The sequence below is a fragment of the Bacteroidota bacterium genome, from assembly GCA_018266835.1.
Classification (GTDB): Bacteria; Bacteroidota; Ignavibacteria; order Tepidaquicellales; family Tepidaquicellaceae; genus JAFDZO01.
In genome coordinates this window covers 288357-346027 of record JAFDZP010000004.1, presented here as the reverse complement: position 1 = coordinate 346027, position 57671 = coordinate 288357, and the positions used below count along the sequence as shown (strand labels likewise).

Genomic DNA, 57671 nt, shown 5'->3' with positions numbered 1-57671 from the left:
ATGCTTAACCTTCCTGAATAAGACCATAATTTTTTGGAGAAATTAGGAATAATTCCGCCCGGGAATAATTGGTCTGCAATCCAGCTTGGGTTAGCGACTTGTAAATACTGTCTTTCAACCGAACTGTAAAAATTAATTATTTTTGATAATCCTTTGCTTGGAATAAGCGGACCACCAAAGGAAATATTATATAAATTATATCCTTGTGAAGTAGTTTTAAGCCACTTTCCTGCAAGAGCGTCAGTTTGCGCTTCTAAAGAGCCTGTGTATATATCAGAACCGCTTTTTGTTGTTACGTTAATAACACCAGAAAGAGCATTACCGTATTCAGCTCCGAAACCTCCGGTTAATACTGAAATTTCTTGTAGTAAAGAATTAGGGACTGAAGCGGTGGAGGAACCATCAACCGGATTAGTTGTGGCAACACCGTCAACAATAATAAGATTTTCTGAAGTACGACCGCCGCGAATATTTATCTGGCCGCCTCTTTCATCCTGAACAACACCTGCTGTTTTTGATACCAGATTTGTAATACCTCTGATACCTGAGTTTTCAATCTGTTCAGTTGTAATAAGTTTACCGCTTTGTTCAACAGGGATACCTTGTCTCTCTGCATTTATACCGATAACTTCAGTAGTAAATTCAGTTTGAGACATTTGGATAACACCCATTTTATTTTTAAGGTCAACAGATACTTTTACATCGCTGACTACTTTATCTGCATATCCTGTATAAGATATTTTAACAGTATAAGTACCTACGTCAACGTTTAAAATAATAAAGTCTCCATTAGCGTCAGTTTCTGCGCCAAGTCCTGTTTTTTCGACTACTCTAACAATAGCGCCGACCAATGGTTGATTCTTTTCATCCACAACTGTTCCACTTATAGAGCCTGTGGTTTGAGAGTAAGCTGTGACGGATAAGAACAAAGTAAAAAAAACAGAAAGGGTAACAAATTTCAAAATTGTATTTACCCTCATTTTTCCCTCCGTAGTAAAGTTTAATAAAAAAAATTAATTTAAGTTAAAAAACCCTCATAATAAACATATTTGCTACTATGAGGGTTGAAATCATATTTTATAAATTTGTTTAAATCTTAAAATCAAGGTTGAGGAATTTTAAGATTATTTTATTAACATCATTTTCTTTGTTTCTTTGTAATTACCTGCGGTAATTGTATAGAAATATAATCCACTTGCTAAGTTAGAAGCATTGAATGATACTTCTGATACACCTGAAGAAACTAATTGGTTATTTACAACTGTTGCAACTTCTTGTCCGTTTAAGCTATAAACCTTTAACATTACATTAGATGCTTGTGGTAAGCTGAATCTGATTGTTGTTGAAGGGTTGAACGGATTAGGATAATTTTGTGATAAGCTGAAATTATCTGCAACACTTGAAATTGTATTTACGCCAACAGGAGCTGTATAAGCAACTCTCCAGAATACAGGATGTGCATCTGTTGCTGTGTTAGCTAAGTTTACGTTTGAACCAGGAACTACGTCTCTTTGCACCATCATGTTAACATAACCGTTTGTACCGGATACATCGTTTTTAGGAGAAATACTTGCGTATCTCCAGTCCATTCTTGGTGAAGTTCCGTTTACCATTTTTGGTCTTTTCCATGAAGAACCACCATTACCTGATGATGTTAAATAGATATCACCAAATGATGTTGTATCTGTGCTTCCTGTAGATGCACTTGCTACCATCATAGATATGAATAATGTATTTCCATCGCTTGATACACCGATAGAAGGTCTTGCAATTGAACCAAGAACGTCGTTTGTTCCCTGATAAGGAGCATAAGGTACGTTGCTTGAGTCAGCAACTACAACGCTGCTTGCTGCACCTGATGACCAGAATCTGATTTTGCTAGGTGCACCAGGGAAGAAGTTACCTGCTGTTGTTTGTTTAATTGTTTCAAACGTAACACAGAAAGTTGAACCCTTGTAGCATGATGAAATACCTCTTAAACCGCCTAAAGAGTCAGAAGCGAAGTTTGCATCAAATATTTTTGTAGGAGCTCCAAATGTAGCACCGTTATCTGTTGATTCCATAGCGTAAATGTCACCATAGTTTGCAGGATCGTTTGTACCATCATTAATATAAGCAATACCGATTCTGTTACCTGTGCCGTTTGAAACTGTGTAACACTCAGCAGGACTTGCATTCATTGGCTTTGGTGCACCAAATGAACCTGAAGTTAAAGATAAACCTGTTTGGTAGAATGCTGAATCAGCTCCGTTAGTTGATGTACAAAATACATATTTAATAGTATTACTAACGTTATCTGTGGCAGCAATTCTCGGCCAGATGTATTTGTTTGCATCAGCTAGGTTAGGATCCAATGAGTTGAATGACCCTAAACCAGGGAAAGCATCTGCGAACATAATTGTACGAACTGAGGTATTAGCACCGATTGCTGTATGACATGCAATTAATGCAGCTCCTGTGCTTAAACCTGTGATTGTACCGAAACCTGATCTGCCTGATGCTGGAACGTTACTGATAGCACTCCATGTAGCACCTCTGTCTGAACTGAAGAAATACTGGATGGTTCTATCTGACCAGCCTGTTTCCTGAGCTGAGAAAGTGTAGCAAACGTGAATATTATCAGGTGTAGCAGGGTCCTGCCAAATTTGCAATGGAGCTCCGTTACCTTCTAAGTCGTAATAATTTCTTAAAGTACCGATTAATGTTGTTGTTACACTGTTGTACCAGTCTTCAACCGGTGCGCTGTATGTATTGGCAACTTTGTAATCCGATACAAGACCGTTGTTAACGCCTTTAAATCCATCGCCGTCTTGAACGATTTTGTATTGAACTCTTGAAAATCTGTCAATTTGTTCCTTGGTGTAGATAGAGTTTCCGAATGAAACATTTCCCACCAAAAATACGAATAAAGAAAGAAGGAATAATCTTCTTAACATTTTATCTCCTTTTTGATTTTTATTTACTAACAATTGTTACGAATATACAATGAGGGGCTTATTATGTCAATGTAAATTTTGTTGTTAAAGAATCTTTAATTTTTTGTAAAATTTTAAGAATTCTTATGCGATTATATTTACTGCCTATGACATTTTAACCAAATATTATTGATTATTTCCGTTAAAGTCAATTTATATATAACGCACTAAATTTACGTCTCTTAAAATAAATTTACTGCGTGTTTTGTTATTTGTAAAAATTTACAATCTTAGAGAAAATTTCTTTAGCCATCTTGACGGCACTTTCTTCTGTCTTTCCGGCTATATGATTCGTGAGGGTGGTATTGCTGTAACTGAAAAACTCAGTATTTGGCGAGGGTTCATTGCTGAATACATCTAAACAAACATAACGCAGCTCATTTCTTTTTAGTTTCCTTAATAAAGCTTTTTCATCTATCACACTACCGCGGGAAGTATTTATAAATATAGAATCCCTTCTTATCTTATCAAATTTTTGTTGATCTATGAAGTGATAATTTTTTTCACTCAGTGGAATATGCACTGTAATGATATCGCAATTCTCTAATATAAAATTTAAATTTTTAAATTCTACATGGGGGTATTTTGTAATAACCTTTCTATCTGTATCATTTGCATATACTTTCATTCCGAATGCTTTGCACAATTTACCTACGTAACTTCCTACATGACCGTAACCGATTATTCCTATTTTTTTATTTAGCAGTTCATTTCTCCTGTAGTCATAGGTAAGAAATTTATTTTCGCGTACCAGTTTATCACTCAGCAGAATATTTTTCATCGCAGTTAAAATCAATCCCATCGTATGCTCAGCAGCAGATATTGCATTCCCCTTCTCGATATTCATCACAGTAATTTTCTTTTTCTTCGCAGCAGTTACATCAATATTATCAAATCCTTTTGAACATGTGGCAATAATTTTGAAATTACATTTTGATATAAATTTTTTATCAATGGTTCTTACACTTCTTATTACTAGCGCATCGAAGTCAGAGTATTTTTTTAATATACTTTCATTGGTAATTCCAAAGTCAGTAACTACTTCAAATTTATTTTTATTAAATAAATTTATTGAGTCAAGATTTATTTTATCTACTATTACTACTTTTATTTTTTCCTTCAATTTCTGCATGATGAAAAATAGAAAAATTAATATTTTATTAAGAGCGAAAAATAAACCACAGATATATTCATTTAAGCGCAAAGGACGCAAAGCATTCGCAAAGTGCGCAAATATATTAAAAATAATCTTACAATTTCTTTGCGATCTTCGCGTGAAACTTTGCGCTTCTTTGCGTTTAAACTTTGCGTGCGCAAAACAAAAAAGGCGGCATCAATAAATGATACCGCCTTTCATTTTTAAAAATTAAATTTAAATCTCTGCTTCTGTTTAGTCTCTTGGTTTTTCCAGAGCTTCGCTTATCAGCATTGTGATTTCATTCTTTCCTTCTCCGCTAATGATAGAGAAAGGAATGTAATCTCTGCAGAGGTCTTCGTTCTTTACTATCTTAGATGCTCTGTAAATCTGCTTCTGCATTTTGTTTGCAGAAATTTTATCGGACTTTGTCAGAATGATTGCGAAAGGAATTTCGTAATATTCCAACCAGCTTACCATAAGCTCATCAAGATAAGTTGGCTCGTGCCTTGAGTCAATCAGTACAAAAACCATTTTCACATTCTGTCTCTCGCTGATATAATCTTCAACAAGCTTTCTCCATCCTGCTCTTATCTGTTCCGGAACTTTAGCGTAACCGTAACCGGGTAAATCCACTAAATAAAATTTTTCATTTATCAAAAAATAATTCAATTGGCGTGTCTTGCCGGGGACTGAACCTATTTTTGCAAGTTTCTTTTTATTGCAAATCTTATTTACTAAGGACGATTTACCTACGTTAGATCTTCCGACAAAAACAAATTCAGAGAGTACGGATTTCGGGAGAGTCCGTAAGTCGTAAATACTGTTTATAAATTCAGCGGAAGTAATTTTCATATTTTTGTTTTCTTTCTATAAAAAAAAATCCCTAACTTTTAAAAAAATCTTTTGAGAATTCAATATTAAAAGTTAAGGAAAATTTTTATGGTTTTCAGATTTAGTTTTAGAAATCAGATTTTCATCCGGGGACTAAAAACATCCGAACAACGTAATTATTATTACAAAGAGCTTTAGACTTTTTGTTTGCTTTGAACTTTATTTGCTACTTTCTTTTCCTTAGGAGCTTTCTTTTCTGTCTTAGGAGCTTTAGGTGCTGCTGACTTCTTTGCCTTTGGTTTCTTCTCTTCTTTTGTTTCTGCAGGAGCTTCATCTTTTGCTGATGTCTTTCCGCCTTTTTTCTCTTCCTTAGCTGCTAAGTGTTCTTTCTGAATAGATACTACATCAAAATCTACAAACTCGATGATTGCAGTTTCACCGCCGTCACCCGGTCTTGTTCCTGTTTTAAGAACTCTTGTATATCCGCCGTTTCTTTCAGCAACTTTAGCTGCTATTTCACCGAACAGAATTGTAATTGATTCCTGATCTTTAAGGAATGCTTTTGCAACCCTTCTTAAGTGAACGCCTTTTTCCTGATTAGCATCAACAAATGCCAATGCTCTTTTTGCTTTTGTTACAAGCGGCTCAATAACGGTTCTGAGTTCTTTTGCTTTAGCAAGAGTTGTATGAATTCTTTTATGCTTTATAAGTGAGCAGGATAAATTAGCTAGCGTGGCTCTTCTGTGGCTTGCTGTTCTTCCTAATTTTCTTCCTTTTACGCCGTGTTTCATATTATCAATTAAAATTTTCTGTTGTTAAAAATTATTTTTTTTCTTCTTTGATGTATTTATCTACATCCATTCCGAATTTAATTCCATATCCGAATCCTTCAACTAATTCACCAAGCTCTGCTAAAGATTTTCTTCCGAAGTTTCTGTAGTGCAGCATTTCGGATTCATCTTTTCTTACTAAGTCATGAATGTATCTGATATTAGCTGAACGTAAGCAGTTCTGTGAACGTACAGATAAATCTAACTCATCTACAGGTGTTAATAATATTTTTTTGATAACTTCGAATTCTTCATCCTTCTCTTCTTTCTTCACAATCTCTTTTACTTCTATCTTCGGGTTCAGGTTTGAAACCATTGTAAGTAAGTCCTGCAATATTCTTGCAGCTGAAGTTAAAGCTTCTTCAGGATTGATTGAACCGTCTGTATTAATATCAAGAACTAATTTTTCGAAATCTGTTATCTTTCCTACTCTTGTATTTTCTACAAGGAAGGTAACATTGTTCACAGGTGAAAATAATGAATCAGTTGCAATAAAGCCTAACGGCAATGATGCATTTTTATTTTCATCTGATGGAACGTATCCGATTCCCTGACCGATTCTCAATTCTATATCAAGGTTTGCATCTTTGTTTAAAGTTGCAATGTGCTTCTCAGGATTAAGAATTTTGAAATCTGCAGTATGATTTTGAATATCTTTTGCTGTGAACGTATAAGGTCCTTTCAGCTTGAATTCAATCTTGTTTGATTTACCTGTTAAATCTTTAAAACGAATTTCTTTAAGGTTTAAGATAATCTCAGAAAGATCTTCAATTACTCCTTTGATAGTCGTAAATTCGTGCTGCGCGTCATTAATTCTGATAGCAATAATGGCTGTTCCGTGCAAGGAGGATAGAAGCACTCTTCTCAATGAATTTCCGAGAGTAACTCCATAGCCTCTTTCTAGCGGCTGGATAAAGAATCTGCCGTAAGTATCGCTGAAAGATGCTTCGTCTTTGTTGATATGCTCCGGCATTTGAATATAACTATTGCTCATGTATGTTATAGGTATTTAATTTTTATTTTGAATACAACTCGACAATCAACTGCTCGTTGCCTATGAACTGTACTTCGCTTCTTTCAGGAACCTTTAAGAAAGTACCTGACATATTTGCTTTATCTAAAGATAACCATTCCGGCATGAGCGTATCTTTCATTCTCTTCATTGCATCATGAATCATTTCCATCTTTCTGCTCTTCTCTCTAACCTGAATAACGTCACCTGCTTTCAGCAAATACGAAGGGATGTTCACCATCTTTCCGTTAATTGTGAAATGCTTATGTGAGATAAGCTGTCTTGCTGATTTTCTTGAAGGAGCAACACCGAGTCTGTAAAGAGTATTGTCAAATCTTCTTTCAAGAAGTTTAACAAGGTTATCGCCCTTAACACCCTTTTGTCTCGCAGCTTCAGCAAAGTAAGTTCTGAATTGTTTTTCAAGAACTCCATAAGTCTTACGGACTTTCTGTTTTTCTCTTAACTGAACAGCGTAATCAGAAAGTTTGAACTTTTTGGTTGCGCCATGCTGTCCCGGAGGATAGTTTCTTATTTCGATTGGACATTTGTCACTAAAGCACTTTGTTCCTTTTAAGAACAGTTTTTGTCTTTCTCTACGACAAAGCTTACAACTTGCGTCAGTATATCTTGCCATTTATAAAATGATTTTTTGTATATATTATTATTAAAAAATTATAGTCTTTCTTGTATATCTCTTAAACTCTTCTTCTTATACACGTCTTCTCTTCGGAGGTCTGCAACCGTTGTGCGGAAGCGGAGTAATGTCTTTGATATAAGTCACTTCAAGACCTGCAGTGTTAAGCGAACGTACTGCTGCATCTCTTCCTGAGCCTACGCCTTTTATCAATACTTCAACTTTTCTCAAGCCTGCATCATAAGCTGTTTTAGCAGCTGAATCGGCTGTAACCTGAGCGGCGAATGGTGTGTTCTTCTTAGAACCTTTGAATCCCATTTTGCCTGATGAAGCCCATGAAATTGTGTGGCCTGCCATATCGGTAAGCGTTACAATAACATTATTGAATGTTGCCTGAATGTGCGCAACACCATGTGCATCAACGTGAACTTTCTTCTTTGCTTTTTTAAAATTCTTAGCCAAAATTATTTTTTGTTTATAAAGTTTATAAAGTAATTAGGTAAAGATTATTTCTTAGCTGCGGCTTTCTTTTTACCTGCGACAGTTTTTCTCTTACCTTTTCTTGTTCTTGCATTTGTTTTGGTTCTTTGACCTCTTACAGGAAGACCTCTTCTGTGTCTTTTTCCTCTGAAGGTTCCGATATCCATCAATCTCTTTATGTTCTGCTGTACTTCTGAACGAAGAGCGCCTTCAAGCTTTACAGTTGAAATGATTGCTCTGATCTGATTTACTTCATCATCGGTAAGTGAAGAAACTTTTTTGTTTTCATCAATACCTGCTTCTTTCAGAATTTGCTTTGAATAAGAATTACCTATTCCATAGATGGATTGTAATCCGATAAGGATTCTTTTGTTCTTAGGTAAATCTACACCGGCTAATCTTGCCAAATCTATTACTCCTTTGGTTTAAAAATTTTATTGTTTACCCTTGTCTTTGTTTGTGCTTAGGGTTTGTGCAAATAACACGTACAACGCCTTTTCGCTTTATGATTTTGCACTTGTCACACATTTTTTTTACTGAACTTCGTACTTTCATAATGGTTATTATTTATATCTGTAAGTTATTCTGCCTTTGGTTAAATCGTACGGAGAGAGCTCGACAGTAACTTTGTCTCCCTGTAGAATTCTTATGTAATTCATTCTCATCTTACCGGAAATATGTGCAAGTATTTCGTGACCGTTCTCAAGCTTTACCTTGAATGCGGTGTTCGGAAGAATTTCCGTTATTACTCCATCAACTTTTATCGCGTCTTGTTTTGACATTTTTTTATATAAGGATTTTAATTAATCCCATTGTGTTAAAATTTCTGCTTTACCTTTTCTTACTGCAATCGTATGCTCAAAGTGAGCTGAAGGCTGACCGTCTCGTGTTGCAATTGTCCAGGCATCCTTCTTTACAAAAACTTCAAAGCTGCCGTAATTTACCATGGGTTCAATTGCCAGAACCATTCCTTCTACTAATCTTACCTTGTTATCAGGGTTATAATAATTAGGGACTGAAGGGTCTTCATGTAAATTTCTTCCTATTCCGTGGCCAACCAATTCTCTTACTACTCCATAACCGTTTCCTTCAACGTAGTTCTGAATTGCAACGGAAATGTCGTTCACAAAATTTCCTTCTACAGCTTGTTCGATACCTTTAAAGAGCGACTCTTTTGTTACCTTAAGAAGTTTTTTTATCTTCGGGCTAACCTCGCCGACTTCATATGTATAAGCCGAATCTCCGTGGTAACCGTTTTTCTTACTGCCTAAATCTACTGAAATTATATCACCGTTCTTCAAAACTCTGTCACCTGGTATTCCGTGTACTACTTCATCGTTCACCGAGATGCATGCGCTTCCCGGAAATCTTTTCCCTTTAACCATATATCCCTTAAATGCCGGATACGCTGCCTGGGAAATTATAAACTCTTCTATTTTTATATCAAGCTCTCTTGTTGTAACACCTTCAACTATGAACGGCTTTATTAATCTGAAGGTATTTGAAATAACATCGCAAGCTTCACGGATAAGATCTATTTCTTTCTCCGTCTTTATCAAAGACATATTCTCTTAGTATCTTCTGGCTTTTAATTTGCCGGTTTTCATAAATCCGTCATAATGTCTCATTAATAAATGAGATTCAATCTGCTGTAATGTATCAAGCGCAACACCAACGATAATCAACAAGCTTGTTCCACCGTAAAATGAAGCTAAGCCCTGGTCTAATCCTACTTTGTATAATAATGTCGGGATGATAGCAATGATTGCTAAGAAAATTGAACCCGGCAGTGTAATTTTTGTTAAAATGTTATCAATGTAATCCGAGGTTGGTTTACCCGGTCTTACACCAGGGATAAATCCGCCCTGCTTCTTCATATTATCAGATACGTCTTTCGGATTGAAAGCAATAGCTGTATAGAAATATGTGAAGAAAATAATTAATAAAGCATAAATTCCTGAATATGTCCAAGCTGTGTGATCAAAGTATTTTCCTAAGTTCTGCATTGCTTCATTGTTCGGGAAGAACGATAAGAATGTATTAGGAACGAACATGATTGACTGCGCGAAGATAATCGGCATAACACCTGCCTGATTCACTTTCATTGGAATATACTGTGTAACTCCGCCGAAAACTTTTCGCCCGACAACTCTCTTTGCGTACTGCACAGGAATCTTTCTTGTAGCAACCGTGACTGCAATTACACCCATGATTATCAACACAAATCCTGCTATATATAACAACTCAACTAATATGTTTTTAGTGCCTGAAGCAACTAAACCGATTTCATTAAACAATGCGTAAGGGAATCTGTCGATAATACCGACGAAGATAATAAGTGAAATACCGTTTCCGATACCGCGCTCAGTTATCTGCTCACCAAGCCACATCATAAATACAGTACCTGCAGTTAAAAGAATAACAGTAGACATAGTGAATATAAACGGAGTTATATCCGGACTTATAATTGACTTATCGCCTACGTGTCTGCTTGCAAGCTGAACCGATACTCCCCATGCCTGAAGCATAGCTACAGGAATAGTTCCGATTCTTGTTAACTGATTTATTTTCTTTCTTCCGTCTTCACCTTCTTTTTGTAACTTCTGGAAGTAAGGGAAAACTGCTCCAAGGAGCTGAATGATAATCGATGCGCTGATGTAAGGCATAATACCTAAAGCAAAGATAGCAGCCTTATTGAAAGCGCCGCCCACAAACATATCATAAAGTGCGAATAATGTATTATCTGATTGGTTCTTTGATGCTTCCGTTAAGGCAGCAACATCGATACCCGGAAGAGTAATGTGAGCGCCGATTCTGACCACTATTAAAATACCAATAGTAAAAAGAATGCGGGTTCTTAACTCTTCGATTTTAAATATATTTCTTATATTCTCGACAAATCCGCTCATACTGTTATTGCTTTGCCTCCGTCTTTACAGTATTCTTTTCTGATTCAATCACAATAGCTTTACCGCCATTCTTTTCAATTTTTTCAATAGCTGATTTACTGAAGGAATTAGCAGTGATTTCAATTTTTGCTTTCAACTCTCCGTTGCCTAAAACCTTTAGCGGCTTATTTCTTCCGCTGATAACTCTGTTTTCTAACAATAAAGCAAGGTCAATTTTATCGTAAGAGAAGTTACCCTTATCGATATGTTTTTGTAATTCACCTAAATTTATTGTTAAGTATTCAGTTCTGTTATGGTTTTTAAAACCTCTTTTAGGAACTCTTCTTAATAAAGGCATCTGTCCGCCTTCGAACCAATCTCTGTGCTTTGCACCGGCTCTTGACATTTGACCTTTATGACCTCTTGTTGAGGTGCCACCGTGACCTGAACCTTGTCCTCGTCCGACTCTTTTTTTGTTTTTTCTTGAACCTTCAGCGTATTTTAAGTTACTTAGAATATCCATTAATCTTGCGAATTTATTATGATGATTGAAATTTTCGAGAAATATTTACTAAACTATATAAAATCAAAAAAATTCCTCCGTGATTCTTCATCACAGAGGAATTTTATAAATCTAATTTTCTAAATATTAGAAGTGTACGTTTAAGATCACACTCATAATACCTGTACCAAAGCCTGTTGTAGAAGGACCTTTTGTAATTACTGAAGTTCCTGCTCCACCATTAGCATATGGTGTTACTGTTGTTTCCGGAGCGCCTGTTGTGTTGAAAGATAATGTATACTTTCCACCTAAAGACATACCAGGTGTGAAGTACCAGTCAAAACCAACGTTAACACCAGCGCCGAATGTCAATGTAGAGAACTTTCTTTGGAAAGCTGCACCTTGACCTGCTGTTCTGTCATCTGTTGTGCTTCTTGATCCAACATTAACGTTTAAGCCAATGTATGGAGCAACGCTGTACATAGATTTCATGTGATAATCAAAATCTACTGAACCACCGAAGTTAGTTGCAGAAGTTTTTGTTGTATCGTTTGTTGTTGAACTGGAAGTTCCAAAACCAACACCGAATGTTAAAGACCAGTCGTTGCTTACGAAATATCTGAAGCCAACGCCACCCATTCTTACTCCATCAGCTGTACCGGCATAAACCTGGCCAAGATCTGATTGGAATGGTGTGTATGTGAACTGCCATGACTTTGAACCTTTCCATACTTCTGGTTTGGTTCCGTCCCATCCTTTGTTAGCTTGACCGAATGTGGTTGAAGCTACAAAGAACAATGCTACAAATAGTAAAGAAATTTTTTTAAAAGTTGACATTTTTTCTCCTTTCGATTTTTACTCCCTGCTTTGACACAAGGAATATTACTTCTTAAATAATAGTCCGTCAACGGTGGACTACACTCGTATTATTTCACCTCTTCTACTCTAACAAGATGGTTTACTTTTGTAAGCATACCTCTTATTTGGGGTGTATCATTTTTAATGACTGTTCTGTTTATTTTTCCAAGACCTAACGCTTCCATCGTTCTCTTCTGATTCTCTATTCTGTCTATCGTGCTTTTTATCTGTGTTATTTTTAATGTCGACATCGCTGTGTAATTTTTACGTTTTAGTTAGCAAAAAGTTCGCTTAATGTAATTCCTCTTAAGTTCGCAACTGCCTTTGCATCCTTCAATGAAATGAGTGCATTCATAGTAGCTTTTACTACGTTGTGAGGATTTGATGAGCCCTGAAGCTTTGTCAAAACATCCTGTATTCCGGCTGATTCCAATACTGCTCTTACACCACCGCCGGCGATAATTCCTGTACCGGGTGCTGCTGGTTTAAGAAGCACTTTTGCTGCGCCGTATTTACCAATGATATCATGAGGAATTGTGCCTCTGCTTACCGGAACCTGTACTACGTTCTTTCTTGCATCTTCAACACTCTTCTTGATAGAATCTGTTACTTCGTTTGCTTTTCCAAGACCGATACCAACTGTGCCTTTACCGTCACCAACTACTGTTACAGCAGAAAAACTGAATCTTCTTCCGCCTTTTACTACTTTCGCAACTCTTCCGATGTTAACTAACTTTTCTTTTAGTTCGGATTCACCTGCTTTGTATTGTTTTCTAGGTTTTGCCATTAAAAATTAAGTATTAAAAATTCTTTGTTCTTGTTATCGTTTGTTCTCAGGGGAGGAGTCGAACCTCCACATGCGCCTCCAAAGGGCGTTGTCCTGCCATTAGACGACCCGAGAGGAAAAAAAGGCTAATTCTAAATAATCCTTTAAAAATACAAAAATTAATTAAAAAATTAAACCCCCTTCGCGGGCTCCATCGGCAAATGCTTTCACTCTTCCGTGATACAAATAGCCGTTTCTGTCAAAAACTACGTTAGAAATATTCTTTGATTTAGCTGCTTCTGCAAGCGCTTTTCCAACTTCTTTACTTTTACCAACTTTTCCTTTAACACCATCCAATTTTGCTGCAACATCTTTCGCTGTTGAAGAAATTGATGTGAGAGTGTTTCCTGTTAAATCATCGATTAACTGTGCTGAAACTCCGTTCAGGCTTCTGTAAACAACAAGTCTTGGTTTCTCGGCAGTGCCGGAAATCTTCTTTCTAATCTGGGCTTTTACCCTTGCTCTTCTTTTTTTTGCTGCTACTAAACTGTTCATATATATTAGTTATTAACTCTAAAATTTTAATTATTTAGATGCAGTTTTTCCTGCTTTTCTTCTTACAACTTCATCGCTGTACTTTATTCCTTTTCCTTTGTAAGGCTCCGGCTCTCTGAATGATCTTATCTTCGCTGCAACTTGTCCTACCATCTGTTTATCAACTCCTGATACAACTACAGATGTAGGTGTAGGAAGTTCTAGTTTAATTCCGGGAGGCGCATTGAATACTATCGGATGTGAATATCCGAGCATCATTACGAGTGTTTCTCCTTTTAACTCAGCTCTGTAACCGATACCGACTAAGTCAAGCTTTCTGTTGAAGCCTTCGGTTACGCCTGTTACCATGTTCTGCATCAAAGCTCTGTATAATCCGTGAAGAGCTCTGTTCTTTCCAACGTTATCTTTTCTTGTGAATGTAACTTCGTTGTTTTCTATTGCAACGGAAATATTGCTATCCATTTCCATTGAAAGATTTCCTTTTGGTCCGGAAACTTCCAATTTATTATCGGTATGGTTAATCTTAACTCCATTTAAGATTGTTACCGGTTTTTTTCCTATTCTGCTCATGTAAAAATTCTTTTTTTAAACTTTAAAGATTACCAGATTTCGCAAACTACTTCGCCGCCGACTTTCAATTCTCTTGCCTTCTTATCAGTCATTAAACCCTTTGATGTAGATATAATTGCTATACCTAAACCGTTTCTTACTCTTGGCAGATTTTCAGCGCTTACATATTTTCTGATGCCGGGTTTTGAGATTCTTCTCAAGCCCTGGATAACGCTTTCACCGTCAGCATATTTCAACTGAATAGTAAGCACGCTTCTGTTTGCTTCAGCTTCGCCTTCATTGTAATCTGTTATCAAGTAAGAATTCTTCAAAATATCTGAAATTGCTTTCTTGAATTTTGAAGCCGGGATTTCCACGGTTCTTTTTCTTGCTTTTATCGCGTTTCTTACTCTTGTTAGATAGTCTGCGATTGGGTCAGACATTGACATATTAATATCTCCTGTATACCTTACGAAAAATTTTTAAAATATAATAAACTACCAGCTTGCTTTTGTTACTCCGGGAATCTTCCCTTGAAGAGCCAGCTCTCTTAGTACTAATCTGGAAACGCCGAACTTTCTGTAGTAAGCTCTGCTTCTTCCTGTAACGTTGCATCTGCTATGAAGTCTTGTAGCGCTGCTGTCTCTCGGCAGTTTTGCTAAGGCTGCATAATCACCTTTTTCCTTAAGCTCTTTTCTCTTGGCTGCGTATTTCGCAACGATTTCCAGTCTTCTGTTTTGTTTTGCAATTAATGCTTTTCTTGCCATAAAAAAATATAATTAAACTTTATTGTTTAGCTGCTGTTTCTCTTTTTACAAACGGCATTCCTAACTGTTTCAATAATTCCAGTGCTTCTTCGTCTGTCTTTGCGCTTGTTACAAATGTAAGGTCCATACCTAATATTTTTGTAACGTTATCAACATTTATTTCAGGGAATATAACCTGTTCTTTAATACCTAATGTGTAGTTTCCTCTTCCGTCAAAGCTTTTATCGCCTAAGCCTTTGAAGTCTCTGATTCTCGGAACAGAAATGTTTATGAATCTGTCTAAGAATTCATACATTCTAGCATTTCTTAAAGTAGCTCTTACACCGATTGGCATGCCTTCTCTAAGCTTGAAGTTAGAAACTGATTTTCTTGCTTTAACTATTGAAGGTTTTTGTCCGATGATTGCTTCCATATCTTTAGCTGCAACATCGATTAACTTTGAATCACTTACTGCATCACCAACACCCATGTTCAAACAGATCTTTTCTAATCTCGGAGCCTGCATCTTATTTTTGTAACCAAACTTTTTAACAAGCTCAGGAATAACTTTTTCCTCGTAAGATTTTTTCATTCTTACAGGGACTTTTTCCTCAACAAAATTTGCATCAGCTTTATTTCCCTGATCACCGCCTTTTCCTTTTTTAGGAGCTGCGTCGTCTTTTTTTCTATCTTGTTTTGTCTTTGCCATTTTTTTAACTAATTAAAATTTCGCCTGATTTAACGCTTTTTCTCATTCTTCTTACTTTACCTGTCTTCTCATCCTTTATCAATTCTGTTCCTACTCTTGTTGTTTCACCCGACTTATCTAACAACATTACATTAGAAATATTTATCGGTGCTTCTCTTCTTACAATTCCGCCTTGAGGATTTTTTTGTGAAGCTTTTGTATGACGATGCATAATGTTTACACCTTCAACAATAACTCTTCCTTTTTCCCTGTTAATAAATAAAATCTTACCGGTCGTTCCGCGTCCATTGCCGGCAACAACCTTAACCATATCGTTTTTCTTTAACTTTGTCTTGAAAGCCATAATTTTTTGTTTTAAAATCTTTATTAGAATTACTTAAATCACTTCAGGGGCTAATGAAATAATTTTCATGAATGCCTTATCTCTGAGCTCTCTTGCAACAGGTCCGAAGATACGTGTACCTTTTGGCTCGTTGTTGGCATTGATAAGTACTGCTGCATTTTCATCGAACTTAATGAATGAACCGTCTTGTCTTCTTGTTTCTTTTGCTGTTCTTACTATTACAGCTCTGGAAACTTCGCCCTTTTTTACAGTACCGCCCGGTATAGCTGATTTAACGGATACAACGACTATATCGCCTACTCCGGCATATCTTCTGTCGGAACCGCCAAGTACTCTGATGCATCTTACACTTTTCGCTCCGGAATTATCGGCAACAACTAAATTTGATTCTTCTTGTATCATTGTATTAAGGTATTAAGTAGTAAATTTTCGTGTTAAATTTTTTCAGTTAAAAACCTATTTCACTTTTTCGACTATTTCAACAAGTCTCCATCTCTTCGATTTGCTCAAAGGTCTGGTTTCCATTATTTTCACTGTATCGCCAATAGAGCATTCGTTCTTTTCATCATGAGCAGCAAACTTTGTTGTCTTCTTAAAGAACTTTTTGTATATCGGATGCTTCACTTTAATCTCAAATGCAACGGTAATTGTCTTATCGGCTTTATTGCTTGTTACTTTACCGATACGTGTCTTTCTTGAACCTCTTTTAGATGCAGTTACCTCTGCTGAGTTTTTGACTTCTTCGCTCATATTCTATTATTTCTTCTTTTTGTTGTTAATGTTTAATTCTTTCTCTCTTAAAAGAGTTTTTACTTTGGCAATTGTCTTTTTTGCATTAGCCACTGCCTTGTAATTTTCAAGCTGTCCTGTTGCATGCTGGAATCTGTAATTCTCAAGCGCATCTACATTATTCTTCAAAGTAATCTGTAAATCCTTCTCCGATAATTCTCTTAACTGAAATGTTTTCATTGTGATTATTATTAAACTTTTAGTCTATTCTTGTTACAAATTTTGTTTTGCTCGGTAATTTATGAGCTGCAAGTCTTAATGCCTCTTCAGCAATTGTTCTTGATACGCCGCCAATCTCAAACATTATCTTTCCGGGCTGAACTACTGCTACCCAGAATTCTGGAGCACCTTTACCCTTACCCATACGTGTTTCTGCGGGTTTCTTTGTTACAGGTTTATCCGGAAATATTCTTATCCATACTTTTCCGTCTCTTTTCATGTGTCTTGTCATTGCAATTCTCGCTGCTTCTATCTGTCTGTCAGTAATCCAGATTGCTTCCATGCTCTTCAAACCGAATTCGCCAAATGCAACCTGATTGCCTCTGCCTGCCATACCGCGTCTGTTCCCTCTGTGCGCTTTTCTAAACTTAACTCTTTTTGGCATTAACATATAAAAAATCTCCTGTGGTTATATTGTAATTATTCTATTGTTGTTGTATAAAGTAAAAATTAGATCTGTTGGTTCTTTGTAAGCTTCTCGCCTTTGCAAATCCATACTTTCACACCGATAGCACCGTAAATTGTATGTGAAGTCACTGAAGCGTAATCAATATCAGCTCTGAGAGTCTGAAGAGGAATTCTACCCTCTTTGTACTGCTCGCTTCTTGCGATTTCAGCGCCGCCTAAACGTCCGCCGCACATAACTTTAATACCTTCAGCGCCCATTCTCATAGTAGAAGTGATTGCGCCTTTCATAGCTCTTCTGAAAGAAACTCTGTTTGCAAGCTGCTGAGCAATATTCTCTGCAACAAGCACTGCGCTAAGCTCAGGCTTCTTAATTTCAACAACGTTAATCTTTACCTCTTTGTTGGTAACTTTCTTAACTTCACTTTCAAGCTGGGTTATTTCCTTACCGCTTTTGCCGATAACGAATCCCGGACGTGATGTGTGGATGTTAAGAGTTATTTTTTTCAGGGTTCTCTCAATCATTATGTTGGCAATACCTGCCTTTTCAAGTCTCTTCTTAAGATAGTTACGGATAACTGAATCTTCCTTTAACTTGGCAGCAAAGGTGCCTTTTTCATCATACCAGTTTGAATCCCAGGTATTGATAACTCCAAGCCTAAATCCAACGGGGTGTGTCTTCTGACCCAAATTTACTCCTAAAAATTAATTTTTTAAAATAACTAAACCTTTTTTTCTGGTTCCTACGCTTCTGCGTGAGGACCTTTTCGTTGCGACGCTTCGTCCCGATAAATCGGGATTTTCAACATCTCAACGAGAACGTGAAAAAATCAACGCCCTCTTTTAACAACTATAAAACTATTTGTAAAACTTTTTTCTCTGTAATTATTTTTAATGTCACTGTGAACGCGGATGAGACGGTCCAATTAACATTAATGGTTATTTTGTAACTTCTTCAACTACTAATGTGAGATGAGCAGATCTTTTCTGGATTCTGTACGCTCTTCCCTGAGGAGCAGGTAAAACTCTTTTCATTCTCGGTCCTTCATTCACAAACGCTTCCTTTACAACAACTTCATTCTTGCTTAATCTTCCTGTATCCATTTTATTTACTAAATTGGAGTAAGCTGAGTTCAATGTAGCGTTAACTACTACTGCAGCGTGCTTTGTGGAAAATTTTAAGATTGAGTTTGCTTCTTCAACATTCTTGCCTCTTACTAAATCAACAACTAATCTCATTTTTCTCGGTGATGAGCCGATATATCTTTTAATTGCTCTTGCTTCCATTATATTATCTGCCTCCCTTTTCGTCTTTTTTCTGGCCTGAGTGAGCTCTGAATGTTCTCGTGTGTGAGAATTCTCCAAGCTTGTGACCTACCATGTTTTCGGTTACATATACAGGAATGAACTTATTTCCGTTATGCACTGCGAAAGTATGACCTACGAAATCCGGCGAGATTGTGCATGACCTTGCCCAGGTTTTTAGTACTTTCTTCTGATTGCCTTGATTCAATTTCTCAACTTTATCAGCGAGATTAAAATCAATAAACGGTCCTTTTTTGAGTGATCTTGACATTATCTAAAAAATTATAAAAATTACTTTCTTTTCTTAACGATGAATTTATTAGAAGGATTCTTCTTCTTTCTTGTTTTGTAGCCTTTTGCTGGTAATCCCCATGGAGATACAGGATGTCCGCCGCCTGAAGTTTTACCTTCACCGCCGCCCATCGGGTGATCTACCGGATTCATTGCAACACCTCTTACGTGTGGTCTTCTGCCTTTCCATCTGCTTCTGCCTGCTTTACCCCAGCTGATATTGAAATGCTCAGGATTGCTGACTGTGCCGATAGTGGCTTTACATTCGTTCTTTATTAATCTTACTTCGCCTGATGGCATCTTTACCTGTGTGTATGCTTCGTCTTTAGCTATGATTTGACCGGAAGTTCCTGCGCTTCTTGCGATTTGCGCGCCTTTTCCGGGCTTTAACTCGATGTTGTGGATAAATGAGCCCAAAGGAATGTTTACAACCGGCATTGTATTGCCCATTCTCGGGTCAGCATCTGCCGAACACTCTAATTTATCACCGACTTTTAAGCCGTCAGGTGAAATTATATAACATTTTGAGCCGTCTTCGTTCTTTATTAATGCTATTCTAGCTGTTCTGTTCGGGTCGTACTCGATAGACATAACTTCTGATGTTCCCTCAACGTTTCTCTTGAAATCGATGATACGGTACATTCTTTTGTGACCGCCGCCTCTGAATCTTGAAGTAACGCGTCCTAAATTGTTTCTTCCGCCCGATTTTTTCAAAGGAGCTAAAAGTGACTTCTCAGGAGTTGATTTCGTGATTTCGTCAAATGATGAAATACTGTAGTATCTCGTCGCCGGTGTTGTCGGTTTTAATTTACGTAGTGCCATTATAGTCGAAAATTATATCGTTTAAACTAATAAATTGATGCTTTTTTGGGCAAGCTACAAATTACGCATAATGCTTTAAAAAGTCAAGGTAAGGAGTTGTGGGGGAGGACGGAATTCCTACGTATTCTAATTTATTTGTTTTTACTTTGTTCTAATTCCGCCATAAATGCAGCCCAATTCATTCTTCGAGTTTCAAAAGTACCCACAAAATCAGCTATTTTTTTAATTGGAACTTTAGAAGTTAGTTTTTCTGCCAACCACATGACAGTGGACGATATTGAACTAAATACGCTTGCCTCTCTATGCTTGTTTAATAATATTTCATTTCTATAATTTTCAAATTCTATTTCTATTTTACTTACAATTTGATCGACTTCTTCAGTATTGTAATCATACTTAGAGTTAGAAACTTTATCTCTAAAGTCTCCCACATATTTGTTTTCCCTTAGTATATCTATTCTATTAAGAATGGGGCCTTCGATTCTGTGAATTTCTGGAATTCTTTTAATTAAAATTTTATGCGAGGTTTTTATCTCTATTTCATTATTATATCTCAACTGGACATTTGAAAAGCACTGGGTTGTGTACGAATTTGTAATTAATTCTATACTGTGGGAAGGATTTAACTGAATTAACTTCTCTTTTACTAACAAATCAATACCTACGTTAGATAATCTCCAACAATCTCCATATGCCTCAATTCCATTGGGGAATTTGATTGTGTGGCTATGATTATCAAAAGGATATTTACTTAAATCTAATCCAGTAATATTTGTTATGACTTCCCTTAGCGAGTTGTTAGAGTTGTAATTTATATTTAATAAATTTTCTGTTAATTGTGATTCAAAGGAAGTATTAAATGTAAAATAAGGTTGAATTTCTTTAATCTTATCACAAAAATCGCTCTCGTAGTTAAGAAATTTCACATAATTTTCTTTTCTCATAGAGTATGGACACAAAGCCTCATGAAAGAACCATATTTCATCATATAGTGTTGAAATACCTATTGGAGATTCTAAAACTGGGTTCCATTTCCACTCAGAATTTTTAAAAAGCTTTTTTTTATGATCGTAGAAATAACCGCTTGGTGAACTTAAGCCAACAAAAGCAATTCTCATCTGTTAAAATTTTATAATTTAATATTAATTTTAAAACTATTTTGTAATTTTTAAATCTATAGGAGTTTCTAAATACGGCACATTTGCAAGTTCACATTTTGATTGTAAATTTAAATCATTTGTAACAACTATAACTATTGAGTGTAAATAGTGCTTAATAATCTCCAATGTAGATGCCAAAAAAACATCGTCATCATTTTTTTGATCCAACCACATTAAAGTTTTATTGAAATCTGGTTCTGTAGCAATTCCAATTAAATCGATTTTATTTTTTACAAAAATAACTCCTTCTATTAATTTACCCCTTCTTCTGTATTCCTTAATCTTGTTTATAATTTTTGTAGCTTTGTCCCTTACTTCCTGTCGATTATGAGACATCTTATGCTTATCTAATTCCTTTAGTAAGGTTGGAACAAGTATTATTGTAAAATTTTTAAAAGCTTCAAATTTCCAATTCTCAATGTCTGGATTAATTAAAAAAGCATTTGTATCTGGAATTAATAGATAGCTTTTTGATTGAGCGCTTTCTAATGGAGTAAGTAATGATATTATGACGTTAAAATATTTTATTACAGATACTGCTGTCTCATCAATAGTTTTAAAATAAGTATTGTTACTCTGTGAAATAATTTCTAAAATTTGTTCATCAACTTCTTTAAATTCTCTAAGATAATTTTCAGGTAAGTCCTCAAATAGAAACAACAATAAATTTTTAAAGTTATTATATTCTTTGTAAATAATATTCTGAATCTTTATCCCTTCAGAATTTAATTTTTTCCATTTGTTCTCTGGTCCAAGATATATAAGAAAAGAGTTTGAATTAAAATGAATGTCTATTTGCGAATACTTAGTGAGTAAGTAACAAATTTCTTTGCTAAGTTCTTCAGATTTATTTAGTAAGCTTTTTATAAAAGATTCGATCATATTCAGTTTTTACTGTTTTTAAGTTCTTAAAAATCGTACTCTAATGTAGTTGCCTTTAAGAACAATTCAGACACGATTATCCCAGTTTACATTTACAGTTAGGGCAAACACTAGTATAGTCTTTCATAGTAGTACCCAAATAAATAAATAAAATTCCGATTAATACGGGAGTGAATATTAGACCTACTACTATCATTATTATTCCCGAGGTAGAAGTTTTACTCCAGCGTAAAGGAAAAACATTTTGCTTACAAAAGGGACATGTAATTTGACCTTGAGATAAGGTTGAATAGAGAGGATAAATATTTATCTGATAAAATTCTTTATCATGCTCAAAATAATATTTTGCAAGCTCATCAAAATATTGCCTGTTCGTATGATAATACTCTGCTAACTTCTGGGGAGTTGGCTTAATATCTGTTTCCATAATTTTATTTATTCCATAATTTGCCCTAAAATTTTATAAAAATAAATGGGAAAGAGGGGAAGAATGATACCGCCCCCTCAGTCCCCCTCCTTCAAAAAGGAGGGGGATGCCACACGCGAGCTACCGTAACCCCACCCTTAAGGGTGGGGTTAACACATGAACCTACTTATTCCCCTCTCCTTACGAAGGAGACTTGTCCAGATTTATCTGGAGGGGTTAGGGGTGAGGTATTTTAATGATACCGCCCCCTTCCCCCCTCCTCAAAAAGAGGAGGGGGCTTGATAAGAATGCTTACAAGAAATTTTTGTTTAACTTTATCCGATAAATGAAATAAAATGAAACGAAATGATACGAATTGAAACGGAATAAAATGAGAAAATTATATTGTGAGAAATTTATTTTTTCCCCAATCATTAACGGCTAATCCCCCCTCCTTCCCGCTAAAGCGGGACTTGATAACTGCTAGTTTTCTAAGGAGGGGGAAGAGCCTGTCCCGCACTTGTTGCGGGAGGGTGGTTAACAAAAAGACCTGACAGTCCGCCGTGTAGGATTTAATCCTGTCAGGTCTGTAACACTATCTCACTATTTGTAAACTAATTCCCTCCATGCTCAAGCCCTTATCAACACCTGCATTTTAACATGAATCTTAACATGCAACTTGCGAACTAATTTTGTATTTTTAAAGTTAAGGCTTTAAAAAAACTCTTCTCATGAAATCACAAACAATCCTGTTTTTATTTTTCATTTTTTTTGCATTCTCATTTCTTACATCTGCTGATAAAGCGAAGGCGCAGGGATGCAGCGATGCAGGCTTCTGCACAATACATTCATTAAAGCCCGATGAGCAGAACGGGGACCTTCTGCAGAATAATTTATCAGCAGGAATATCATACGGCAAGGGAGAGAATGGAATAAACGTTGTTTCCCCTTATTTGGAATATACCCGAAACATAAACAAAAACTTTAGTATTACAGGTAAATTTTTATACAGCGCTGTAAAAGGAGATATAGGCAGCGTAAGCGGGGCTGCAGACGGATTTATCAGCGTAAATAATTCAATTGGCGCAGGCACAGGCTTAACACTTGGATTGAAAATTCCTTTTACCGACGGAAACTCAACGATAAACAGTATTCCGCTTCCTATGGCATATCAGGTAAGCCTGGGTACGCTAGATATTATTGCAGGCATAAATCACTCCCATGAAAATTTTCAATTCATGGCAGCTTTTCAGCAGCCCTTGAGCCAAAATAAAAATCAATTTTTTACAGACCTTTACCCCGCAGGCTCTGATGCAAAAAATTATCAGACAACAAATAATTATAAAAGAAGCGGAGATGTATTGGTGCGCGCATCCTATACATTCAGTGCGGGAAATGGGAGTTTTAAAATCATTCCCGCCATTCTTCCGATCTATCATTTATCGGACGATAAGTTTACTGATAGAACGGGCATAGAGTACAGCATTGAAGGCTCACAGGGTCTTACCCTTAACGGGAATTTATTTTTAGTTTACTCAATAGATAGAAAGAATGCAGTTGAGCTGAGCTTTGGCGCCCCGGTGAAATCCAGAACTTCCCGCCCCGACGGCTTAACAAGAAAGTTTGCCGTAAGTTTAGAATATAAAGCAAGCTTTTAATTTTTTTACTCAGTAAAAGATTATAAAAAAAGGCGGAGATGATTTTTTGAAATTCATCTCCGCCCTTTTTATATATAACCTGCTTAATAAAATAATAAACTTACTGCTTATTATTTTTTGCTTCCTCAAGCAGCTTATCTGCATCAAGCCTTACTTTGTAATCCGGGTTTACATATTCATATTTTATTTTTCCCTGAGTATCCAGAATGAAAACCGATGGCACGGGCAGAATGTGGTTTGAGTTTCCCGAGGCAGCATCTAAATCAATATTATATCCTTTGTATTTTTCAACAGTGGCATCATCAACCTTGAATGCAATTCCGAATGCAGTTGAGGCATCGGAATTATTATCTGAAAGAATTGTGTATTTAAGCTCGTCATTAGTCATCATTTCAGATATTTTCTCGGGCTTATCAGCGCTGATAGCAACAATCTGGTAGCCGAGCGCAGTTAAATCAGATTCGATTTTCTGAAGCCCCATCAACTGCTTATTGCAGTACGGGCACCATCCTCCGCGGAAAAAAACAAGAATAGTCTGCTTCTCCCCAGCTAAAGTGGTGAGATTGACAGGCTCGCCCTTTACATTTTTTAAAGTAACATCAGGAATTTTTTGGCCGACCGCAATCGGCTTTACATCGGCTGCGCTGCCTGAAACCTGGCAGAACAGATTGCTTAGCGAAGCGCCGGAAATAAAACTAAGCATGAATAAAAAAATAAACATTTTTGTAAATCTCATGGTTTTGGGATTAGTTTAAATTTAGTTTGATAAAATTTGATGATACTGCTGTAACCGTTGAAATAAATATTTAGTTGCAGACTTTTTGAAATCTGAACTTGAATGGATTTATCCGGCAAAACCTGCTAAATTTTTTTTACCTATGCCTAAATATAGTGAGCTTTTTCTTGAAGAAAATACATTCTTATTATATTATTGGAAATAGTGAAATGGCAGAATAGTGAATTGCAATATAGTCTATCATAGGTAAAGATTTCGTACTATGCTTCTATGCAAATCCAACATTGTTAGTTTTTCAAAACAATTGGAATATTTCGCTATTTTTTTATTTTCACAACGAAGCCTTTCCCATCCTTCTAAAGGAGGGGGAAGCCAGGTGTAAGTTCCCCTCTCCTTACGAAGGAGACTTATCCAGATTTATCGGGAGGGGTTAGGGGTGAGTTATTTGAAAGAAACCTCCCCCTCCCCCCTCCTTCGCAGGAGGGGGAAAACCTATTGCTTAAATCCGCTGAAGATTAATAAAAAAGCTGCCCCTAAAATTGCGCCTGCAATTAAAACATACTTTACAATATCTTCCCCGACTTTCTGCTTCGTATCATGCTCAGTCTTATAGGTAAATTTACTGCACTCATCTTTCTTCTTATGGAAATAATCTTTTTCAAAATTTGTGTAAGTGGATGAATCTCTTTTTTGCAGTTCAAGATAGAGCTTATCATTGCAGGGCGAGTATATGTTTTGCGAAGTCTCCTGTGAAATATTTTTACTGCTTTCACAGGAAGAAAATCCTATGGCAAAAATGAAAAGCACTGGAATTAAAACTCTGAAATTTTTCAAGATGAAGATTGTAGTTTTGATGAAAAAATTTGATACCGCCCCCTCGGTCCCCCTCCTTCAAAAAGGAGGGGGAAGCCACGCGTAAGTTTTCCTCTCCTTACGAAGGAGATTTGTCCAGATTTATCGGGAGGGGTTAGGGGTGAGGTATTTGAAAGAAACCTCCACCTCCCCTTCGCAGGGGAGGGCAAAACTGTCCACAAAGTTAACTCATAATTCATAACTTATAACTCAAGCTCCTTAGCACCCATGCCCCATCATTCCCCCGACAAATAATAAAAACCCGCCGACTAACGTACCGATAGCTCCCAATATCACAAAGGCAGTTCCGACACCATCTTTCACCTGTGCTTGAGTTAATTCATCCTTACTTTTCTCTTTCAGTTTGTGAAAGTAAGATGCTTCAGTTTTTGTAAATTTAGTGGTATCTTTTTTCTGCAATGAAATATAAAGACTGTCATTAACAGCTGCAGTGACATCTTCTTTAAGCTCGCTCTGCGCAGTTGTGCAGGAAGAAAATATTATGGTTGAGATTAAAAGTACAGGAATTATAAATATTAGTTTAGAGATTTTTGATACTACTTTCGACGAGACTTTTTGGGGTGACATAAATAAGTTTAAATTAAACAGCAAAGAACAGTTGAGAATTTAACTCATGGAGTTGAAACTAGTTCCCTGTGCCTAACAAAAAATATCTGTCGCCAGCCCAAAGTAGGGGTTATTATTGTAATTCATAATTTTACATTCATAATTCATAATTAAAATCCCTATAACTGCTAATAGGGCAAAACTTCTTTGAATAAATTTTTAAACTTATTATATTGGCTTGGAATAGAACGAAACGCTTACATGCGTCTCTACTGAAGTAAAATGCGACAATAATGCGACTATCTTGGGCATCATAGAGAATCATAATATCCGTGTTACATTCCCGCTAAAGACGGGACTGAGCTTCACTCAGAATGCGACAATAATGTGACTATATTTGAAATAATATAAAACAGAATAGCATACTCTATAAATGTGACAATTATGCAGCAATTTTGGAATGACGAGTTTAGAAAAGCTCAAGTATTGTAAAAACAATATTGATTTTCGGAAAATCCGTCAAAAATCCATCAATTCAAAAAGAATTTTGAATCCTGTTTTTAAATATTAGGTGAAATGGGATAAAAAAAACCTGACTCTTATAAAAAGAATCAGGTCTCTAAATTTGAAGTGTAACCGGGAATTACTGAAGCAGTTCGAAAAATCCTATCGAAGGAGTACTTGACCTGATATTCATAAAGTAGTCCTGCGCGACTGCGGGAATCACAACTCCCGTACGTTTGCAGATTGAAGCATCAGAAATTTTAAATCCTTCCGGCGTTTGCGAAGCAGGATTTACAAAAGACGGATTGCCGGCAATGTTTACTGTTGCTATGTAAGAAGGTATATCTCCCGAAACAAAGCAATTGTTTGTGATAGTCCAGTACTGTGAATAGTCCCCGCTCGCTGTAAAATAATTCCGGTTAACAGAGCTGTAAACCGGCTTATAAAAAATGTTGTTACGGAATTCATTGGTGGTAGTGATGTATCTGCCCGAGAAATAATTGACATCTAAAGCAAACAAATCATAACCTATTGTATTGTAACACGTATTGAAAATAATTTTCATGTTGTAGTATGAATTTGCGGGAATAGGATTTGTTGCATCGTATCTCCACTCAAACGCAGTGCTTGTTCTTAGCAGGAGGTTATTATAAACAATCATGTTCTCTGTCATAGGGCTTGCAGTGAAATTATTCTTCTGATTGGTGAAAAGAAATCCCTGCATCGGCCTGTTATATCCCGTTGAACTTATGCGGTTGAATTCATCACCTGTAGAATAAATAAAATTATTGAAAATAAAACCGTCCCGTGAGTTATCAATCATAGCAGCAGCATTGTAGCAGTTATAAATTTTGTTATTGGCTATTCTGAAATTACTTGAGCGGGTAATATTAATTCCCTCACCCCAGTTATCGTGAATATTGTTGCCGGATATGATTCCGCTATCCCATGTATACTCTGCATTATAAAATGGCGCAGCACTGTATTTGAAATACGATTGTATCGCAGCATCCCAATGACCGTTATCACCAAGCGCTCTGTTTTTATTAGTCAGCGATGAGTTATATATTTCACAATTTTCAATTGATGTGTTTGAGCTTCCCATGTAAATTGCGCTGGAGCCTACATCATGAATAGAACAATTTCTGATCTTTATAAAATTACAGTACTTGGTTTCGCTTAAGATATTCAGTCCTCTGCCGTTTGTGTTATTCCTTATTTCAAATCCTGCAATATCAATGTAGGTAGAACTTTTAATAGTTAAGATTGCATCTGTGTTTGTATATACTCCGCCGGTACCATCGAGTATAACACTTTCTCCGGGATATGGTCTTATAAAAATATAACCGAATTCAGTGGGAGTTTTTATAATTTCATCTTTGAACGCCTGATATATACCGCCTTTCATAAAAAGAGTATCTCCGCTTGCGCAATAAGCGCTCGCTTTGAAAAGTGTTTTTACGGGGGAGGTAATTTCTCTTCCATTGTTATCATCACTGCCATGAGCAGGATCTATAAAAATTGCTTTTTGATATGACTGAGGTGTCGAAGAAACTAACTGGTCCGGCTCTTTAGAGCACGAAGAAAATAAAACGAGGGGTACGAAAAATAAAAATGCGTATATAGTTTTCATAAGAGAGAACTTTATTATACTTTCAAATTATGAAATAAAACTAATATATACAATTGTTAATTCTAAATAAACAAATCTAAAATCAGGAAAATTCTGAATTTAAACCAAGAAACCTTTTACATAATTAAACCGTCTAACCATATACCCTCGCTAAATTCTTTTCCTGTAAACCTTTAAGAATCTGCAAATGAATAAAATCTACTTTTTAATCCTGACTTATTTTTTATCTTGTACTTTTTCTGCTTCGGCTCAGACCAATGTAACAGATGTGAAAACAGCTAATCAATATGTAGCCAATAAAGACTGGGATAAAGCAATCGTAGCATTTACAGACCTCATTGCCAAAGATAAATACAATGGTCAATTTTATATGAGTCTTGCTGAATCATATTACAATAAAAAGGAATATAAAAAATCGATAGAGAATTATATAAAGGGAATTGATGTGGGATATGCTTCTAACTCTGCAGCATATAATATAGCATGCTGCTATTCTTTAATGGGTGACGCTGATAATGCAATCAGCTGGATAAAGACTGCTGCAAAATATAAATATAGCAACTTAGAAGATGCAATAAGGAAAGACTCTGACTTCGATAATATTCGGAACAATGAAAAGTTTAAAGATTTTATTTATCCGGGGAATCTCCCCGAGAGTAAAAGGACAGAAAGATGGAAAGCGGACATAACTTATCTGAAGGAAAGAATGGAAGAAACACACTATAGAATTTTTGATGTGGTGACAAAATCTCAGTGGGATAATAAATACTCTGAGCTCTTAACTAAAATTGACGATATGGATGATGAACATGTTATGACTGAAATTGCAAAGATTGTTGCAAGCGTAGGTGACGGTCACACAATAATGTTTCCTGCCGATAAATCTATATCAAAATTTCAAAGCTATCCGGTTAAATTTTATAAATTCAAAGACGGATTATATATAAAAGGAATTTCATCTGAATACTCTCAGTACACAGGTATGAAGGCTACAAAAATCGGAACGATGACTACTGAGGACGCGCTGAAAAAAATAGCTGAAGTTGTGCCGCATGATAATGAATTCGGTATAGACTGGCAGTGCATTAATTACCTTACCTACAATTATTGCTTATACGGTTTGGGAATAAGTGATTCTAAAGATGTTTTAAAACTCGAGCTGCAGGATGATAATGGAAAGAAAGTAAACGCAGCGATTAAAAAAACAGAAACGGATTTCTTCAAATCATTTCATTCGGGAAGTAACGATGGATTCGTTTACGCCAATGAAAAATCCGCTAATCCTCTGCCTTTATATTTAAAGAATGCCTCTGACCGTTACTGGTTTGAATTACTTCCCGACATAAATTTTGTTTATATGCAGGTGAATGCAATTCAGAATAAAAAAGAAGAAAAGCTGAAGGATTTTTATGACAGAGTTTTCAGATTTATAGACTCAAATAATGTTAAAGGAATTATAATAGATTTACGCCTGAACAGCGGCGGAGATAACAACAACAACAAATATTTAATAAATAATTTTATAAGGAATCCGAAAATAAATCAGAGGGGGAAAGTATTTACAATAATAGGCCGCAACACATTTTCTGCTGCAATGAATTTAACAAGCGATCTGGAAAACAATACCCAGACAATTTTCATTGGTGAACCAACGGGTTCAAAGCCAAATTTCATCGGAGAAATAAACTTTATTGAACTGCCCTATAGCGGCATTAAAGTCAGCGCATCAAGCAGAAACTGGCAAAAGTCTGTTTCAGAAGATAGAAGGAAATGGGTATATCCGGAGATATATACTCCGCTGAATTTTTCAGATTATAAAAACAACATTGACCCTGCTATGAATGCAGTATATGATTATATAAATTATCTGAAAAAATCTCAGTAAGATTTTTATTCTTTGATAAGTTTATCAATCAGATCCAGAACAGTTAAATTATCTGCTTCTGCATTGAAGTTTAAGATAAGACGATGGCGCAGAACAGGTTTTGCAACTGCTTTTACATCATCGATGGATGGTGAATAACGTCCGTTTAAAATACACTGAGCTTTTGCTCCGAGTATAAGATACTGCGAAGCTCTGGGGCCCGCGCCCCACTGGACGTAATCCTTGATGTATTTAGGAACATTGTTATTATTAGGTCTCGTTTTGCCGACGAGTGATACTGCGTAGTTTATTACTTCATCTGCTACAGGAACTTTTCGTACAAGCTCCTGAAACATAATTATATCCTCTCTGGAAAATACTTTTTCAGGAGTGGGTTTATACATGGTGGTTGTCTTTTTTATAATTTCAATTTCATCTTCAAAACTTGTATAGTCCAGCCATAAGTTGAACATAAATCTGTCCTGCTGCGCTTCCGGCAATGGATAAGTTCCTTCCTGCTCGATAGGATTTTGTGTAGCAAGCACGAAGAACGGCTCACGGAGTGTATATGTAATTCCGGCAGCTGTAACTTTATGCTCCTGCATCGCTTCAAGCAAAGCGGATTGTGTTTTAGGCGGAGTTCTGTTTATCTCATCCGCTAAAAGCATATTGGTAAAAATCGGTCCTTTAATAAATTTAAAATTATTCTTCCCGTCGCCAGATGGTTCAAGAATTTCAACGCCTGTAATATCAGAAGGCATAAGGTCAGGAGTAAACTGTATCCTGTTAAATTCTAAATCCAGAACTTCAGAGAGAGTTTTAATCAAAAGAGTCTTTGCAAGTCCGGGTACACCGATAAGTAAACAGTGTCCATTAGAGAGAATTGTAACCAGTATCTGTTCAATTATTCCCTGCTGACCAACAACAACTTTTGCAACTTCGCTTTTTAATGAGAGGTATTTTGTATTTAGTTTTTTGACAAGCTCTACGTCAGACATTTTTCAATTAACAATTTGTAATTAACAATTAACGGACAACTAATAACGTGCAACTGACAACTATTCAACTTCATCGAATACTTCAACATCACCAAACTGCATCATATCATTTTTTATTTCATCGGGATTACCGCCAACAGCTATGGTCAGTTTATCGGGATGTAAATATTTTTTTGCTGCATCGTTTATATCGTGCTTAGTTACTTCATTAACTTTAGAGATGTATGTATTGTAATAATCTTTTTCGATGTCATAAATTTTCAGACTTATAACTTTCGATGCAATTGCATTTGGAGTTTCAAGCTGAAGCGGGAAATTTCCGGTCAAATAATTCTTTACACTTGTGAGTTCTTCATCTGATACTAATTCGTTCTTCATTTTTTCAATTTCGAAAATCATTTCTTTAACTGCAGGAGCGCTGAAACTGTTCCCCACTTCAGTCTCAACAGCAAAGTCACCGGAATATTTTTTCCAGTCGAAGAATGAACGGGCTCCATATGTAAAGCCGTTTACTTCTCTGAGGTTTTTGTTGATACGTGAAGTAAAACTTCCGCCCAGCAGAGTATTCATTACGCTTGCAGGAATGTAATCAGGAATGTTTCTTTTGAATGCAAGATGTCCTACTTTCAATGATGACTGTACTGCACCGGGTTTCTTAACTATGTAAACTTTTTTTCCGTTGTTTACGCTTTCATCTTCAATCTTTGTATTATTCACAAATTCACCGGTAAAATTACTGAATTTTTCTTCAACTAATTGAACAGCTCTAGCTTCATCTATATCTCCAACGAATGCAATTATAAGATTGTTCGGTTTGTAATAATTGTTATAAAAACTCAGCATATCATTTCTTTGAAAAGAATTGAGAGTTGTCTCAGTTCCTTCTAAAGGTTTTGAATACGGAAGTTTATGATAAATATTTTTCTTGTAAATTCTTGAAGCGAGATAATCACCTTCATCTTTATAGGAGATAATTGAATTTATCTTTTGCTCGCGGAGTCTGTTAATCTCGTCCTCTGAAAATGCCGGCTGTAACAAAACTTCAGTTGTTACATCAAATATCTTTTCAAAATACTTTTTGAGAGAGTAGCAGCTTACAAACGTTGCATCAAAGTCACAGCCCGATGATAAAAATGCACCATGAAAATCAACTAACTCAGCAATTTCCAATGCGCTTTTTGACTGTGTGCCTTTAGTAAGCATCTCAGATGTGAAAGAAGAAATACCATATTGCTCTCCGTCAAAAAATGAACCTGCTTTAAAAACAAATCTTGCTGATACTATAGGAAACTTTTCATCTTTTATAACGATAACGTTTATTCCGTTCGGGAGGGTTGTCTCAAAGTACCCGGGAAATTTTACATCTTTCGGCGCACCGGGAATTGGTTTTTTGCTTCTGTCTAATTTTTCTGTAATCATTTTATATGTACAAACTTTCTAAAATTTATTTTGGTAAATAATCAAGCACGACTCTCTGATTTTTCTTCAGATATTTATTCGCAGCATCAATTATATCTTGTTTTGTTATGGAAAGGAAATTATAGATCTCCGTATTAATTCTATTCGCGTCATCAAAAAGCAGTTTATCATTGGAAAGATTTTCTGCTAAAGAAACTATAGAAGATTTTCTCAAAGCAGTTCTTGTTTCAATTTTATTTTTGACTTTCTGAATTTCTTCGTCTTTAATATTTCCGTTTCGTATTTCTTCCAACGTCTCATCAATTGCCGCACCGATGATATCTAAATTTCTCCCTTTTAATGAGATTGCATTGATACCGAAAATGCTGGTCTGCTCCATTCCTGTGACCGAAGTGTCAACGTCATTTGCAAGAGTTAAGTCATATACGAGTTTTTTATAAAGTAAAGAACTTTCACCTTTTGAAAGTATGCTGCTTAAAATTTGCAGCGCATAATAATCTTTAGTACCCTGCTCAGGAACTCTGTAATAAATAAATTTTGCCGGTAATTGAATGTTATCGTAGATAGTATCTTTTATCTCTTCAACTATATCGTATTCTTTAAATTCCTGCCTTGTAAAAGGCTTTCCTACCGGAATATTACCGTAATATTTTTCAACAAGCGCTTTAGCTTCTTCCATATCGAAGCTTCCTGCTAATGCAATCACTGCATTATTAGGAGCGTAGTATTTTTCAAAGTGATTTTTTATATCTTCAATCTTCAGCTTTTTCAAAATAGCCATATTGCCGAGAATGGAATTTCTATAGCCGGAAGTTTTAAACAATCTAAGGTTGCTTTCTTCTTCAACACTTCCATAAGGTGTGTTATCAAAGACATACTTTCTTTCTTCTGCAACAACATCCTGCTGAATTTCCAGCATTTCTTTTGTTACTGCAAATCCTGCAAGCCTGTCTGAGTCCAGCCACAATGCAACTTCCAGCGCGTTGGAAGGAATAGTAATGTAATATGATGTCACATCCCAACTTGTAAAAGCATTGCTATCACCGCCAAGGTCATGCAATATTGCATCAAATTCTCCATGAGGAACATTCGGAGAACCTTCAAACATAAGGTGCTCGAATAAATGCGCAATACCTGATTTCTCGCCGTCATCTTTTGAGCCTACATGATAAGTCATGTTCACACAAACGCTTGGGATTTTATCTGTTTTGTAAAATACAGCTCTCAAGCCGTTTGCCAATGTCATTTCTTCGATATCCAATGCCTTCTGCACTATACCGGGAAAATCTTCTGATTTGTATCGTATTATGTTAGGATTATTTCTCAATAAATTTAATTGTTGTTCTTATTTTTTTTAGGAATGTAGTTCAGTGTTACTTTCTTTGCATCGACAAAATATTTTTTGGTAACTTTTTTAAGATCTTCCTTAGTTACGGAATTATAGCGTGAAAGTTCTTCGTTGATTTTATTTACATCTTTGTAGTACATTCTGTTGAAAACACTTGCAACATTTATCCTGTTAAGAGAAATCATCTTGTTTACCTGTCCGAACTCAAGCTCATTTTTTATTTTAGCCATATCGTTATCGTGCACTTCACCTTCCGCAAAATTTCTTATTTCGTCAAGAATAATTTTCTGTGCATCTTCCCTGCTTTTGCCTGGGTTTACTGTACCGATAATAATAAAAACTCCCGCATCCTGTATTGAAAATTTGAATGAAGAAATATTCTTCAAGAGCATTTTTTCATATACAAGTTTTTTATAAAGTCTGCTGCTTTTATTGTTGAACAAGAGTTTTGTAAAGTACTCCATTACAAATTCTTCATCGCTGCCAGCTTTAGGAATTTTAAAAGACATATAAAACTTTTCAAGCATTACATTATCTTCTATTGTTTCCGTTACATCTTCCGTTAGTTCTTTGAACTTATTTTCCTTTCTAATAATTCCATTAGCTTTCGTAATATCTCCGAAGTATTTTTCAATCAGTTTCTTCGACTGGTCAATATCAATATCACCTGAAATAAGAAGCTCTGCATTGGCAGGTGAATAAAATTTATGATGAAAATCTATTGCATCCTGTCTCGAAAAATTTCTGATATGTTCGGCTTCACCGATTGTAGTATGTTCATAAAGCGAACCGGGGAATATATTCTTCATAGTCATTGCAAGGAACGTTCCATATGGTGCGTTATCATACCTCTGAAGCTTTTCTTCAAGCACAACTTTTTTCTGGTTATCAAGATTTTCTTCAGTCAAATCAATTGCATTCATTCTGTCGGATTCCAGCCACAATGCTGTTTCCAGAAAATTCGCAGGTACATCTTCGTAATAAACTGTTGCATCCTGCATTGTGAACGCATTTGTTCTGCCGCCGCAATCCATTACTATCTGCTGATGTTGTGATTTAGGAATATGCTGTGAGCCTTCAAACATCAGATGCTCAAATAAATGAGCAACGCCGAACTGTCCGGGCTCTTCGTCCTTTGCACCGACTTTATAACCGAGTGTAACATTTACCAGCGGATTACTTGTATTTTTGTGAAGGACGCAGTGTAATTTATTGGGGAGAGAGAATTCCTCAAAGATTAATTTCGTGTTCAAATATTGTCAAAGAATAGAATGTGTAAACAATAAAATTACTCTATTTAACAGTGAATTACAAAGTAAAAAGAGTGGGAAAATCCTAAAATCAGAGATAAGAATAAGAGTTTAAATTTATTCCATTCTGATTTATATTCTGCTCAAATTTAATTTCATTCTACCCCAAATGAACAGCAAAATTGTAATAATATCTTTGATATTTTTAAGTTCTTTTATTTTCAATAGCTGCAGTGATAACACCGTTACAAGCGGAAATCCCGAAAATCTGACAGCTTCTTATGAATGCCCAGTAAGTTCAACTACAGCACTAACTCATTTCTTTTCAGTTAACTTAAAACATTCAGGTTCTACTCTATCGGGCGACGTCCAGTCTTATGATTCCTCTGATACCCATAAAGGTGTGCTTACGGGTACATTTGACGGAGCAAGTGTTTCAGTAACAGGAGATATTACCGGTACTAATTATGATTTTACTTTTACCGGCTCATTAATTTCAACTTCACCAAAGAAAATTTCAGGTAATCTTGTATTTTCTACCGGTGATGCCGAGCCTATTCCGGTTGAATTTGTAGAAACAGTTGCAGTAGATACTTCAATTCCTCCAAATCCTTACATGTTCGAATCAGTCTTTACAACTCCAAATCCAACTGGTCCGCCCGTTATCTTTGTACACGGAATGGGAGGCACAATACGTGAATGGGATTCTGCCATGGCATCGCTTCCTGCTGACTTTAAATTACGACATAATGTATATCGCTATCAATATGACTGGCAAAAACATATAGAAGTAAACGGAATAGTATTAAGAGATTCAGTTTTAGCCCGCGGACTTGTAAATCCTATTATCGTTGGTCACTCCATGGGAGGACTTGTATGCAGAGCATATGTTAAAAATGGCGGAGCAATAACAAAGTTGGTTACGTTCGGCACTCCGCATTACGGTTCACCACTTGCTAAACTTAAGAATTTTGTTCCTTGGCTTGGTTTAGACGGACCCCAGGATATCGTTCCAAATTCTCCGTTCTTAACTGCGCTAAATAATGACCCGGTTGATATTGCAAACAGGAGCAAGTATTATTTACTCGCAGGCAGAATGGGTGGAAGTATTTCAGGAGTTAAATGGGTCTGGAAAGAAAGTTATTATTCTCAATTTGTAAAAATTGCATACTATGTAATGAAGCTTTATTATCCGAATAAAGATAATGACGGACTTGTATCGGAAGATTCTGCATTACTAACAGGCGGGGGCGCAAATAATCCGTTACCTGTTCAGCTATGGGTTGACCACATGCATGAGCAGTATCCGATTATCTCTTCAGGTATGTATAATTATGTGATAGGATTGTGAAGAAAATTACAATAGTAAGTTAATTAAAATTCAATAGAAAAAGTGTATGGAAATTAAAAAATGGAAAGCTGAATTAGAAACTTCATTAGTCAACCTATCAAAAGCCAAAGAAATTCCGTATAATACATTGCAAATTTCTACAACTCCTAAATGCCCAGGAGTATATATGATAGTTGAAAAAGAAAGAAAAGAAATTTTATATATTGGAGAATCAAATAATTTATCTGAAAGATTATATAGAAATCATCTTATGGGAAACAAATCAAGTGCTAATTTCAAAAAAAAGTTAGTTAACGATAACACTTTAATGGAAGTAATATGTAATAATACAGCTAAGAAATTTTTAAAAGATAAATGCTCTGTGAAGTGGATTTTAGAAGATGAATTTATAAAAAGAAAAGCTATAGAGTGTTATATCACAGCCCTGCTTTTGCCTAAATATGCTTTTACTGAAAAAATTAAATCAATATAGTTTTATTTCGTAGTATTATCTTTATCCGTAACCTTAGACAAATAATCAAGAATTAAGTATGTTCTTAAAACATTTTTCATTGTTCCATATTTTAAATTTTCGCCATGCATGATTTTATTTCTATTGTAAAATACTTTGTTTTTTATATTCTGTTTAGGAAAAGAAACACCAAAAAGAACATTTTCAATAAAATCAACTATAGAATAATATTGCAAGTTAGTTTCTTCCTCTTGTATCCATTCAAATTTCTTTACCGATCTATTGTTTTTATGAATTCTAGTTCTATCAAAAGTATATCCTTTTTTTTCTAAAAAATCATAAACAATCCCATCTATTTGTGCAATTAAAAATGGAAGGACAAAATTGCTAATATTTATCTTTTCTTGTTTATTTGAAATGACTAATCTTAAAATATTTACTGAATCAATTAAAGATTTACTCCTTCGTTTAAAAAACTTATTTGAATTCCATGATATCACCATTTTTTCTAAGTGATAAAAACTTTTCTTCGTTAAGAAATCTTGATAATGTCTATCAAGTTTCTTTGTGTTATCTATTTCACTTAAAAACTTTATGCTAAAATACTTCTGATTTTTTTCGTTAAGTAAATATGGTGACAAAACCCAACCCTTCTTGTAAAGGGATTTATTTAAATCAATTATTTCTAGATTTGGCTTAAATGCCTCATATAATTCACTTCCTAATTCAGTTAACTTGCTATTGAATGTTCTGATAGATTCTGAAACAATCTCAACAGCATGTTTAACAATTTTTGCAAAATTGTTTATATTTTCTTCTAAGTTGGGGAATTCTTTTTCTAAGTATTCTGCAAAGAAAACTTTAAAATCTTCATCTGTTTTTAAAAGCTTTTGAGTTTCCCTCAAAGTTAAATCTGATAAAAACTCTTTAGTATATTTTGTGTTCTTCATAGAATCTTCCTCACTCTCTCCGCAACTGCTTCTCCCAAAATCTTATATTGGTCAGGCATCGGATGCAAGCCGTCCACACTATCCACTTTTATAAAATCATTTGAATCCATAAAATCACACAGAGCAGTCTCTGCTACAATCTTTTGGGCAGCGGGTAATTTTTTAATTTCTTCTTCCGCGACGCCAAATCCTTCACGACTGAAATCAGACATTTTACCGGGAACAGGAGGAGCAATTATCAATATCTTGGGAGGAGTTCCTCCGAACAACGGTGTATAAGCAATACGAATAAGTGAAAGCAGTCCCCACGCAGATTCATCAGCCGTTTTTCCGCTTAGATGCATTAAATCATTTATGCCGAGCATTATTATTACCATATCAAGCGGAGCGTGAGATTCCAGCAGCATCGGTAAAAATTTACTTCCGTTTCTATCGGGAGCGTAAGGCAAGTCCCAGCAAGTTGTGCGGGCTGTAAGCGCTTCCACAATTACTTTATAGCTTTCTCCCAGAGATCTTTCCATAACTCCTGGCCAGGTTTCGTGATAAGCAAATCGTGTTCCGTCAGCGGGATTGTAACCCCATGTTAACGAATCGCCATAGCATAAAATTCTTTTCTGATTTTCATTTTTTGCTTTAAGCATAAATAAAATTTAATGTGAATCATTTTACAAATAATATTTTTTTAAAACGAGTTACAAAAAATTTCAGAGTTAAATCAGAAACGAAAACCAACAGGAATATTTTAAAACTTTCTTTAAGAGTTTGAATGCAGAGATGTTGCAATTAGTTAACAGTCTTAAAAGTAGAATTTCCTTTTCATAAAAATCCCACCACCAGACTTCTCCAAGAATAATTGAAAGAATTTCTTTTCTAATTCTATGCAAGGAAATTTGAACTTCAGGAACTAACATTTTTAAGAATTCGTTATTGTGATTTTCAGTTGAAGCAAATTAAAAATTCTATATATTACGTGCAGGAAGATTAATCCTTATTTTTCCTGAAAAATCCCCATTGATTAAATTCGTTGCAAAGATGTTATTATATGAATTATCAGTTAAATAACCTTTAACAATTTTCCCGAATTTATGCTGCCACAAAACACTGTAGAAATATTAAAAACACTAAGTAAGCCTGAGTTAAAATCCTTAGGAGATTTCATCAATTCCCCATATTTCAATTCTATTGAAAAGTTAAAAGAATTGTACACTGAAATAGTAAAGACTTATCCCGATTTTACGGGCAAAAAACTTGAGGATGAAGCAATTCATAAGAAATTGTATCCCGGTAAAGAGTTTAAGCAAAAATCTATATTAAATCTCTTTTCAGATTTTGGTAACATCCTGAAGAAATTTTTATCTTATGAAAAATTTGCGCAACAGAATGATTCAATTGATCTGAACCTTGCTAAATCATTATCGGAAAGAAGATGTTACGAGCAATCACTCAAAACAATAAGTGATTTCAAAAAAAGAAAGACGGGAGATGATAAATTTCATGAAGACCATTTCCATTACTTTTATAAAATGGAAAGACTGATACACAGGAATCTTGTTAATATTCGTCCTCTAAATAAAAAGAGAATAAACGATGCTTTGAATTCAGCTGCATCTGCTCTTATGCTGGATTTTCTGAATAAGTACTCATCCCTTGCATACTACTTATCTATTATTAAAGTTGTAAGACCGGAGGAAGAAAATAATAAAATAATTAATTACTTTTTAAACACGGTTAAGCCTGAAAATTTTTTAAAATATATAAACTCTACAGAGGATAAATTTGGCACTATAGTAAAAATGCAGTACATGTTAAATAAATTTGTTAAAGAAAATTTTACCGATGAAGAATACTTTGAAGTAAAAGAATTACTGCTAAGTAATATAAATAATTTTTCTGCTGAAGATATTTGTATTCATTTTAAAGAGCTGACTGATTTAGGAGGATTGAGGTCAATTCCTCTTGAAGAAATTTTCGACCTTCGCAAAAAATTTTGTGAGTTAAAGATTTATCCTAACAATACTATCCCCAATTTTTCAGCGGCAACGTTACAGAATACTTTTGTAAATGCTATGGGCTTAGGTGAATACGAGTGGGCAGAAAATTTTCTGGAAGAATATATAAATTATATTGATGAAGACCTGAAAGTTAATGAATACAACTACAGCATGGCTCTTTTAAATTTGAGACTAAAGAAATATGAAAAATCACTTGAGCATCTCAATAAAATAAAATATTCTGAATTAGTCGAAAAAGTGAATGTAAGATTTTATTATATGATGAACTACATTGAATTGGGAATGTACGAATCAGCGGCATCAATGGTGAAATCAATAAAGCAGCTTGAGCGTGAAGGGAAAGAAAGAGTGAAGGTGGAATCAGATGCAACAGAAAACTCGCTTAAATACTTTAACGAAATTATAAAAAGCCTTATGAGTAATACTAAGCTTGATATAGCAGTTTACAAAGAAGCAAAGAAGAATACTCAATATTTCTACAGATACTATATATTGGATAAAATGGAAAAAATGATTTGAGACAGAAAATAAAACACCGCTCTCAACTCCCCCGAAAGCGGTATTATCATTATTTTTACGAAAGGAAAATTTATTTTTATATAAGGTTGTTATTCAAAATATCTGCAAGTTCTAATAACTCATTTTTCTGTCCGTATGAGAGTGTGCGAATTTCATTATTTGCAAATCTTTTAAATATCTGCTGAAATTCTTCTTTAGTTCTTACGTTCATTATTCTTTTCACAACTGCAGTGAACTTCAATTGCTGTCTCTTCCTGTAGTTGATATGTACAAAATAGAAGGCAATAAGCCCCATTATTTGTACTCCGGATGTCAGTATTATGTAAGAGAGTGAGTTCATTTTTTTATATTCTATATTACACTTATTCAAACCCCGTGCCAAAAATTTACAAACTGCTATTTGATTGTTTTTAGCTTTAAATTGTACTTTTCTGAGAATCAGTTACTAAGTTGTTTAAAATCTCAAAAAAATTAATAAAAATATTTATAAAAATTATCAGTTAGATTTTAGAAAAAGTTAGTTATTTTATTGCACTTCAAACCCCAAATTTATCAAAAAATGAAAACCCCTAAATATTTCATTATCAGTATTTTTTTAGTATTCTCATTTGTCCTTTCTTCCTGCTCGTCTTCCTTCATGGTAATTGATTCTCCTAAAACTATGCCGCCGCCCAGAAAGCTGGATAAAAAACCCCGTGTTGCTTTGGTACTTGGCGGAGGAGCTTTTTTAGGAATGGCACATCTTGGCGCTTTGAAAGTTTTTGAAGAAAATAATATTCCCATTGATTTAATCGTAGGCACAAGCGTCGGAAGTTTTGTAGGCGCAATGTATGCAAATAATCCTAATAGTGATTCGCTGAGAGTTTTAGCATCTAAAGTAAAAGCAGAAGAAATTTTTAACGCATCTATTTTTAATTCAATGGTTGGTTTTGTAACCGGAGAAAACCTCCAGGAGTACATAAATGAACATATCAAAATTAAAAATATAGAAGATTTAAAAATTCCTTTTGTGGCGATAACTTCAGATTTAATTAGCGGTAAAACTATTCCTCTTTCGTCGGGACCCATTGCACCATCCGTAAATTCCTCATGCGCTATTCCTATGGTTTTTGAACCGGTAAAAATGTATGGAATGGTTTTAGTTGACGGCGGAGTATGGAATAACGTTGCAGTAGATATTGCAAAAGAGTACAACCCCGATGTTGTAATTGCAATTAACCTGATGTCAGTTCTTCCCCCCGGTAAAGCAAGCGAAATAAAAACTTTCATCGATGTTTTAAGAAGAGGCGGACAGGTAAATGCCATCAATATCGGTAATCATAACGCAAGTCTGGCCGATGTTGTTTTAAATCCAAAGGTTGACCAGTTTCCTCCATTAAGTGACCAGTACGATAAACAAATATATGATGCAGGATATAAAGCAGCGAAAGATAAAATTGAAGAAATAAAGAGAATCATATCTGAAAAAGTAAAATAGAAATTCTAAAAATTCCAAAATCAAATTTTAAAAGCCCGTCATTTAAACGGGCTTTTTTTATGCAAGAGAATAAATTAATTTACTCCTTAATCTCTGATAAATTTATGAAACTCCAAAAACATCTTTTTCTCATTTACTGTTCGATGTTCGCATTTATTCTTTCTTCCTGTTCATCTTCTTTCATGGAGATTGATACTCCGAAAACTATGCCTCCCCCGAGAGTATTAAAATCAAAACCAAGAGTTGCCGTTGTGCTGGGCGGAGGAGCATTTCTGGGAATGGCGCACGTTGGAGTTCTTAAAGTGCTTGAAGAAAATAATATTCCAATTGATTTAATTGTCGGTACCAGTGCAGGCAGCTTCGTGGGCGCAATGTACGCAAGCTATCCAAACAGCGATACCGTAAAGAAAATCGGAATGAGTATAAAATCAAAAGAGATTTTTAATGCTTCTTTGTTCAATTCAATTACCGGCTTTGTAACCGGAGAAAATCTTCAGCAATATATTACAGACCATGTTAAAGTAAAAAACATAGAAGATACGCAAATTCCATTCGTTGCTGTTACAACTGATTTGATAAGCGGCAAAACTATTGCACTCTCATCCGGACCTCTTGCTCCATCTGTAAATTCTTCCTGCGCAATCCCAATGATATTTGAACCCGTGAAAATGTATGGAATGATTTTAGTGGACGGAGGAGTGCTTGACGGTGTGGCAGTAGATATTGCCAAAACTTATAACCCTGATGTAATAATTGCAATTGATTTGATGAGCATACTAAACACAACTCCTGAAGTTAAAAACTTTATAGATGTGTTAGCGAGATCTTATCAGATAGCAGCTTACAGAGTAAAAGAAACAATTGTTCCGGGAGCCGATATTTTGCTGGAGCCAAAACTTTCACAATTCCCTCTGCTGAGCGATGCGTTCGATAAACAAGTTTACGATGCGGGATATACCGTCGCTATGGAAAATATTGACTCAATTAAGGCTATCATCAAAAGAAAAGTTAAGGAGTAAAACTGCCTTTTAAACTATTATAAAAACATATAGCGAAACTTACGCCCCTTCGTAAGTTTTCATCTAAATTGTAGTTTTATCAGTGACGCACCTTTTTATATTAAAGAGTGCGTTTTTTATTGTATTGCCGGAGAAATTTTTTATTAAAGAACAAAGCATATGTTAACATTCGTTTCTTAAATCAAGCATGAGAACAGCAGCTATGAAAATAATAATCACAAAAATAATTTCAAACGTAGAATAATTTTTTTACCTATTAGCGGGTGAGAATTTCGGAATGGTCTTGACCTGATTTTTATTTTAAACAAAGCCTGATGGCAGCATAAAAAAAACGGCTGCGGAAGTTTTTCATTCCGAAGCCGCCTATAACTTAACTCAACTCAGTTAATTTATTTTATCCAGTCAGGTACCGATATTCCGCTCTTGATGGAAATCGTGCTGCCCTGCATCGGGTCATTATTATCCTTAAATATTCCCATATTGCCCTGAGGCGGCGAGCCTGATTTGCGCGGCTCATCCAGCGCTTCCATTAAAAATGTAGGCACGGTTTTTCCATGAGCTTTATACTGAATATCCAGCTGCGATAGAAGACCGTTTATTACAGGAAGCTCAACAGCATCACTTGTAGAACCTTCAGCGCCTGTTTCTCCTATGAAAATCTGAAGCTTTGGATATTTTGTCTGATAATATTTTGTTACTCTCGACTGCCAGTCAAATACTCCTGCGGGATTTCCGATACCGGGCGCATCCGGATACGGGTCAATAAACACAAACGGAAATCCGCCGTTCCATTTTGCATCCCAGTTATTTACAAGGACTTCAACTAAAGCCTCTTCAGTAGTTCCGCCTGCTTGCGGAGCTAAATTTGTAACTGAAAAAGTAACAGGTATATTCAGATCTCCTAAAGCGCTTTTATAATTATCCATTATTGTTTTTATATCATCGGGACTGAAGCCGTTAGCGTTTACTTCATTACCTATAAGAATACACTTTACCTGAGAAATATTATCACCCAGCTCATCTTTTAATTTTGATACCCATGTATCTACGTTATCAGAATTTAAAAACCATCCTTTATCATTTGATGTACCGATAACTCCTTCCACATCCTTATCGGCTTTCATTACATTCATCAGTGCTGCTGCGTCCGGGTCAAGCGTTCCGGTATTCTCAAATCCGCCGATGAGAAATGAGTAAATTCTTACAAGCTTAAATCTTTTTGTGATTGCAGTTAATCTATCCGTAGCGCATTTGTTCTTTTTATCGGCATCATACATTATGCTGGGGTCCTGAAGCCAGTTTGTAAACAGTACGTTAAATGCTATGCCTGCCTGATGTGTGAAAGGTGACTGCGCAGGAATTGAATAATTGTTTTGAGCTGATAACTTTACCGATGAAAATAACAGAAAGAATAGAAGAACGAATAACAGAGTTTTTGTTTTGTTCATTTGGGGTTTGGGGGTTTATTTATTGATTAAAAATTAATTCTTATTACAGGATTTATTTCACAAGCACCATTTGTTTTCTTTCAAAAAAATCTCCGGCTCTGAGAGTATAAAAATATACTCCGCTGGCAAAAGTACTCATGTTTAAATTTAAGTTGTATGAGCCCGGTGATAAATTCTCTTCGCCCGTTTCATAAACTTTCATCCCTAAAATATTATAAACTGAAAATTCATAAGAAGATTTTTCAGGTAAATCAAATCTTATTGTAGTATTGGGATTAAATGGGTTAGGATAGTTCTGCCCTAAATCATATTTTGAAGGTATGCCGGTAGTGTTATTTTCTACGCCAACGTTTATTCCCAGCGCAAAGTCATCTATCTGTACCATATATCCGTCGCCGCCTGTGCAGTCCATAAAATATCTGAAGCCGATATAAACCGTGCCCGGCGTTAAACCGTTAAGTGAATATGCATATCGCGTAAATTTTCCATACTGGCTTCCCGGCAGCCATTTAATAGTTCCAAGCCTTCTTGTAAAACTTGATATTGAACCGTTCGTTGTTGAGACCCATATCTGTAAGCTATCCTGATTGTTATTGTAGCAACCTGTTGCAAAAAATCTTAACGAATCACCTGCAATAGTGCTGAGCGCGGGAGAGATAAGCCATGCATCTGAAGTACCAAACATATTAGCAACTGAATCTATGAGTGCAGAATAATAATTTACACTTATAGCCCTTTTACCGCTTCGTGAACGGGTACTGGTGAATGGTGATAAGTATGAAATATACTGCCCCGAATCTCTTACCTGCCATTGCGCGCTTGGGCGGATTGTGAATCCCGAATTATTGATTGCCTGCCATCCTCCTGGTAGAGAACCTGGACTAACTGCATCGAATGTCTGGATATATCTCGGCTGGGCGAATACATTATGAGATAAAATTATAAATATAAAAATGTAAAATATTTTTTTCATAGGCAAAATTGGGATGCAGCTAAAAAAAAGGGAGCTATAAGCTCCCCTTCTATATAATTTCTTTATACTTTAAACCTTATACTTTTTATTTTACAAGCATCATGGTTCTTATTTCTGTCTTTTCATTTGTAATGAATTTATAGAGATAAGCGCCTGTAGCAAAATTTGATGCGTCCCATGTTACCGCATACTGTCCCGGAGAATAAACTCCGTTGGCAAGTACTGCAACTTCTCTTCCCGTCATATCATAAATTTTTAATGATACAAAACCTTGTGAAGAAATATCAAAAGAGATATTCGTTACAGGATTGAAAGGATTAGGATAATTTTGCTTTACCGTGGAACCTTTTGAAACGTTATTATTATTTGGCGCAGGTCTGTTACCTAAGTCTGAGCCTGATTTAACATGCTGAGCATAAATATCATAACCGCTTGAACCGAAGCTTCTGCCGTCTGCCCAAGCAATGTTACAACCGCTCATGCCGCCGTCAAATACCATTGACGGTCCTTTTACTAAATCAGTTGTAGTTACAAACACACCGTTTGAGCTCCACATTGTATTGCCGTAATAATCTATTCTTTGCGCAAGCAAACCGTAGTTTGTTAGAGCGTCATCGCTGTAACCAATCCAGCATGCAATAAGTCCGCCAAGAGCATCTACTGCAGCAACCTGAGGATTAAATCTTCCGTCGGCAGTAACTGTGCCGTCAACTCTGTATGAAATTCTTTTTCCGTTATTGGTCCATTGGGATTGCCCGTTGTGATTTACATTTTGTCCGTATAAACCATGACCGGCTGCAGGCTGACTTCTGTCATCAAGCCATACTATATGCGCGCCGCTGTGCGCATCTGAAATACAATAAGGTCTTGTCTGATTATCTGAAGTTGTGCATATTGCTTTTCCGTGTGAACCCCAGTATTTATTGCGGGCTGAATCTACACGCTGAACATAGATGTCGCTGTGTGAATCATGTCTGAAATCTTCCCATGAAACTATGAAGCCGTAATCCTGGTCTTCGCACATGGAAGGTCTGTATTGGGTAAGTGTATCGTGATTTATGCAATAGTGAATATCCCATAAAGTATCACCTCCTAAAGTAACGTGCTGTGCAAAAATATCTTCTTCCCATCCGTCAGAAGTTGTATCCGGCATTGAATAAGAAAAATAAACACCTTTTGCTGCATCTTTGCACATATCAAATGAATTTGTACTAAAGAAAGAAATTCTTAAATCGTTTGCGTTCCATAATCTTGCGCCGGTTGCATCTAATTTTTGTGAATATAATCCGTTTGCAGAATTAAGCCATCCGAAAATTGCATAACCTGCTTCAGCACCCATACATCTTAATTGAGTCATGTTAGGATAAGGAACAGCAGAAACTCTTACTCCACCGGCAGTCCACATAAGTAAACCGTCAACTCTTACTCTTTGAGCATAAACGTCATGACTTCCGTTTCGGGTATCTCTCCAACCGATAATCGCTCCGCCGCCTGCATCTGAACAAATACATGGCATTGAATGGTCACCTGTATTTCCGCTTATATTAATACCGCCGGCGGGCCATTGAGCCTGGCCGAATGCATTAATTCTTTGTGCGTAAATTTTTGCTGTCGGAACGTCAACCCATGCCATAATTAAACCACCTGCGCCGTCAGGGCACGTAGCAACATTTTGTTGATTTCCGCTTGAAGTCGTTACTGAATTGTTAACGTTTGGGTCGGTTGACCATTGGGAGAAAATAGAAGAAGATAAACCGAAAAAAACTATGAGAAGTAATAGTTTCTTCATTAGAGGTTAATTAGATTAAATAAAATAAATTTTGTCCTATAAACTTGTAGGAAAAATGTTGGAGTTTTTCCTGAATGATGTTTAAATAAACCGATTTGAGACGAAAAAATCAATGAATTTTTGAGTCAAACAGCCAGTTTGTGGCGGAATTATTTCGTCGAGTTGTGAGTGCTAATTTAAAACAAAAAGGGAGTTTTTAGCTCCCTTTTGATGTTTTTAGTTATTTTTTATCTTTCTGTTCGGGTATTCCCGGAGGATTTATATGTCCGTCGCCGTCTCTCTGCTTGTATTCAGGTGGCGGTCCCCGTCTTCCGTCAGGAGGAGGAGGTCCTCTTCTATCGCCGCCCGGTCTTCCTTCCGGGGCGTTCATCCTCATCACATCTAAAATTATTTCATCAAATTTCTTTTTCTGTTCGTCAGTGCAGAGTTTTCTTACCTCACGGAAATTATCATATGCAATCTGGTCTACCCTTGCTTCGTTATTTCCTATTTGTGTTGTTATTTCTTTCAGCTTATTTGAATCTATATCAGGATTTGAAAGATTTGAAAAAAGTTTATCCTTGAGCCCGTGTGTTTCTTCTCTTAATTTATCTATCTGGGAAATATGCGTCTCGCGGATTTTATCAATCGCTTCCATCTGAGAATCAGTAAGCTTTAGCTGCTCCTTCAAATACATTTTTGCTTCAGGAGGAGGTCCTTGCTGCCGTTCATCTCCCGGAGGAGGCGGTGGCGGTGGATGCGGCCCCTTGAATCTTCCATACCACATAAAAGATAGCGTGCCTACGTTAATCAGAATCAGAATAAAAATAATCGTAAACAGCAGTTTGTTCTTTGAAATTGTTTCCATTGTTTCAGTGAATTAAAAATTGTAACTGTCGTTGTTTATAAAATCGTCAAAGTAACCTTTGGATTGCTTTTTATTGGTTGTTTCTTTTTTCTTAGAGTTTTCAACTGAAGTATCCTGGGTTACTTTAACTAAATTCGTTTCATTGGTAATCTGCAGAATGGTCGCAATGTTAAGCACAATAAAAAGAAGCATCACCAAAGCATATTTAATACCTGTGTTGTAATTCCATCCCGGGATATTAGTCTGAACAGGCTGCTGATTCAATCGGGACATTACTTTTTCGTACAGAAAAGGATTTGCCTTCGCGCGCTGCATTCCCTCTATACTCTGCATTGTCAGATTTATCTGCTCTTCGATTTTGCCGTCTTTTATATTTTTGTTTTCCATCGCTTAAATGTTTAGACGCATTAAAAAAGAAAAACTTGCGGTGAGTTATTTACAAAATTTGATGTAAATTAATAAAATTAAATCACATTTACTTCACACTCTTCAATTGAGCTTAAAAAGTACTTTCCGTAAGGCTTTGTAAGTACTCTGTTATCCAGTATTGCCACAATGCCCTCATCATTTTTATTTCTGATAAGCCGCCCGAATCCCTGCCTGAATTTCAAAATCGCTTCCGGCAATGAGTACTCCATAAAGCTGTTTCCGCCTTTGGACTCGATAAATTCCATTCTTGCTTCAACAACGGGATGGTCAGGCACCTGAAAAGGCAGCTTGGTAATAATTAAATTGCTGAGCGATTCACCCGGCACATCTACTCCCATCCAGAAGCTATCTAATCCAAATAAAACAGAATGCGTATCCTGCTTGAACTGCTCAAGAAGTTTCGTGCGTGGAGTTCCGTCTCCTTGAGTAAATAGATTAATGCTTTTCTCCGCCAGACCGAAACGCATATTTTCAGAAGTTTTTTTCAGCAAAGAAAAATTTGTAAAAAGAACTAAAGCTTTTCCGCCGGTCATATCTATAAAGTGGTCAATCCAGTATTGCAAGTCATGTTCGTATTCGGGAGTGATTTTATTTCCCGGAGAATTTAATTCCTTAGGAATGTAAATTTTAACCTGCCGGTAATAATCAAACGGAGATTCTAATTTTAGCTCTTCAACAGCTTCAGCACCCAGACGTTTTTTGAAATAACCGAAGCTATTATTTATTGTGAGAGTTGCGCTTGTAAAAATGGTTGAGTTATTCGGTCTGAAAATATTTTTTCTGAAATACTCCGATAAATCTATTGAAGAAGACGATAAAGTTATATTCGAGTCAGGTCTTTTATTTGCAAACTCAACCCAGTACACAAAATCTTTGCCCTTGGTGTTATTTCTCTGCTCAAGAAATTCATTGATTGTATTTTTAAACGCATTAAATTTATTCACAAATTCAATCAGCTCGTTCGCCTGGTTTTCATCTTTGCATGTTGGTACAAGCATTCGTAAGTTCTTTACAAGATTTTCAAATTCATCTTCCATAATATTCTCTTCAAAGTGCTTTTCATAAATGCGGTATGTAAGTTTGTGATACTCCCTCTGATGCTCAGTAAGTTTTGCACGTATTTTATGGAAGAAAAGATTATTTAAATCTAAAAGATTCGTAATCGTCGGGAAGATATGCATTGCAGGAAGCGCGGTTAATATTCCCGTCTTCTTATTGGGATTATATAATCGCATCAGATGAAATCTTATCATTTCTCTTGTAACATGCGGAGCGATATGCTCTGCTGCGACCTGCTCAACGGTATGTGCTTCATCGAAGACGATAAAATCATTATGATATAAATATCCTTCGATATCTTCTTCACCTTCGGGAGGATTTACTCCGTCATACAGTGTAAAGAATAAGTGATGGTTTACAATAATTATGTCTGAGTCCGCCAGCTCTTTTTTTGCCTTATGGTAAAAACACTTCGTGTTCTCACCACCGCATGTTTTTGCCGTACAAATTCCCATCTCAGAGCAGACCGTTGCCCAGACTGCAGGTGGAATTTTAAAATTTATATCTGAAAGCGTTCCGTCAGTTGTTGTTAAATACCACTGATAAATTCTGTCAACTATACTTCTCTCTTCTTCATCAAATAACGAATACGAGTTCGACATTGCCTTCGCAAGTCTGTTAGGGCATAGATAATTTGAACGTCCTTTTAATAACGATGCTTTGAATTCTATCGGAAGGATTTTCTGAAGAAACGGAATATCTTTTTCAATCAGCTGTTCCTGCAGATTTATTGTATGAGTTGAAATAATCGCTTTCTTTTCATTTTCCTTTGCATAATAAATTGCAGGAATAAGATAAGCGAAGCTTTTTCCGATTCCTGTCGGCGCTTCTATAAATATATGCCGCTTCTCTTCAAGAGTATCTAATATTTTGATAGACATTTCAAGCTGTCCGTTTCTGTATTCGTAATTTTCGAATTGTGAAGAAAGAAGTCCGCCGTCTTTAAAAAAATTCTTAATTTCAGTAGTTATATTCATCAGATAAATTAACTCAACTTTTTAAACTTAATATAATTAACACTTAATAATTGTTAAAATATTTTGAAAACATGATATGAATCATTTTTGAATTCCCGAATTTTCCGTAATTTTACATAGAAATCAGGCGAGAAATACAGTAGTAATCTACAAAAATAAATTTGTTACTGCAATAAATATAAGCAAGTAATAAACAATATGAACGATAAAAATAGCATAAAGGTTGTTGATAGAAATGCTATTGATGGCATTTTATCACTCCTTAAAAGTGAAGGATTCATTACCGTCGCACCCACGCTTAGAGATAAAACCATTATTTACGATGAAATTGAAAATACCTCCGAGCTGCCAATCGGATGGACAGATGAACAGGAAGCAGGTCACTACAGAATAAAAAGAAGAAATGATGAAGCATTGTTCGGTTACAATGTCGGTCCCCACTCCTGGAAAAAATATCTCTTCCCACCTAAGCTTGAATTATTTGAAGCAAATAAAAACGGAAAATCTTTCGAAATCAAAACCATTCTTACCGATAGTACTAAGTATGCATTCATAGGTGTCCGCTCATGCGAGCTAAACGCAATACAAATTCAGGATAAAGTCTTTAACAACTGGCAGTATAAAGACCCTAACTACGTTTCACTGAGAGATAAAATTTTTATTGTTGCCGTTAACTGCACTCAGGCAGGAAAAACATGTTTCTGCGTTTCAATGAATACAGGTCCGCGCGCAAAAAAAGGATTTGACCTCTCAATCACTGAAGTAATAAATCCAAACGAACATTATTTCATTGTTGAATCCGGTACTGAAAAAGGCGAAGATATTTTAAGCAAAGTAGAAAATGATTCAGCAACTGAAGAACAGATTTTCAAAGCTGACGCAGAGATCGATAACACTGCCAGAAATATGGGACGCACAATTAATACTGAAGGAGTAAAAGATTTACTTCTGAACAACATGGAGCATCAGCAATGGAATGACGTTGCTACACGATGCCTTACATGCGCCAACTGCACAATGGTGTGCCCTACGTGCTTCTGCAACAACGTTGAAGACGTAAATGACATCAGCGGTAATCATACTGAACGCTGGAGAAAGTGGGATTCATGTTTCAGTCTGGATTTTTCAAAAGTTGCCGGCGGTAACTTCAGAACATCTCCTAAGGCGCGGTACCGCCAGTGGATGACACATAAATTTGCATCATGGATTGACCAGTTCGGAACATCAGGCTGTGTAGGATGCGGAAGGTGTATCACATGGTGTCCTGTCGGAATAGATATTACAAAAGAAGTAAAAGCTATACAAGATAATCCTGTTAATTAATTTTTTAAAAATTAAATAAAGGAACTCAACAAATGCATACGGAAGATATATCAATCCTGTTAAGAAATCATTCCTTCCTGGAAGATTTAAAGCCGGAATACATTGATACAATTTTATCATGCGCATCCAACACCTATTTCCCTGACGGAACAAAAATTTTTAGCGAGGGCGAGGAAGCTAAAAAGTTTTATTTGATAAGAACGGGAAAAGTAGCAATTGAAGTAAATGGAAGAGAAAAAGGTTCGATAAGAATTCTGACTCTTGGTCCCGGACAAGTGCTTGGCTGGTCCTGGCTTGTATCTCCTTACAAATGGCATTTTGATGCCTATGCAACTGACGATGTAAGAGCAGTTGCTCTTGACGGAGAATGTTTAAGAAACAAATGCGAAGAAAATCACGATCTTGGATATGAACTGATAAAAAGATTTTCAGGAATTCTTGAAGCAAGATTAAAAGCTACAAGAATACAACTATTAGATGTTTACACGAAAGAAATTAAATGATTTAACATTATGACATTCATCGAAGGAAATAATTCACTGTTAACCGCTGAGACGAACACAATTATTACAGACCCGATGATTCCAAACTTATTCACGATCAAAAAAATATTCTGGGAAACCGATGATACATTTACAATTGAAATAGAATCACAAGATAAAAGCAGTTTCAATTTCAAACCCGGTCAGTTCAATATGCTTTATGTTTTCGGCATGGGCGAATCTGCTATTTCAATCTGCTCTGACCCGTCTAAAAACAAAACAATTCTTCATACAATTCATAGGGTAGGAAACGTTACTTCTAAATTATCACAGCTTAAAAAAGGTGATACAATTGGAGTACGTGGTCCTTTCGGAAGTAACTGGGATGTAACAAAATTTTACGGCAAGGATGTAGTAATAGTAGTAGGAGGTATAGGCCTTGCTCCGTTACGCCCGGCAATATATTCAATTTTCAAAGAAAGAAAAAAATTCAACAGAGTAATAATTCTGTATGGAGCAAGAACAGCGCTTGACCTGCTTTACAGAGTAGAGCTTGAACACTGGTCAAAAACAAAAAATGTAGAGATACTCACTACAATTGACAGAGGTGACAGCTCTTGGCGCGGAAATATCGGAGTAGTTACAAATCTCTTCAACTACATTAAGCTTGATGCGCTTAACACTTACTCAATGGTCTGCGGTCCTGAAATTATGATGAAGTTTTCCATTGAAGAATTATTGAAGCTCGGTGTTGAAGAAAAAAATATTTATCTTTCTCTTGAAAGAAACATGAAGTGCGCAATAGGATTCTGCGGACATTGTCAGTACACATCTAAATTTATTTGTAAAGACGGTCCGGTATTTAATTATTCACAGGTAAAAGATATTTTTAATCTTTACGAGGTCTAGCAAATATGAAAAATAAAAAACCAAAATTAGCAGTATTTAAATTATCATCTTGTGACGGATGCCAGCTATCCATCCTTGATGCAGAAGATGAATTATTAGCTGTGCTTGGTGCTGTTGATATTGCATATTTCCCTGAAGCAAGCAGCAGAATGCTGCCCGGACCTTATGATATCGGTTTGATTGAAGGAAGCGTTACTACTCCGCACGATGTAGAGCTTGCAAGACAGATAAGAAAAGATTGTAAAGTATTAATTACAATCGGCGCCTGCGCAACTGCAGGAGGAATTCAGGCATTAAGAAACTGGAAGGATGTAAAGGAATTTACAAAGATTGTTTATGCGCATCCGCAATATATTTCTACTTTAGACAGGTCAATGCCTGTGGCATCATTTATACATGTTGATTTTGAATTGCGCGGATGCCCCGTCAATAAATATCAGTTGATAGATGTGATAGTTGCATATCTCAACAACAAAAAACCTAACATTACCTCACACTCGGTTTGTATGGAGTGTAAACAAAAAGGAAATGTATGCGTAATGGTTGCGCATGGCACTCCGTGCTTAGGTCCTGTAACTCAGACAGGCTGCGGTTCGATTTGCCCTTCTTATGACAGAGGATGCTACGGTTGTTTTGGTCCGATGGATTCACCTAACACATCTTCACTTGCAAGAAACATCGAAGCAAGAGGAGAAACAAAATATGATATAATGTTAGCGTTCAGAGGATTTAATGCTTACTCAGAACCATTCAGAAAGGAAAGCGAAGTATATGAAAAATAGAACAATAAAAGTTGATTACCTCGCCCGCGTTGAAGGCGAAGGCGCTTTATACATAAAAATTAAGAACGGTGAAGTTGATGATGTTAAGCTGAAAATATTTGAACCTCCTAGATTTTTTGAAGCTTTTTTAAGAGACAGAAAATATTCTGAAGCACCCGATATCACTGCAAGAATTTGCGGAATATGTCCTATTGCTTATCAGATGTCGGCAGTAAATGCTATTGAGAATGCATTCGGGCAAGTACCCGGCGGACAGATAAGAGAACTTCGCAGACTGATATATTGCGGTGAGTGGATTGAAAGCCATACGCTTCATCTTTATATGCTTCATGCTCCTGATTTTCTCGGATATCCTGATGTAGTTCACATGGCAAAAGATTTTCCGGAAGTTGTTGAAAAAGCATTGAAGCTGAAGAGAATCGGTAATGATATTGTAAAGACAATCGGCGGAAGAGAAATCCATCCAATTAATGTAAAGGTCGGCGGATTTTATAAGGTCCCGCAGAAAAAAGACCTGAAACAACTGAGAGAAGATCTGCTCTGGGCAAGAGATGCCGCAATTGATACTGTAAAGTTTACTTCTACATTGACATTCCCCGACTTTGAACAGGACTATGAATTTGTTTCTCTTTGCCATGATATTGAATATCCTTTTAATGAAGGAAGAATAAAATCGAATAAAGGATTGGATATTTCCGTTGAAGAATATGATTTTAATTTCATTGAAGAGCATGTAGAATATTCTCATGCATTACATTCAAGATTAAGAGCGAGAGATAATTATTTCTTAGGACCTATTGCAAGATATAATTTGAATTACGATAAACTATCTCCTATTGTAAAACAAGTTGCAAGCGATCTGAAATTACCAAGAGAAATAAACAATCCGTTCAAGAGTATTATTGTCAGAGGACTTGAAACTCTCTACGCCTGTGATGAGGCAATAAGAATTATTGACCAGTATGAAAAACCTGATGAGCCGAGCATTCAAATTAATCCAATTGAAGCAACCGGAAACGGCGCATCTGAAGCACCAAGAGGAATGTTATACCACAGATACAGAATAAATGAAGAGGGACTGATAATGGATGCCAAGATAGTGCCGCCAACATCACAGAATCAAAAAACGATTGAGAAAGACTTAAAACATTTTATCCCCTCAAGAGTAAATTTACCTGAAAAAGAGCTTGTGCTGCAATGCGAACAGGCAGTTAGAAATTACGACCCGTGTATTTCGTGCGCCACACACTTTTTAAAGCTCCATGTAGAAAAGGAAAATTAATAATTGATGGATAAAAATAAATTCTTAATATTGGGAATCGGGAATAGATTCCGGAGCGATGACGGAGCAGGGGTTGCTGTTGCTGAAAAAATAAAAAAATTCGAAATAGATAAATTCGATGTAAAGATTATTGACGGTGAAGGTACAGATATAATGGAATCATGGAAGGGATATGATAACGTTATCATCATAGATGCTGTACAAAAAAACGGAAGTTTCGGTAAAATCTATGAGATCAATGCATGTGAGGAAGAGCTTCAATCTGACTTTTTTAATTATTCTTCCCATGCATTCGGACTCGCTGAGGCAATAAATGTTTCAAGAGTGATTAATAAACTTCCCAAGCTTTTAATCGTATACGGAATAGAAGGACAGCATTTTAATTTTGACACTAAACTATCCGCTAAGATAGAAAAAGCTGTCAATAAAACTGCAGCACTGATAAAAGAAAAATACGGAAAGTAATTCTATGCACGAACTCTCAATCGCTAAAAATATTGTTGAGATTATAAAGGAATCAGTTGAAGAAAATGATTTAAGAAGTATAGAAAGAGTTGTTCTGAAAGTCGGTGAGTTATCGGGAGTTGTGCCGGATTCATTACAGTTTTCACTGGAGGCAATCTCAACAGGAACTGAACTTGAAAGTGCAAAATATGAAATGAAACGTATTCCGTTTACGATAAAATGCAAAGTATGCGGGAACGTATCCGATAATGAACTTGGAATTGTAAAATGTCCTGTATGCGGCAGCAAAGATACTGAAGTTGTATCAGGCAATGAACTTTTGATTTCAGAAATAATCTTAAAAAATTAAAATTTTTATATGAGCGTAATAACTGTAGAAAGAAAAATTCTGGCTAAAAATGATGAACTTGCTGAGCATAACAGAAACTTATTGAAGCAGAATGAAATTTTTACGATTAACTTAGTAAGTTCACCGGGTTCAGGTAAAACAAGTCTGCTTGAAAAAACTTTCGAAACACTGGGAAGCAAAGTTGATATTTCAGTTATAGAAGGTGATGTGCAGACAAGCCTTGATGCAGAGCGGGTTGCTAATTACAATGTTCCTGTCGTTTCAATTGTAACTAACGGCGCATGCCATCTTGAGGCAAAGTTAGTGCAGGATGCTTTAAGTAATCTTGATCTGGAAAAAACTGAACTGCTCTTCATCGAGAACGTAGGTAATTTAGTCTGTCCCGCAGGATTTGATCTGGGAGAGAATATGAAAATAGTTTTAGTAAGCACAACAGAAGGTGACGATAAGCCGTTGAAGTATCCTAAGATGTTCAGAAATTCCGAAGCGATGATAATCAACAAAACAGATTTGATACCATATGTAAATTGCAACATTGAAACTTTAAAAAATAATGCATTAAATGTTAATCCCGGATTAAAAATTTTTGAAGTAAGCTGCACATCAGGTGCAGGAATAAAAGAGTGGTGTAACTGGTTAGTTGAGAATGTGAGAACTAAACATAGTCATGAAAAGCAATTGATGTATTGATTTGTTTCATTCATTTCTCCTTAATGTTATTAGTCATAGGACTATAGACACTATCAGCCTCCCGCAAGGGAGGTAATGGTAGCAAAATCGCCTTAAATTTTCTCGCCTGAATTTCTAATTTTCTGTAAAATACATTTATTGTTTTGAAGAACTTACTGATAAATATACAAGGCACTGTTCAGGGAGTAGGTTTCAGACCGTTTGTTTACCGGCTTGCTCACGAATTAAATATTAAAGGATGGATTATAAATTCTTCTGCAGGAGTAGAAATAGAAGCGGAAGGTGATGATACTGATGTTGAAAATTTTCTTATCAGATTAAAAAATGATAAGCCGGCTAATTCAACAATAAATAATTTCAAATATATAAGTTCAGCAATAAATAATTTCAAAACTTTTGAAATTAAGGAAAGTAACAACTCTGCAATAAAGACTGCATTAATATTACCTGACTTAGCTACATGTCCCGATTGTTTAAAAGAAATATTTAATCCTAAAGAAAGAAGATATTTATATCCGTTCACAAACTGCACCAACTGCGGACCAAGATTTTCTATTATAGAATCAATCCCTTACGACAGAGTAAATACGACAATGAAAGAGTTTGAGATGTGTGACGATTGCCGAAAGGAATACGAAAATCCATTAGACAGAAGATTTCATGCAGAGCCTATAGCATGTCCCAAATGCGGACCGCAGATAAAATTATACAATGCTGAAGAAGAATTAATCGAAGGAAATGACGTAATAAAAAAAGCAGCTGAATTTATTTTAGAGGGTAAAATTATTGCTTTAAAAGGACTTGGCGGCTACCAGTTAATTGTCGATGCAAAGAATAATGAAGCAGTGAAAAGATTGCGTGAGAGAAAACACAGGGAAGAAAAACCATTTGCAATGATGTTTCCTTGCATGGAAATGATTAAAGAATATTGTGAGGTATCGGAAGAGGAAGAAAATTTATTGTTATCGGCGCAATCACCTATTGTTCTTTTAATGAAAAAAGAAAACAGTTTTATTGCAGAGGGTGTTTCTTATGGAAATAACTATTACGGAGTTATGCTGCCATATACTCCGCTGCACCACATCTTAATGAAGGAATTAAATATCCCTATTGTTGCAACCAGCGGAAATATTACTGATGAACCCATCTGTATTTCAAATGAAC

At 35.8% G+C, this 57671-nt stretch carries 67 protein-coding genes and 1 tRNA gene (2 of these 68 cut by a window edge); 16 read left to right on the top strand and 52 right to left on the bottom strand.

Translation table 11 applies throughout. From position 1 onward, the window contains the following. The 35 genes from JST55_12720 to JST55_12550 all read right to left on the bottom strand — a co-directional run. Positions 1-962 carry the beginning of a TonB-dependent receptor gene (locus JST55_12720; GenBank protein MBS1494372.1) on the bottom strand. The gene continues 1888 nt to the left of window position 1, outside the view, so only the first 962 of its 2850 coding nucleotides appear in the window; it begins with the start codon at positions 960-962; the stop codon falls past the left edge of the window. Between the two features lie 162 nt (positions 963-1124). Next, positions 1125-2936, bottom strand: coding sequence for a T9SS type A sorting domain-containing protein (locus JST55_12715; protein ID MBS1494371.1), 1812 nt, complete (start codon positions 2934-2936; stop codon positions 1125-1127). Positions 2937-3183: 247 nt separating this feature from the next. Next, complete coding sequence (locus JST55_12710) at positions 3184-4098, bottom strand: hypothetical protein (GenBank protein MBS1494370.1); 915 nt, start codon at positions 4096-4098, stop codon at positions 3184-3186. A 267-nt stretch (positions 4099-4365) separates the two neighbouring features. Beyond that, on the bottom strand, positions 4366-4965 hold the full coding sequence (locus tag JST55_12705) for a YihA family ribosome biogenesis GTP-binding protein (protein MBS1494369.1): 600 nt from the start codon (positions 4963-4965) through the stop codon (positions 4366-4368). A 173-nt stretch (positions 4966-5138) separates the two neighbouring features. Further along, a complete protein-coding gene (gene rplQ, locus JST55_12700; GenBank protein MBS1494368.1) occupies positions 5139-5735 on the bottom strand; it encodes a 50S ribosomal protein L17 in 597 nt (198 codons plus the stop codon). A gap of 31 nt (positions 5736-5766) precedes the next feature. Next, positions 5767-6768: a DNA-directed RNA polymerase subunit alpha gene (locus JST55_12695; GenBank protein MBS1494367.1), complete on the bottom strand. Its 1002-nt coding sequence runs from the start codon at positions 6766-6768 to the stop codon at positions 5767-5769. Between the two features lie 22 nt (positions 6769-6790). After that, positions 6791-7420, bottom strand: a complete 630-nt coding sequence (gene rpsD, locus JST55_12690) for a 30S ribosomal protein S4 (protein ID MBS1494366.1) — start codon at positions 7418-7420, stop codon at positions 6791-6793. A 75-nt stretch (positions 7421-7495) separates the two neighbouring features. Then, positions 7496-7882: a 30S ribosomal protein S11 gene (gene rpsK, locus JST55_12685; protein MBS1494365.1), complete on the bottom strand. Its 387-nt coding sequence runs from the start codon at positions 7880-7882 to the stop codon at positions 7496-7498. A gap of 44 nt (positions 7883-7926) precedes the next feature. After that, positions 7927-8307: a 30S ribosomal protein S13 gene (rpsM, locus tag JST55_12680; protein ID MBS1494364.1), complete on the bottom strand. Its 381-nt coding sequence runs from the start codon at positions 8305-8307 to the stop codon at positions 7927-7929. Positions 8308-8341: 34 nt separating this feature from the next. Next, entirely contained in the window at positions 8342-8455 is a 114-nt protein-coding gene (rpmJ, locus tag JST55_12675) for a 50S ribosomal protein L36 (protein ID MBS1494363.1), read from the bottom strand. An 8-nt stretch (positions 8456-8463) separates the two neighbouring features. Continuing rightward, entirely contained in the window at positions 8464-8682 is a 219-nt protein-coding gene (infA, locus tag JST55_12670; protein MBS1494362.1) for a translation initiation factor IF-1, read from the bottom strand. A 21-nt stretch (positions 8683-8703) separates the two neighbouring features. Next, complete coding sequence (gene map, locus JST55_12665; GenBank protein ID MBS1494361.1) at positions 8704-9465, bottom strand: type I methionyl aminopeptidase; 762 nt, start codon at positions 9463-9465, stop codon at positions 8704-8706. 6 nt (positions 9466-9471) lie between these two features. Next, the gene (gene secY, locus JST55_12660; GenBank protein MBS1494360.1) at positions 9472-10809 is read right to left on the bottom strand and encodes a preprotein translocase subunit SecY; all 1338 of its coding nucleotides are present in this window, start codon (positions 10807-10809) and stop codon (positions 9472-9474) included. 4 nt (positions 10810-10813) lie between these two features. Then, positions 10814-11311, bottom strand: coding sequence for a 50S ribosomal protein L15 (gene rplO, locus JST55_12655; protein MBS1494359.1), 498 nt, complete (start codon positions 11309-11311; stop codon positions 10814-10816). Between the two features lie 126 nt (positions 11312-11437). Further along, complete coding sequence (locus JST55_12650) at positions 11438-12127, bottom strand: outer membrane beta-barrel protein (GenBank protein MBS1494358.1); 690 nt, start codon at positions 12125-12127, stop codon at positions 11438-11440. Between the two features lie 89 nt (positions 12128-12216). Further along, positions 12217-12399, bottom strand: coding sequence for a 50S ribosomal protein L30 (gene rpmD, locus JST55_12645; GenBank protein MBS1494357.1), 183 nt, complete (start codon positions 12397-12399; stop codon positions 12217-12219). 20 nt (positions 12400-12419) lie between these two features. Further along, a complete protein-coding gene (rpsE, locus tag JST55_12640) occupies positions 12420-12935 on the bottom strand; it encodes a 30S ribosomal protein S5 (protein ID MBS1494356.1) in 516 nt (171 codons plus the stop codon). A gap of 43 nt (positions 12936-12978) precedes the next feature. Further along, a tRNA-Gln gene (locus JST55_12635) sits at positions 12979-13049 on the bottom strand. A gap of 48 nt (positions 13050-13097) precedes the next feature. Further along, a complete protein-coding gene (locus tag JST55_12630) occupies positions 13098-13469 on the bottom strand; it encodes a 50S ribosomal protein L18 (protein ID MBS1494355.1) in 372 nt (123 codons plus the stop codon). Between the two features lie 30 nt (positions 13470-13499). After that, positions 13500-14039, bottom strand: a complete 540-nt coding sequence (gene rplF / locus JST55_12625) for a 50S ribosomal protein L6 (protein ID MBS1494354.1) — start codon at positions 14037-14039, stop codon at positions 13500-13502. A gap of 29 nt (positions 14040-14068) precedes the next feature. Beyond that, a complete protein-coding gene (gene rpsH, locus JST55_12620) occupies positions 14069-14467 on the bottom strand; it encodes a 30S ribosomal protein S8 (protein ID MBS1494353.1) in 399 nt (132 codons plus the stop codon). Between the two features lie 48 nt (positions 14468-14515). Beyond that, positions 14516-14785 carry a 30S ribosomal protein S14 gene (gene rpsN / locus JST55_12615; GenBank protein ID MBS1494352.1) on the bottom strand — a complete coding sequence of 90 codons (270 nt, stop codon included), beginning with the start codon at positions 14783-14785 and terminating at the stop codon, positions 14516-14518. Between the two features lie 19 nt (positions 14786-14804). Then, the gene (gene rplE / locus JST55_12610; GenBank protein ID MBS1494351.1) at positions 14805-15473 is read right to left on the bottom strand and encodes a 50S ribosomal protein L5; all 669 of its coding nucleotides are present in this window, start codon (positions 15471-15473) and stop codon (positions 14805-14807) included. Positions 15474-15477: 4 nt separating this feature from the next. Further along, entirely contained in the window at positions 15478-15816 is a 339-nt protein-coding gene (gene rplX, locus JST55_12605; GenBank protein ID MBS1494350.1) for a 50S ribosomal protein L24, read from the bottom strand. A 33-nt stretch (positions 15817-15849) separates the two neighbouring features. Then, positions 15850-16218, bottom strand: coding sequence for a 50S ribosomal protein L14 (gene rplN, locus JST55_12600; protein ID MBS1494349.1), 369 nt, complete (start codon positions 16216-16218; stop codon positions 15850-15852). A gap of 54 nt (positions 16219-16272) precedes the next feature. Next, complete coding sequence (rpsQ, locus tag JST55_12595) at positions 16273-16566, bottom strand: 30S ribosomal protein S17 (protein MBS1494348.1); 294 nt, start codon at positions 16564-16566, stop codon at positions 16273-16275. Positions 16567-16572: 6 nt separating this feature from the next. Continuing rightward, the gene (gene rpmC / locus JST55_12590) at positions 16573-16785 is read right to left on the bottom strand and encodes a 50S ribosomal protein L29 (protein ID MBS1494347.1); all 213 of its coding nucleotides are present in this window, start codon (positions 16783-16785) and stop codon (positions 16573-16575) included. 19 nt (positions 16786-16804) lie between these two features. Beyond that, positions 16805-17215: a 50S ribosomal protein L16 gene (rplP, locus tag JST55_12585; protein ID MBS1494346.1), complete on the bottom strand. Its 411-nt coding sequence runs from the start codon at positions 17213-17215 to the stop codon at positions 16805-16807. 59 nt (positions 17216-17274) lie between these two features. Then, the gene (gene rpsC / locus JST55_12580) at positions 17275-17919 is read right to left on the bottom strand and encodes a 30S ribosomal protein S3 (GenBank protein ID MBS1494345.1); all 645 of its coding nucleotides are present in this window, start codon (positions 17917-17919) and stop codon (positions 17275-17277) included. A 249-nt stretch (positions 17920-18168) separates the two neighbouring features. Continuing rightward, positions 18169-18516, bottom strand: coding sequence for a 50S ribosomal protein L22 (rplV, locus tag JST55_12575; GenBank protein MBS1494344.1), 348 nt, complete (start codon positions 18514-18516; stop codon positions 18169-18171). 4 nt (positions 18517-18520) lie between these two features. Then, positions 18521-18805, bottom strand: a complete 285-nt coding sequence (rpsS, locus tag JST55_12570; protein MBS1494343.1) for a 30S ribosomal protein S19 — start codon at positions 18803-18805, stop codon at positions 18521-18523. A 20-nt stretch (positions 18806-18825) separates the two neighbouring features. Then, positions 18826-19647, bottom strand: a complete 822-nt coding sequence (gene rplB, locus JST55_12565) for a 50S ribosomal protein L2 (GenBank protein ID MBS1494342.1) — start codon at positions 19645-19647, stop codon at positions 18826-18828. A gap of 131 nt (positions 19648-19778) precedes the next feature. Beyond that, the gene (locus JST55_12560; GenBank protein ID MBS1494341.1) at positions 19779-20765 is read right to left on the bottom strand and encodes a hypothetical protein; all 987 of its coding nucleotides are present in this window, start codon (positions 20763-20765) and stop codon (positions 19779-19781) included. Between the two features lie 36 nt (positions 20766-20801). After that, the gene (locus JST55_12555) at positions 20802-21689 is read right to left on the bottom strand and encodes a hypothetical protein (protein MBS1494340.1); all 888 of its coding nucleotides are present in this window, start codon (positions 21687-21689) and stop codon (positions 20802-20804) included. 76 nt (positions 21690-21765) lie between these two features. Then, positions 21766-22116 carry an LITAF-like zinc ribbon domain-containing protein gene (locus JST55_12550; GenBank protein MBS1494339.1) on the bottom strand — a complete coding sequence of 117 codons (351 nt, stop codon included), beginning with the start codon at positions 22114-22116 and terminating at the stop codon, positions 21766-21768. 710 nt (positions 22117-22826) lie between these two features. On the opposite strand from JST55_12550, the gene JST55_12545 reads away from it, so the two are divergent. After that, entirely contained in the window at positions 22827-23753 is a 927-nt protein-coding gene (locus JST55_12545) for a hypothetical protein (GenBank protein MBS1494338.1), read from the top strand. A 100-nt stretch (positions 23754-23853) separates the two neighbouring features. Here the strand turns inward: JST55_12545 and JST55_12540 are convergent, their stop codons facing one another. From JST55_12540 to JST55_12525, 4 genes are all read right to left on the bottom strand, one after another. Further along, complete coding sequence (locus JST55_12540) at positions 23854-24489, bottom strand: AhpC/TSA family protein (GenBank protein MBS1494337.1); 636 nt, start codon at positions 24487-24489, stop codon at positions 23854-23856. A gap of 492 nt (positions 24490-24981) precedes the next feature. Further along, positions 24982-25323, bottom strand: coding sequence for a hypothetical protein (locus tag JST55_12535; protein ID MBS1494336.1), 342 nt, complete (start codon positions 25321-25323; stop codon positions 24982-24984). A gap of 237 nt (positions 25324-25560) precedes the next feature. Further along, a complete protein-coding gene (locus JST55_12530; protein MBS1494335.1) occupies positions 25561-25929 on the bottom strand; it encodes a hypothetical protein in 369 nt (122 codons plus the stop codon). Positions 25930-26551: 622 nt separating this feature from the next. Next, positions 26552-28045, bottom strand: coding sequence for a right-handed parallel beta-helix repeat-containing protein (locus JST55_12525; GenBank protein ID MBS1494334.1), 1494 nt, complete (start codon positions 28043-28045; stop codon positions 26552-26554). A gap of 187 nt (positions 28046-28232) precedes the next feature. Between JST55_12525 and JST55_12520 the strand changes: the two genes are divergently transcribed. Continuing rightward, complete coding sequence (locus JST55_12520) at positions 28233-29930, top strand: hypothetical protein (protein MBS1494333.1); 1698 nt, start codon at positions 28233-28235, stop codon at positions 29928-29930. Positions 29931-29935: 5 nt separating this feature from the next. Here the strand turns inward: JST55_12520 and JST55_12515 are convergent, their stop codons facing one another. From JST55_12515 to JST55_12500, 4 genes are read right to left on the bottom strand one after another with little or no spacing between them, the layout of a single operon-like run. Continuing rightward, entirely contained in the window at positions 29936-30907 is a 972-nt protein-coding gene (locus tag JST55_12515; protein MBS1494332.1) for a MoxR family ATPase, read from the bottom strand. Between the two features lie 60 nt (positions 30908-30967). Continuing rightward, the gene (locus tag JST55_12510; GenBank protein MBS1494331.1) at positions 30968-32326 is read right to left on the bottom strand and encodes an insulinase family protein; all 1359 of its coding nucleotides are present in this window, start codon (positions 32324-32326) and stop codon (positions 30968-30970) included. Between the two features lie 25 nt (positions 32327-32351). After that, entirely contained in the window at positions 32352-33653 is a 1302-nt protein-coding gene (locus tag JST55_12505; GenBank protein MBS1494330.1) for an insulinase family protein, read from the bottom strand. A 5-nt stretch (positions 33654-33658) separates the two neighbouring features. Continuing rightward, a complete protein-coding gene (locus tag JST55_12500; GenBank protein ID MBS1494329.1) occupies positions 33659-34927 on the bottom strand; it encodes an insulinase family protein in 1269 nt (422 codons plus the stop codon). Positions 34928-35093: 166 nt separating this feature from the next. Between JST55_12500 and JST55_12495 the strand changes: the two genes are divergently transcribed. Beyond that, positions 35094-36275, top strand: coding sequence for an alpha/beta fold hydrolase (locus JST55_12495; GenBank protein ID MBS1494328.1), 1182 nt, complete (start codon positions 35094-35096; stop codon positions 36273-36275). A gap of 46 nt (positions 36276-36321) precedes the next feature. Further along, positions 36322-36747 carry a GIY-YIG nuclease family protein gene (locus tag JST55_12490; protein MBS1494327.1) on the top strand — a complete coding sequence of 142 codons (426 nt, stop codon included), beginning with the start codon at positions 36322-36324 and terminating at the stop codon, positions 36745-36747. 2 nt (positions 36748-36749) lie between these two features. On the opposite strand, the gene JST55_12485 is transcribed toward JST55_12490, so the two are convergent. Beyond that, entirely contained in the window at positions 36750-37676 is a 927-nt protein-coding gene (locus JST55_12485) for a hypothetical protein (protein MBS1494326.1), read from the bottom strand. Beyond that, positions 37673-38317, bottom strand: coding sequence for an SGNH/GDSL hydrolase family protein (locus tag JST55_12480; GenBank protein ID MBS1494325.1), 645 nt, complete (start codon positions 38315-38317; stop codon positions 37673-37675). The genes JST55_12485 and JST55_12480 overlap by 4 nt, the downstream gene beginning before the upstream one ends. A 444-nt stretch (positions 38318-38761) precedes the next feature. Between JST55_12480 and JST55_12475 the strand changes: the two genes are divergently transcribed. Beyond that, positions 38762-40207: a hypothetical protein gene (locus JST55_12475; GenBank protein ID MBS1494324.1), complete on the top strand. Its 1446-nt coding sequence runs from the start codon at positions 38762-38764 to the stop codon at positions 40205-40207. Between the two features lie 76 nt (positions 40208-40283). Here JST55_12475 and JST55_12470 read toward each other — a convergent pair whose 3' ends face one another. After that, on the bottom strand, positions 40284-40547 hold the full coding sequence (locus tag JST55_12470) for a hypothetical protein (protein MBS1494323.1): 264 nt from the start codon (positions 40545-40547) through the stop codon (positions 40284-40286). A gap of 219 nt (positions 40548-40766) precedes the next feature. Here JST55_12470 and JST55_12465 point away from each other — a divergent pair, with 219 nt between their 5' ends. Both JST55_12465 and JST55_12460 read left to right on the top strand, forming a co-directional pair. After that, positions 40767-41684 carry a patatin-like phospholipase family protein gene (locus tag JST55_12465; GenBank protein MBS1494322.1) on the top strand — a complete coding sequence of 306 codons (918 nt, stop codon included), beginning with the start codon at positions 40767-40769 and terminating at the stop codon, positions 41682-41684. Between the two features lie 104 nt (positions 41685-41788). Further along, positions 41789-42703, top strand: a complete 915-nt coding sequence (locus JST55_12460) for a patatin-like phospholipase family protein (GenBank protein MBS1494321.1) — start codon at positions 41789-41791, stop codon at positions 42701-42703. 389 nt (positions 42704-43092) lie between these two features. On the opposite strand, the gene JST55_12455 is transcribed toward JST55_12460, so the two are convergent. The 6 genes from JST55_12455 to JST55_12430 all read right to left on the bottom strand — a co-directional run bounded on the left by JST55_12455 (position 43093) and on the right by JST55_12430 (position 50225). Further along, on the bottom strand, positions 43093-44151 hold the full coding sequence (locus JST55_12455) for a hypothetical protein (protein MBS1494320.1): 1059 nt from the start codon (positions 44149-44151) through the stop codon (positions 43093-43095). Positions 44152-44203: 52 nt separating this feature from the next. Beyond that, positions 44204-45124 (bottom strand): T9SS type A sorting domain-containing protein, encoded by a 921-nt coding sequence (locus JST55_12450; GenBank protein ID MBS1494319.1) that lies wholly within the window; start codon positions 45122-45124, stop codon positions 44204-44206. Between the two features lie 85 nt (positions 45125-45209). After that, positions 45210-46913 (bottom strand): T9SS type A sorting domain-containing protein, encoded by a 1704-nt coding sequence (locus tag JST55_12445; GenBank protein MBS1494318.1) that lies wholly within the window; start codon positions 46911-46913, stop codon positions 45210-45212. A gap of 220 nt (positions 46914-47133) precedes the next feature. After that, positions 47134-47760 carry a periplasmic heavy metal sensor gene (locus JST55_12440; protein MBS1494317.1) on the bottom strand — a complete coding sequence of 209 codons (627 nt, stop codon included), beginning with the start codon at positions 47758-47760 and terminating at the stop codon, positions 47134-47136. Between the two features lie 12 nt (positions 47761-47772). Further along, positions 47773-48147: a hypothetical protein gene (locus tag JST55_12435; protein MBS1494316.1), complete on the bottom strand. Its 375-nt coding sequence runs from the start codon at positions 48145-48147 to the stop codon at positions 47773-47775. A gap of 77 nt (positions 48148-48224) precedes the next feature. Next, positions 48225-50225 (bottom strand): DEAD/DEAH box helicase, encoded by a 2001-nt coding sequence (locus JST55_12430; protein MBS1494315.1) that lies wholly within the window; start codon positions 50223-50225, stop codon positions 48225-48227. 198 nt (positions 50226-50423) lie between these two features. Here JST55_12430 and JST55_12425 point away from each other — a divergent pair, with 198 nt between their 5' ends. From JST55_12425 to hypF, 9 genes are all read left to right on the top strand, one after another. Further along, entirely contained in the window at positions 50424-51548 is a 1125-nt protein-coding gene (locus tag JST55_12425; protein MBS1494314.1) for a 4Fe-4S dicluster domain-containing protein, read from the top strand. Positions 51549-51580: 32 nt separating this feature from the next. Then, positions 51581-52051 carry a cyclic nucleotide-binding domain-containing protein gene (locus tag JST55_12420; GenBank protein MBS1494313.1) on the top strand — a complete coding sequence of 157 codons (471 nt, stop codon included), beginning with the start codon at positions 51581-51583 and terminating at the stop codon, positions 52049-52051. 9 nt (positions 52052-52060) lie between these two features. Beyond that, entirely contained in the window at positions 52061-52939 is an 879-nt protein-coding gene (locus tag JST55_12415; GenBank protein MBS1494312.1) for an FAD/NAD(P)-binding protein, read from the top strand. Between the two features lie 5 nt (positions 52940-52944). Next, positions 52945-53721: an oxidoreductase gene (locus tag JST55_12410; GenBank protein ID MBS1494311.1), complete on the top strand. Its 777-nt coding sequence runs from the start codon at positions 52945-52947 to the stop codon at positions 53719-53721. Beyond that, entirely contained in the window at positions 53711-55003 is a 1293-nt protein-coding gene (locus JST55_12405; protein MBS1494310.1) for a Ni/Fe hydrogenase subunit alpha, read from the top strand. Before JST55_12410 ends, JST55_12405 begins: the two co-directional genes overlap by 11 nt. A gap of 6 nt (positions 55004-55009) precedes the next feature. After that, on the top strand, positions 55010-55468 hold the full coding sequence (locus JST55_12400; protein MBS1494309.1) for a hydrogenase maturation protease: 459 nt from the start codon (positions 55010-55012) through the stop codon (positions 55466-55468). 4 nt (positions 55469-55472) lie between these two features. Next, positions 55473-55817 carry a hydrogenase maturation nickel metallochaperone HypA gene (gene hypA, locus JST55_12395; GenBank protein ID MBS1494308.1) on the top strand — a complete coding sequence of 115 codons (345 nt, stop codon included), beginning with the start codon at positions 55473-55475 and terminating at the stop codon, positions 55815-55817. 9 nt (positions 55818-55826) lie between these two features. Beyond that, positions 55827-56507 (top strand): hydrogenase nickel incorporation protein HypB, encoded by a 681-nt coding sequence (gene hypB / locus JST55_12390; GenBank protein ID MBS1494307.1) that lies wholly within the window; start codon positions 55827-55829, stop codon positions 56505-56507. Positions 56508-56644: 137 nt separating this feature from the next. Then, positions 56645-57671, top strand: partial view of a carbamoyltransferase HypF gene (gene hypF, locus JST55_12385; GenBank protein MBS1494306.1) — the 5' end (the start) only. Its footprint extends 1232 nt past the window's final position; the window shows 1027 of its 2259 coding nt (coding positions 1-1027); its start codon is at positions 56645-56647; its stop codon lies beyond the right edge, outside the window.

Bases quoted from the DNA above. Each gene is read 5' to 3' on its own strand.
- rplO (MBS1494359.1), bottom strand. From the start codon at position 11,311: ATGGATATTCTAAGTAACTTAAAATACGCTGAAGGTTCAAGAAAAAAC.
- JST55_12490 (MBS1494327.1), top strand. From the start codon at position 36,322: ATGGAAATTAAAAAATGGAAAGCTGAATTAGAAACTTCATTAGTCAAC.
- JST55_12705 (MBS1494369.1), bottom strand. From the start codon at position 4,965: ATGAAAATTACTTCCGCTGAATTTATAAACAGTATTTACGACTTACGG.
- JST55_12495 (MBS1494328.1), top strand. From the start codon at position 35,094: ATGAACAGCAAAATTGTAATAATATCTTTGATATTTTTAAGTTCTTTT.
- rpmC (MBS1494347.1), bottom strand. From the start codon at position 16,785: ATGAAAACATTTCAGTTAAGAGAATTATCGGAGAAGGATTTACAGATT.
- JST55_12510 (MBS1494331.1), bottom strand. From the start codon at position 32,326: ATGATTACAGAAAAATTAGACAGAAGCAAAAAACCAATTCCCGGTGCG.
- rplF (MBS1494354.1), bottom strand. From the start codon at position 14,039: ATGAGCAGAATAGGAAAAAAACCGGTAACAATCTTAAATGGAGTTAAG.
- rplX (MBS1494350.1), bottom strand. From the start codon at position 15,816: ATGGCTTTCAAGACAAAGTTAAAGAAAAACGATATGGTTAAGGTTGTT.
- JST55_12630 (MBS1494355.1), bottom strand. From the start codon at position 13,469: ATGAACAGTTTAGTAGCAGCAAAAAAAAGAAGAGCAAGGGTAAAAGCC.
- rpsD (MBS1494366.1), bottom strand. From the start codon at position 7,420: ATGGCAAGATATACTGACGCAAGTTGTAAGCTTTGTCGTAGAGAAAGA.
- rplP (MBS1494346.1), bottom strand. From the start codon at position 17,215: ATGTTAATGCCAAAAAGAGTTAAGTTTAGAAAAGCGCACAGAGGGAAC.
- rpsN (MBS1494352.1), bottom strand. From the start codon at position 14,785: ATGGCAAGAAAAGCATTAATTGCAAAACAAAACAGAAGACTGGAAATC.
- infA (MBS1494362.1), bottom strand. From the start codon at position 8,682: ATGTCAAAACAAGACGCGATAAAAGTTGATGGAGTAATAACGGAAATT.
- JST55_12545 (MBS1494338.1), top strand. From the start codon at position 22,827: ATGAAATCACAAACAATCCTGTTTTTATTTTTCATTTTTTTTGCATTC.
- JST55_12440 (MBS1494317.1), bottom strand. From the start codon at position 47,760: ATGGAAACAATTTCAAAGAACAAACTGCTGTTTACGATTATTTTTATT.
- JST55_12445 (MBS1494318.1), bottom strand. From the start codon at position 46,913: ATGAAGAAACTATTACTTCTCATAGTTTTTTTCGGTTTATCTTCTTCT.
- JST55_12540 (MBS1494337.1), bottom strand. From the start codon at position 24,489: ATGAGATTTACAAAAATGTTTATTTTTTTATTCATGCTTAGTTTTATT.
- JST55_12715 (MBS1494371.1), bottom strand. From the start codon at position 2,936: ATGTTAAGAAGATTATTCCTTCTTTCTTTATTCGTATTTTTGGTGGGA.
- rpsS (MBS1494343.1), bottom strand. From the start codon at position 18,805: ATGTCAAGATCACTCAAAAAAGGACCGTTTATTGATTTTAATCTCGCT.
- rpsH (MBS1494353.1), bottom strand. From the start codon at position 14,467: ATGTCAATGTCTGACCCAATCGCAGACTATCTAACAAGAGTAAGAAAC.
- hypA (MBS1494308.1), top strand. From the start codon at position 55,473: ATGCACGAACTCTCAATCGCTAAAAATATTGTTGAGATTATAAAGGAA.
- JST55_12525 (MBS1494334.1), bottom strand. From the start codon at position 28,045: ATGAAAACTATATACGCATTTTTATTTTTCGTACCCCTCGTTTTATTT.
- rplE (MBS1494351.1), bottom strand. From the start codon at position 15,473: ATGGCAAAGACAAAACAAGATAGAAAAAAAGACGACGCAGCTCCTAAA.
- JST55_12515 (MBS1494332.1), bottom strand. From the start codon at position 30,907: ATGTCTGACGTAGAGCTTGTCAAAAAACTAAATACAAAATACCTCTCA.
- map (MBS1494361.1), bottom strand. From the start codon at position 9,465: ATGTCTTTGATAAAGACGGAGAAAGAAATAGATCTTATCCGTGAAGCT.
- rplN (MBS1494349.1), bottom strand. From the start codon at position 16,218: ATGATACAAGAAGAATCAAATTTAGTTGTTGCCGATAATTCCGGAGCG.
- JST55_12460 (MBS1494321.1), top strand. From the start codon at position 41,789: ATGAAACTCCAAAAACATCTTTTTCTCATTTACTGTTCGATGTTCGCA.
- JST55_12480 (MBS1494325.1), bottom strand. From the start codon at position 38,317: ATGCTTAAAGCAAAAAATGAAAATCAGAAAAGAATTTTATGCTATGGC.
- JST55_12560 (MBS1494341.1), bottom strand. From the start codon at position 20,765: ATGAGAATTGCTTTTGTTGGCTTAAGTTCACCAAGCGGTTATTTCTAC.
- rpsE (MBS1494356.1), bottom strand. From the start codon at position 12,935: ATGGCAAAACCTAGAAAACAATACAAAGCAGGTGAATCCGAACTAAAA.
- rplV (MBS1494344.1), bottom strand. From the start codon at position 18,516: ATGGAAGCAAGAGCAATTAAAAGATATATCGGCTCATCACCGAGAAAA.
- JST55_12530 (MBS1494335.1), bottom strand. From the start codon at position 25,929: ATGTCACCCCAAAAAGTCTCGTCGAAAGTAGTATCAAAAATCTCTAAA.
- JST55_12415 (MBS1494312.1), top strand. From the start codon at position 52,061: ATGACATTCATCGAAGGAAATAATTCACTGTTAACCGCTGAGACGAAC.
- JST55_12550 (MBS1494339.1), bottom strand. From the start codon at position 22,116: ATGGAAACAGATATTAAGCCAACTCCCCAGAAGTTAGCAGAGTATTAT.
- JST55_12420 (MBS1494313.1), top strand. From the start codon at position 51,581: ATGCATACGGAAGATATATCAATCCTGTTAAGAAATCATTCCTTCCTG.
- JST55_12430 (MBS1494315.1), bottom strand. From the start codon at position 50,225: ATGAATATAACTACTGAAATTAAGAATTTTTTTAAAGACGGCGGACTT.
- JST55_12485 (MBS1494326.1), bottom strand. From the start codon at position 37,676: ATGAAGAACACAAAATATACTAAAGAGTTTTTATCAGATTTAACTTTG.
- JST55_12555 (MBS1494340.1), bottom strand. From the start codon at position 21,689: ATGATCGAATCTTTTATAAAAAGCTTACTAAATAAATCTGAAGAACTT.
- rplB (MBS1494342.1), bottom strand. From the start codon at position 19,647: ATGGCACTACGTAAATTAAAACCGACAACACCGGCGACGAGATACTAC.
- JST55_12450 (MBS1494319.1), bottom strand. From the start codon at position 45,124: ATGAAAAAAATATTTTACATTTTTATATTTATAATTTTATCTCATAAT.
- rpmJ (MBS1494363.1), bottom strand. From the start codon at position 8,455: ATGAAAGTACGAAGTTCAGTAAAAAAAATGTGTGACAAGTGCAAAATC.
- JST55_12520 (MBS1494333.1), top strand. From the start codon at position 28,233: ATGAATAAAATCTACTTTTTAATCCTGACTTATTTTTTATCTTGTACT.
- JST55_12455 (MBS1494320.1), bottom strand. From the start codon at position 44,151: ATGAACAAAACAAAAACTCTGTTATTCGTTCTTCTATTCTTTCTGTTA.
- rplQ (MBS1494368.1), bottom strand. From the start codon at position 5,735: ATGAAACACGGCGTAAAAGGAAGAAAATTAGGAAGAACAGCAAGCCAC.
- JST55_12470 (MBS1494323.1), bottom strand. From the start codon at position 40,547: ATGAACTCACTCTCTTACATAATACTGACATCCGGAGTACAAATAATG.
- JST55_12405 (MBS1494310.1), top strand. From the start codon at position 53,711: ATGAAAAATAGAACAATAAAAGTTGATTACCTCGCCCGCGTTGAAGGC.
- rpsQ (MBS1494348.1), bottom strand. From the start codon at position 16,566: ATGAGCGAAGAAGTCAAAAACTCAGCAGAGGTAACTGCATCTAAAAGA.
- hypB (MBS1494307.1), top strand. From the start codon at position 55,827: ATGAGCGTAATAACTGTAGAAAGAAAAATTCTGGCTAAAAATGATGAA.
- JST55_12435 (MBS1494316.1), bottom strand. From the start codon at position 48,147: ATGGAAAACAAAAATATAAAAGACGGCAAAATCGAAGAGCAGATAAAT.
- JST55_12475 (MBS1494324.1), top strand. From the start codon at position 38,762: ATGCTGCCACAAAACACTGTAGAAATATTAAAAACACTAAGTAAGCCT.
- JST55_12650 (MBS1494358.1), bottom strand. From the start codon at position 12,127: ATGTCAACTTTTAAAAAAATTTCTTTACTATTTGTAGCATTGTTCTTT.
- JST55_12425 (MBS1494314.1), top strand. From the start codon at position 50,424: ATGAACGATAAAAATAGCATAAAGGTTGTTGATAGAAATGCTATTGAT.
- JST55_12410 (MBS1494311.1), top strand. From the start codon at position 52,945: ATGAAAAATAAAAAACCAAAATTAGCAGTATTTAAATTATCATCTTGT.
- rpmD (MBS1494357.1), bottom strand. From the start codon at position 12,399: ATGTCGACATTAAAAATAACACAGATAAAAAGCACGATAGACAGAATA.
- JST55_12695 (MBS1494367.1), bottom strand. From the start codon at position 6,768: ATGAGCAATAGTTATATTCAAATGCCGGAGCATATCAACAAAGACGAA.
- JST55_12465 (MBS1494322.1), top strand. From the start codon at position 40,767: ATGAAAACCCCTAAATATTTCATTATCAGTATTTTTTTAGTATTCTCA.
- secY (MBS1494360.1), bottom strand. From the start codon at position 10,809: ATGAGCGGATTTGTCGAGAATATAAGAAATATATTTAAAATCGAAGAG.
- JST55_12400 (MBS1494309.1), top strand. From the start codon at position 55,010: ATGGATAAAAATAAATTCTTAATATTGGGAATCGGGAATAGATTCCGG.